Annotated in this window: 43 protein-coding genes; all 43 read left to right on the top strand. The window is 67.5% G+C overall.

What is annotated here, in order from left to right:
* Positions 1 to 1,066 (top strand): flagellin (locus AC5P67_RS19755; RefSeq protein WP_495205357.1); only part of this gene is annotated, 1,066 nt, incomplete at its 5' end.
* Positions 1,067 to 1,506: 440 nt separating this feature from the next.
* Positions 1,507 to 2,925 (top strand): flagellar filament capping protein FliD, encoded by a 1,419-nt coding sequence (gene fliD / locus AC5P67_RS19750; protein ID WP_043033573.1) that lies wholly within the window; start codon positions 1,507 to 1,509, stop codon positions 2,923 to 2,925.
* Positions 2,926 to 3,053: 128 nt separating this feature from the next.
* Complete coding sequence (gene fliS / locus AC5P67_RS19745; RefSeq protein WP_005409561.1) at positions 3,054 to 3,470, top strand: flagellar export chaperone FliS; 417 nt, start codon at positions 3,054 to 3,056, stop codon at positions 3,468 to 3,470.
* Positions 3,467 to 3,760: a hypothetical protein gene (locus tag AC5P67_RS19740; RefSeq protein ID WP_005413263.1), complete on the top strand. Its 294-nt coding sequence runs from the start codon at positions 3,467 to 3,469 to the stop codon at positions 3,758 to 3,760. The genes fliS and AC5P67_RS19740 overlap by 4 nt, the downstream gene beginning before the upstream one ends.
* Positions 3,757 to 4,335: a PilZ domain-containing protein gene (locus AC5P67_RS19735; RefSeq protein WP_005413262.1), complete on the top strand. Its 579-nt coding sequence runs from the start codon at positions 3,757 to 3,759 to the stop codon at positions 4,333 to 4,335. The genes AC5P67_RS19740 and AC5P67_RS19735 overlap by 4 nt, the downstream gene beginning before the upstream one ends.
* A 92-nt stretch (positions 4,336 to 4,427) precedes the next feature.
* The gene (locus AC5P67_RS19730) at positions 4,428 to 5,060 is read left to right on the top strand and encodes a response regulator (RefSeq protein WP_005413261.1); all 633 of its coding nucleotides are present in this window, start codon (positions 4,428 to 4,430) and stop codon (positions 5,058 to 5,060) included.
* Positions 5,061 to 5,498: 438 nt separating this feature from the next.
* Positions 5,499 to 6,908: an RNA polymerase factor sigma-54 gene (rpoN, locus tag AC5P67_RS19725; RefSeq protein WP_005409557.1), complete on the top strand. Its 1,410-nt coding sequence runs from the start codon at positions 5,499 to 5,501 to the stop codon at positions 6,906 to 6,908.
* 14 nt (positions 6,909 to 6,922) lie between these two features.
* Positions 6,923 to 7,300: a response regulator gene (locus AC5P67_RS19720; protein WP_005409556.1), complete on the top strand. Its 378-nt coding sequence runs from the start codon at positions 6,923 to 6,925 to the stop codon at positions 7,298 to 7,300.
* Positions 7,297 to 8,802 carry a sigma-54 dependent transcriptional regulator gene (locus AC5P67_RS19715; protein ID WP_033833133.1) on the top strand — a complete coding sequence of 502 codons (1,506 nt, stop codon included), beginning with the start codon at positions 7,297 to 7,299 and terminating at the stop codon, positions 8,800 to 8,802. The genes AC5P67_RS19720 and AC5P67_RS19715 overlap by 4 nt, the downstream gene beginning before the upstream one ends.
* Before the next feature lie 140 nt (positions 8,803 to 8,942).
* Positions 8,943 to 9,422 (top strand): hypothetical protein, encoded by a 480-nt coding sequence (locus AC5P67_RS19710; RefSeq protein WP_062606971.1) that lies wholly within the window; start codon positions 8,943 to 8,945, stop codon positions 9,420 to 9,422.
* A gap of 130 nt (positions 9,423 to 9,552) precedes the next feature.
* A complete protein-coding gene (locus AC5P67_RS19705) occupies positions 9,553 to 9,969 on the top strand; it encodes a hypothetical protein (protein WP_062606968.1) in 417 nt (138 codons plus the stop codon).
* A 476-nt stretch (positions 9,970 to 10,445) separates the two neighbouring features.
* Positions 10,446 to 10,811 carry a flagellar hook-basal body complex protein FliE gene (gene fliE / locus AC5P67_RS19700; RefSeq protein ID WP_005409552.1) on the top strand — a complete coding sequence of 122 codons (366 nt, stop codon included), beginning with the start codon at positions 10,446 to 10,448 and terminating at the stop codon, positions 10,809 to 10,811.
* Positions 10,812 to 10,824: 13 nt separating this feature from the next.
* Complete coding sequence (fliF, locus tag AC5P67_RS19695; RefSeq protein ID WP_005409551.1) at positions 10,825 to 12,471, top strand: flagellar basal-body MS-ring/collar protein FliF; 1,647 nt, start codon at positions 10,825 to 10,827, stop codon at positions 12,469 to 12,471.
* Positions 12,472 to 12,478: 7 nt separating this feature from the next.
* Positions 12,479 to 13,465 (top strand): flagellar motor switch protein FliG, encoded by a 987-nt coding sequence (gene fliG / locus AC5P67_RS19690; protein WP_024958226.1) that lies wholly within the window; start codon positions 12,479 to 12,481, stop codon positions 13,463 to 13,465.
* On the top strand, positions 13,462 to 14,103 hold the full coding sequence (locus AC5P67_RS19685) for a FliH/SctL family protein (RefSeq protein ID WP_005409549.1): 642 nt from the start codon (positions 13,462 to 13,464) through the stop codon (positions 14,101 to 14,103). The genes fliG and AC5P67_RS19685 overlap by 4 nt, the downstream gene beginning before the upstream one ends.
* Positions 14,100 to 15,485, top strand: a complete 1,386-nt coding sequence (locus tag AC5P67_RS19680; RefSeq protein ID WP_180856177.1) for a FliI/YscN family ATPase — start codon at positions 14,100 to 14,102, stop codon at positions 15,483 to 15,485. The genes AC5P67_RS19685 and AC5P67_RS19680 overlap by 4 nt, the downstream gene beginning before the upstream one ends.
* 3 nt (positions 15,486 to 15,488) lie before the next feature.
* Positions 15,489 to 15,956, top strand: coding sequence for a flagellar export protein FliJ (gene fliJ, locus AC5P67_RS19675; protein ID WP_005413256.1), 468 nt, complete (start codon positions 15,489 to 15,491; stop codon positions 15,954 to 15,956).
* Positions 15,956 to 17,113, top strand: a complete 1,158-nt coding sequence (locus AC5P67_RS19670; protein WP_495215131.1) for a flagellar hook-length control protein FliK — start codon at positions 15,956 to 15,958, stop codon at positions 17,111 to 17,113. The genes fliJ and AC5P67_RS19670 overlap by 1 nt, the downstream gene beginning before the upstream one ends.
* Positions 17,114 to 17,335: 222 nt before the next feature.
* Positions 17,336 to 17,851: a flagellar basal body-associated FliL family protein gene (locus AC5P67_RS19665; protein ID WP_495215130.1), complete on the top strand. Its 516-nt coding sequence runs from the start codon at positions 17,336 to 17,338 to the stop codon at positions 17,849 to 17,851.
* A 10-nt stretch (positions 17,852 to 17,861) separates the two neighbouring features.
* Complete coding sequence (gene fliM / locus AC5P67_RS19660; protein ID WP_005409544.1) at positions 17,862 to 18,866, top strand: flagellar motor switch protein FliM; 1,005 nt, start codon at positions 17,862 to 17,864, stop codon at positions 18,864 to 18,866.
* The gene (gene fliN, locus AC5P67_RS19655) at positions 18,863 to 19,198 is read left to right on the top strand and encodes a flagellar motor switch protein FliN (protein WP_005409543.1); all 336 of its coding nucleotides are present in this window, start codon (positions 18,863 to 18,865) and stop codon (positions 19,196 to 19,198) included. The genes fliM and fliN overlap by 4 nt, the downstream gene beginning before the upstream one ends.
* A complete protein-coding gene (fliO, locus tag AC5P67_RS19650) occupies positions 19,195 to 19,614 on the top strand; it encodes a flagellar biosynthetic protein FliO (RefSeq protein ID WP_005409542.1) in 420 nt (139 codons plus the stop codon). Before fliN ends, fliO begins: the two co-directional genes overlap by 4 nt.
* A 1-nt stretch (position 19,615) precedes the next feature.
* Positions 19,616 to 20,395 carry a flagellar type III secretion system pore protein FliP gene (fliP, locus tag AC5P67_RS19645; RefSeq protein WP_111173895.1) on the top strand — a complete coding sequence of 260 codons (780 nt, stop codon included), beginning with the start codon at positions 19,616 to 19,618 and terminating at the stop codon, positions 20,393 to 20,395.
* 82 nt (positions 20,396 to 20,477) lie between these two features.
* Complete coding sequence (locus tag AC5P67_RS19640) at positions 20,478 to 20,747, top strand: flagellar biosynthetic protein FliQ (RefSeq protein WP_005413254.1); 270 nt, start codon at positions 20,478 to 20,480, stop codon at positions 20,745 to 20,747.
* 13 nt (positions 20,748 to 20,760) lie between these two features.
* Entirely contained in the window at positions 20,761 to 21,552 is a 792-nt protein-coding gene (gene fliR, locus AC5P67_RS19635; protein ID WP_005409539.1) for a flagellar biosynthetic protein FliR, read from the top strand.
* A gap of 164 nt (positions 21,553 to 21,716) precedes the next feature.
* Complete coding sequence (locus AC5P67_RS19630) at positions 21,717 to 23,852, top strand: putative bifunctional diguanylate cyclase/phosphodiesterase (RefSeq protein WP_024957807.1); 2,136 nt, start codon at positions 21,717 to 21,719, stop codon at positions 23,850 to 23,852.
* Between the two features lie 116 nt (positions 23,853 to 23,968).
* A complete protein-coding gene (locus AC5P67_RS19625) occupies positions 23,969 to 26,218 on the top strand; it encodes a CocE/NonD family hydrolase (RefSeq protein ID WP_495215127.1) in 2,250 nt (749 codons plus the stop codon).
* A gap of 84 nt (positions 26,219 to 26,302) precedes the next feature.
* Complete coding sequence (gene flhB, locus AC5P67_RS19620) at positions 26,303 to 27,433, top strand: flagellar biosynthesis protein FlhB (RefSeq protein ID WP_005413251.1); 1,131 nt, start codon at positions 26,303 to 26,305, stop codon at positions 27,431 to 27,433.
* A gap of 44 nt (positions 27,434 to 27,477) precedes the next feature.
* Positions 27,478 to 29,538, top strand: a complete 2,061-nt coding sequence (flhA, locus tag AC5P67_RS19615) for a flagellar biosynthesis protein FlhA (protein WP_495215134.1) — start codon at positions 27,478 to 27,480, stop codon at positions 29,536 to 29,538.
* Positions 29,539 to 29,683: 145 nt separating this feature from the next.
* The gene (gene flhF / locus AC5P67_RS19610; protein ID WP_062606958.1) at positions 29,684 to 31,300 is read left to right on the top strand and encodes a flagellar biosynthesis GTPase FlhF; all 1,617 of its coding nucleotides are present in this window, start codon (positions 29,684 to 29,686) and stop codon (positions 31,298 to 31,300) included.
* Complete coding sequence (locus AC5P67_RS19605) at positions 31,287 to 32,174, top strand: MinD/ParA family ATP-binding protein (protein WP_005409532.1); 888 nt, start codon at positions 31,287 to 31,289, stop codon at positions 32,172 to 32,174. Before flhF ends, AC5P67_RS19605 begins: the two co-directional genes overlap by 14 nt.
* Positions 32,171 to 32,914, top strand: a complete 744-nt coding sequence (locus AC5P67_RS19600; protein WP_005413248.1) for an RNA polymerase sigma factor FliA — start codon at positions 32,171 to 32,173, stop codon at positions 32,912 to 32,914. Before AC5P67_RS19605 ends, AC5P67_RS19600 begins: the two co-directional genes overlap by 4 nt.
* A 57-nt stretch (positions 32,915 to 32,971) precedes the next feature.
* Positions 32,972 to 33,364 carry a chemotaxis response regulator CheY gene (gene cheY, locus AC5P67_RS19595; RefSeq protein ID WP_005413247.1) on the top strand — a complete coding sequence of 131 codons (393 nt, stop codon included), beginning with the start codon at positions 32,972 to 32,974 and terminating at the stop codon, positions 33,362 to 33,364.
* Positions 33,364 to 33,969, top strand: coding sequence for a protein phosphatase CheZ (locus tag AC5P67_RS19590; RefSeq protein WP_010482455.1), 606 nt, complete (start codon positions 33,364 to 33,366; stop codon positions 33,967 to 33,969). The genes cheY and AC5P67_RS19590 overlap by 1 nt, the downstream gene beginning before the upstream one ends.
* 2 nt (positions 33,970 to 33,971) lie before the next feature.
* Complete coding sequence (locus tag AC5P67_RS19585; protein ID WP_495215126.1) at positions 33,972 to 35,801, top strand: chemotaxis protein CheA; 1,830 nt, start codon at positions 33,972 to 33,974, stop codon at positions 35,799 to 35,801.
* A gap of 101 nt (positions 35,802 to 35,902) precedes the next feature.
* Positions 35,903 to 36,643, top strand: a complete 741-nt coding sequence (locus tag AC5P67_RS19580; protein WP_005409527.1) for a flagellar motor protein — start codon at positions 35,903 to 35,905, stop codon at positions 36,641 to 36,643.
* 1 nt (position 36,644) lies between these two features.
* Entirely contained in the window at positions 36,645 to 37,661 is a 1,017-nt protein-coding gene (motD, locus tag AC5P67_RS19575; RefSeq protein WP_012480097.1) for a flagellar motor protein MotD, read from the top strand.
* Positions 37,662 to 37,665: 4 nt separating this feature from the next.
* Positions 37,666 to 38,448 (top strand): ParA family protein, encoded by a 783-nt coding sequence (locus tag AC5P67_RS19570; protein WP_099484538.1) that lies wholly within the window; start codon positions 37,666 to 37,668, stop codon positions 38,446 to 38,448.
* The gene (locus tag AC5P67_RS19565; protein ID WP_099595539.1) at positions 38,445 to 39,659 is read left to right on the top strand and encodes a chemotaxis protein CheW; all 1,215 of its coding nucleotides are present in this window, start codon (positions 38,445 to 38,447) and stop codon (positions 39,657 to 39,659) included. The genes AC5P67_RS19570 and AC5P67_RS19565 overlap by 4 nt, the downstream gene beginning before the upstream one ends.
* Before the next feature lie 286 nt (positions 39,660 to 39,945).
* Positions 39,946 to 40,254: an STAS domain-containing protein gene (locus AC5P67_RS19560; RefSeq protein ID WP_012480094.1), complete on the top strand. Its 309-nt coding sequence runs from the start codon at positions 39,946 to 39,948 to the stop codon at positions 40,252 to 40,254.
* Complete coding sequence (locus tag AC5P67_RS19555) at positions 40,251 to 40,616, top strand: response regulator (protein ID WP_005409521.1); 366 nt, start codon at positions 40,251 to 40,253, stop codon at positions 40,614 to 40,616. Before AC5P67_RS19560 ends, AC5P67_RS19555 begins: the two co-directional genes overlap by 4 nt.
* 45 nt (positions 40,617 to 40,661) lie before the next feature.
* The gene (locus AC5P67_RS19550) at positions 40,662 to 42,653 is read left to right on the top strand and encodes a chemotaxis protein CheA (protein ID WP_005409520.1); all 1,992 of its coding nucleotides are present in this window, start codon (positions 40,662 to 40,664) and stop codon (positions 42,651 to 42,653) included.
* A 370-nt stretch (positions 42,654 to 43,023) separates the two neighbouring features.
* Positions 43,024 to 44,610, top strand: a 1,587-nt coding sequence (locus AC5P67_RS19545) for a HAMP domain-containing methyl-accepting chemotaxis protein (protein WP_495215124.1), incomplete at its 3' end; no start/stop codon positions are given.

Here is a 44,610-nt window from a genome sequence, read left to right as displayed (position 1 = left end):
GCGCTTCGGCACGCAGATCCGCGGTACCGACGTCGCCATCCGCAATGCCAACGACGGCATCTCGCTGGCCCAGGTCGCCGAAGGTTCGCTGACCGAAATCGGCAACAACCTGCAGCGCGTCCGCGAGCTGTCGGTGCAGGCGTCCAACGCCACCAACTCGGCCAGCGACCGCAAGGCCCTGCAGGCCGAAGTGACCCAGCTGGTCAGCGAAATCGACCGCGTCGCCAAGCAGTCGGACTTCAACGGCACCAAGCTGCTGGACGGCTCGTTCTCCAGCCAGCTGTTCCAGGTCGGCGCCAATGCCGGCCAGGCCATTGCCATCGACAAGACCATCGATGCCAAGGCCAATGCCCTGGGTGGTGCGATGTTCGATTCGGTCAGCTTCACCATCGCCGCTCCGGCAGACGGCGCAACCGGCGTGAAGGTCAGCGGCATGACCATCACCAACGGTGCAGGTTCGGCAATCAGCATCGCCGACATCGACGTGGCCGCCCAGGGCGGTGCCGATGGCACCAAGACCCAGGACGCCGCCACCAAGGCCATGGTCGCTGCGATCAATGCCAAGATCGGTGAGACCGGCGTCCTGGCCGAGGTCGACGCTGCCGGTGGTGGCAAGATCAACCTGAGCTCGGTCAAGGACAGCGTCGACAAGAATGGCGCCTTCCTCGGTATCGCCGTGGAAACCGGCACCTGGACCGGCATCGCCACCGGCCCGGGCGACATCACCGCCAGCACCACCGCAGTGGCCAAGAGCTTCGCCGACAAGATCGACGTGTCCACCGTGAAGGGCGCGCAGCAGGCGATGGAAGTGGTCGACAAGGCCCTGGGCGCGATCAACAGCACCCGCGCTGACCTCGGCGCCGTGCAGAACCGCTTCACCTCGGTGGTGGCCAACCTGCAGACCTCGTCGGAAAACCTGTCGGCTTCGCGCAGCCGCATCAAGGACACCGACTTCGCCAAGGAAACCGCAGAGCTGACCCGCACCCAGATCCTGCAGCAGGCCGGTACGGCCATGCTGGCCCAGGCCAACCAGGTGCCGCAGGGCGTGCTCAGCCTGCTGCGCTGATCCACGGCAAGAAGGCGCCGCTACCGTCGGGTCGAACCGACGGTAGCGGCAACCGGGAAGCCACGATGCACGAAGGCGCGGGCCATGCCCGGCCCGGGATCACTCCCGAACCGGCTTGGCATCGCCCGCTCCTGCGGACCTCTCTTTCAGCGCTGTACCTTTGACTGTACGTACCGGGCGGCTTCGTCTCCCCCCGATTGTCAGTAGCCTGATCCCTCCCCTGCATTGGGGGAGGGCTTTTTGCAGACTCCCGGCAGCCCGCGGTGAACCTACCCGCACCCTGCCCCAGCCTTCCTGCAACCCGCGTGCCAGAACCTGCGCCAGACCATTGGCACGGCACGTGCATCAACGAAGTCCTCAAGACCCAGCGGCGCAGGCCGCTATTTTCGTTGACGACGGGCCACCGCACGACGGCCAGGCCCGGATACCAGGAGAATCACATGGCAAGCTTTGGATACGGTGGCATTGGCTCGGGGCTCAACATCTCGGACATCGTCAACCAGCTGGTCGCAGCCGACCGCAAGCCCGCCGACAACGCGCTGAACCTGCAGCAGTCCAAGGCCAAGATGCAGCTGTCGTCGATCGGCACTGTCACTTCGGCCTTCGACAAGCTGAAGACCGCACTGACCGCACTGAAGGCCACCACGGCCTTCGATACCCGCACGGTGACCGCCACCGGCAAGGCACAGCCCGCCAACACCGACGACGTGCTGACGGCCTCGGTGGCACTGTACGACCTGGGCACGACCAAGGCAGCGGCCTCCAATGGCACGCATCAGGTGGAGGTGAAATCCCTTGCCACCGCGCACAAGCTGATTGCCAATACCTCGGTGGGGAAGACCGACACCTTCGGCGCCGGAACCTTGACGCTGACCGTTGGCGTTGGCGACAAGGCAAAGACGATGAAGGTCGAGGTGGAAGCCGGCGATACGCTGACCACCGTGCGCAACAAGATCGACGCCGCAGGCCGCAAGGAAGGCGTGCAGGCGACCCTGATCGCCTCGGGCGACAACCAGTACCTGTCGATCGCCCAGGAAAAGACCGGCGCCGCCAATGCCATCAAGCTCGAATACGGCGGCAGCGACCCGAAACTGACCGCACTGGTGGGCAGCCTCCAGGAAAACACCGCGGCAGCCGATGCCGAGCTGACCATCGATGGCGTCACGGTGGTCAGCGCCAGCAACACCGTGGCCGACGCCGTGCCGGGGTTGACCCTGAACCTCAAGGTCAAAGGCAAGAGCACCGTCGTGATCAGCACCGATACCACTGCAGCCACCAAGGTGATGCAGGAGTTCGTGACCGCCTACAACGCAGCCATCGCGGCGATCAACACCGAGACCAAGTACGACGCCAAGACCAAGGAAGCCGCCACGCTGACCGGCGACGCGCAGATGCGCGGTGCCTCCAGCCAGTTGCGCTCGGTGATGTCGGGTGTGTTGAAGGAACTGTCCGCCGATGGCCTGGACCCGAAGACACTGGGGCTCCAGACGCGCGGCTATCCCAACGCCGACGGCAGCCTGGTGCTGGACGCCACCAAGTTTGCCGCCGCGCTGGCCAGCCAGCCCGAGAAGATCCGCTCGGCAATCACCGGCGACACCGGCGGTGCCGGCACGCTCTACACCATGGTCGACGGCTACGTCAGTACCACGGTCGGCAAGGAAGGTGCCTTCGTCGCCCGCACCAAGGGCCTCAACACCACGCTGGACAACATCGACAAGCGCCGCAAGGACCTCGACACGCGCATGAAGAACGTGGAGGAGCGCTACAAGAAGCAGTTCATCGCGCTGGACAGCCTGATGGGCAAGCTGCAGCAGAGCAATACGTCGCTGCAGCAGCAGCTGGCACAGCTGAACCGCTAAAGGACTGCGTGCAACGCTCAAGTTTGGCGTGTAACGCACCGATAACGGACGCAACAGCAATCAACGCCGCACCGCCGGCAGCGGTCCCCACGACCGTCCGGCGGCACCCCGCGCAAGGAGAATCACGAATGTACGGTTCCAGCCGTCAATATGCCGAGCAGTACCGCCAGGTGGGAGTGACCAGTGCGGTCGCCGATGCCGATCCGCACAAGCTGGTGGCGATGCTGCTGGCCGGCGCGCTGGAGCGCGTGCGGCGCGCCCTGGCCAGCCTCGAGCGTGGCGACCAGGCCGGCAAGGGCAAGGCGATCGGCGAGGTCTGCGCGATCGTCGGCCACCTCAATGGCTCGCTGGATCATGAGGCTGGCGGTGAAATCGCCGGGAACCTGTCGGCACTCTACGACTACGTGCTGCAGCGCCTGACCGAGGCCAACCTGCACAACGACCGTGCCGCCCTCGATGAATCCCTGCAGTTGCTGGGCGAGATCGACAGCGCCTGGAATGCAATCCCGCAGGAACAGCGCCGCCCGGCCGCGGTGGCGCCATGAGCCTGCACGAACTGCACGCCCAGCTGGACGCCTTCGAAAAGGCCTTGGGCGAAGACGCCCTCGACCAGGCCGACAGCCTGCTCGACGGTCACGACAGCACGCTGCATGCCCTGCTCAGCCAGCCGCTGACCTCGGACGACCACGCACCGCTCAGTGCGCTGTTCGAGCGCCAGCAGAACCTGCTGGGCCTGCTGCGCCAGCGTCGCGATGCGGTGGCAGCACTGATGAATGACGGCCAGCGCTCTCTTCGCGCGGCCCATGCCTACCTGCAGGCAGAATCGCTGGCATGACCCAACTGCCGACAACGTCGCTGCACCATCCCGCCGAAAGCGAGCTGTTCGACGAAACGCTCAGCTGCGAGCTGGCACTGCCCGCCGAATTCCAGGCAGGCAGTGGCACCGGCCGTACCGGCAGTGCCGAGGGCCTGCTGCGCAGCCTGGCGCTGGTTGAAGACAGCCGCGTTGACGAGCATGACGACCGCAATGAAGCCAGCCTGCAATTGCAGCGGCTGGAGGCGAAGCTGGATCTGGCGATGGTGCTGCTTGGCCGCCTGGTCCGCCAGCAGGGCCAGGAACTGACCCTGCGCCCGGTGCGCTGGTCGCGCCGTGGCATCCGCCTGCAACTGGGCCCGCGCAGTGGCGCCAGCCCCGGCCAGGCGGGCCTGGTCCGTCTGCAGCCCAGTGATTGGCTGCCCGACCATATCGACCTGCCGGTGGAAGTGATTGCCGAAGCGGCCGATGGCGGCGGCGGCCACTATCTGTGGCTGCGCTTCCAGCGCCTTGGCGATGGCCTGGAAATGGCCATGGAGCGCCACCTGTTCCGCCTGCACCGGCGCCAGGTGGCCGAGGCACGCCGGGCGCGCTGAAACCTGCCACCATCACGCTTGGCGGGCAAGCCTTGGCGCGCCCGTTCAGCTAAGTTAAGGTGGACTCCCCTACACGGACCTGCTGCGTGCCTGTGCGAGTTCTCATCGTCGACGATCACACCCTGGTCCGCGCCGGCCTGGCGCGGCTGCTGCAGGGGTTTGCCGACGTGCAGCTGGTTGCAGAGGCCAGCAACGCCGAACAGGCGCTGCAGCTGGCCCTGCAGCACGCCCCGGACGTGGTCCTGATGGACCTGTCATTGCCTGGCCGTACGGGTCTGGAAGCGCTCAGCGATATCCGGCTGCGCGCGCCCGGTACCCGGGTGGTGATGATGACCATGCACGACGATGCCGCTCACGTGCGCGATGCCCTGGATCGGGGCGCGGTCGGGTTCGTGGTCAAGGATGCAGCACCGCAGGAGTTGGAACTGGCGCTGCGCGCCGCACACGCCGGCCAGGTGTTCCTGAGCCCGCAGATCTCCGCCAAGATGCTGGCACCGATGCTGGGCCGCGAGAAGCCCACCGGCATCGCCGCGCTGTCGCCGCGCCAGCGCGAGATCCTGCGCCGCATCGGCAAGGGTGAGAGCAACAAGGAAATCGCCGCCGACCTCGGCATCAGCGTCAAGACAGTGGAAACCCACCGCGCACGCATGATGGAGTCACTGGGCTGCCGTCGCGCCAACGATCTGCTGCTGCTGGCCGCGCGCCATCAGCACGAGCTGGAGTAAGCGCCAGCCTCGGCGTGACGAAGCGATGGCTGGGTAGAGTTGGCTGTTGGTAGAGTCGACTGTCAGTCGACTTGCGCGCGGAGCGCGGAACTTTTCCTTGGTCTGATCGGAGAGCAGTCGACTGACAGTCGACTCTACCGGTGATCGTCTCTATCGACAGCCGACGCAGCCAACCCGCACCCGGCGTCGAATTCCCGTCATCCCGACACTCCCCGACAGGAATCCGTACACGGTGCAGCCCGATCAATCCCGGCCTTGCACCGGAAATCAGCAACTTAGCAGCGATCATCGTCAACATTCCGCACCACTGTAGGGAATACCCCTACACGCCGTAAGGAAATTCACGAAGCTCCTCAGGAACCCCCCGATTCCGCCACCGCCGGATCAAAAGCAAGATGCGTTCCACAAGGCGCCGGGGAGCGGCGCCGGGGAACCACGATGAAGGCTGCACTCTCGACCCAGCTGGGCCAACAACTTCACCTCACCCCGCAGCTGCTGCAGTCGATCCGGCTGCTGCAGCTTGATGGCCTGCACCTGGAACAGGAAATCCAGCGCCTGCTGGACTCCAATCCCCTGCTGGAAATCGAAGAGCCCGAAGCACCGGCCGCCGACGCCACCGACGTTGCCACCGCGACGCTGGAAACCGCCGCGTTCGACGAGCTGCCGGAGTCGTCGATGTGGGACGTGGCCGGCGCCAGCTGGCAGGACGGCGACGACGACCGCATGGCGCGCATCGCCGCCGGCGAATCCACCGACCCGCAGCTGCGCGTGCTGCAGCGCCTGTCGCTGGACATGGATGATCGCCAGCTGGCAGTGGCCGCATTCTGGCTGGACCACTGCGACGAGGCTGGCTACCTGCAGGCGCCACTGGGCCAGCTGCAGCTGCTGGCCAGCGCCCAGTTCGACATCGACGCCGACGGCGTCGAAGCCATCCGCCAGCAGCTGCTGCACGGTGACCCGGCCGGCATGGCCGCCCAGGACCTGCGCGAGGGCCTGCAGGCGCAGCTGCGCAGCCTGCACGGCGCGGTGCCTGCCCGCCACCTGGCCACGCGCATCCTGGACGGCGCGCTCGATGCGCTGGCCGCACATGATTACCCCGCCCTCGCCCGCCAGCACGACGCCGAGATCGACGATGTGCGCGAAGCGGTACGCCTGATCCTGTCGCTGCAGCCACGCCCAGGCGACAGCCTGCTGCCGGAACGCAATGCCGTTGTGGTTCCGGATGTGGTCGCCTGGCACGCCGATGGCCAGTGGAAAGTGGCATTGAACCCGGCCACCAGTCGCCGCGTCTCCATCAACAGCCAGTACGAACAGGCGCTGGCAGAGACCAGTGAGGCCGCCCCGGCACTGCGCGAGATGCTGCAGGAAGCGCGCTGGTTCAGCCGCGGCCTGTCGATGCGCTACGACACCCTGCTGCGCACCGCGCGGGTGATCGTCGAGCGCCAGGCCGCGTTCCTGGTGCGTGGCGAGGAAGCCATGGCACCGCTGACCCTGAAGGAAGTGGCCGAGGAAATCGGCATGCACGAGTCCACCGTCTCGCGCATCACCACCGGCAAGTTCCTGCAGACCCCGCGCGGCACCTTCGAACTGAAGCACTTCTTCGCCGTCCGACTGGAAGGCGCCAGCGTCTCCGGGCAGGCGGTCAAGGCCATGGTCCGCCGCCTGATCGACGCCGAACCGGCCGGTCGGCCACTGGCCGATGAGGCGATCGCCGGCCTGTTGTCACGCCAGGGGGTGAACATTGCCCGCCGAACCGTCGCAAAATACCGGGAACAACTGGACATCGCCCCGGCCCGTGAACGGCGCCGGCTCGGCGCCAGGCAACCACAGCTGGCCCGGGTGGGCTGAAAAGGATGTTGCACATGAACAAGCTTACCGTCCTGCTGGTCGATGACCACGAGGGCTTCATCAACGCGGCAATGCGCCACTTCCGCAAGATCGACTGGCTGCAGATCGTCGGCAGCGCCGGCAACGGCCTGGAAGCGATCGAGCGTTCGGAAACGTTGCGCCCGCAGGTCGTATTGATGGATCTGGCAATGCCTGAGATGGGCGGCCTGCAGGCCACCCGCCTGATCAAGTCGCAGGACGACGCACCGTACATCGTGATCGCCAGCCACTTCGACGACGCCGAGCACCGCGAGCACGCGCTGCGTGCCGGTGCCGACAATTTCGTCAGCAAGCTGTCCTACATCCAGGAAGTCATGCCGATCCTGGAAGGCCTCAGGGAGGAACAGTCGTGAGCGAATCGCGCATCCTTGTGCTGGACAACGACGCCGTGCGTGCAGAGCGCACCGTTGCCCTGCTGGAGTTCATGGACTTCAACCCGCGCTGGGTCTCCGACGCGGCCGACTTCGATCTGGGCCGGCAGCGCCAGAACGATTGGATGGCAGTGATCGTCGGCAGCCTAGACGACAACGCCGCCAGCACCGCACTCTACAACTGGCTGGGCGGCAGCAGCCTGCCACCGCCGGTACTGCTGGCCGACGGTGATGCCGCAGCCTTCGCGCAGCAGCACGGCCTGCACGAAGCCAACATCTGGCCGCTGGAGACGCCGCTGCGCCACGCGCAGATGGAAGCCCTGCTGCGCCGCGCCAGCCTCAAGCGCCTGGATGCCGAGCACCAGGCCGGTGCGGCGCAGGAGCAGGGACCGACCGGCAACGGCCCGGCGGTCACCGCGCTGCGCACCATGATCGAGCAGGTCGCCGCGTTCGACACCACCGTGCTGGTGCTGGGCGAATCCGGCACCGGCAAGGAAGTGGTGTCGCGCGCCATCCACCAGCGCTCGCCGCGCCGTGATGGCCCGTTCGTGGCGATCAACTGCGGCGCCATTCCGGCCGACCTGCTGGAAAGCGAACTGTTCGGTCACGAAAAGGGTGCCTTCACCGGCGCATTGACCGCGCGCAAGGGCCGCTTCGAGATGGCCGAAGGCGGCACCCTGCTGCTGGACGAAATTGGCGACATGAGCCTGCCGATGCAGGTGAAGCTGCTGCGCGTGCTGCAGGAACGCAGCTTCGAGCGCGTCGGTGGCAACCAGACCATCCGCTGCAACGTACGTGTCGTGGCCGCGACCCACCGTGATCTGGAAACCCGCATCGCCGAAGGCAAGTTCCGTGAGGATCTGTTCTACCGCCTCAACGTGTTCCCGATTGAAGTACCCGCGCTGCGCGAGCGTCGCGAGGACCTGCCGGCACTGGTGGAAACCATCGCCGCACAGCTGGCGCGAACCGGCCGTGGCGAAGTGCGCTTCACCCCGGAAGCCCTGCAGGCACTGGCCGGCTACGAGTGGCCGGGCAACGTGCGCGAGCTGACCAACCTGGTCGAGCGCCTGGCCGTGCTGCATCCGGGTGGATCGGTGCGCGTACAGGACCTGCCGGCCCGCTACCGTGGCGATGCCGCGCTGGCCGCGGTCGCTACGCCGGCGCCGGCACAGCCCGCCACCAGCGAAGAGCGACTGGACCTGCGCAGCTTCTCGTTCCACACGCCCGGCAGCGGCAACCAGCCGGCGCTGGAGCACGGCATCGCCGTCAATCGCCCGGCGGCACCGGCCGCCCTGCCCGACGAAGGCATGGACCTGCGCAACCACATGGCCAACATCGAACTGGGCCTGATCAACGAAGCACTGGAACGCACCCAGGGCGTGGTCGCCCACGCCGCCCAGCTGCTCGGCCTGCGCCGCACCACCCTGGTGGAAAAGCTGCGCAAGTACGGCATCGAACGCGAGCAGGCCGAACTGGCCGGCTGAAGCGCGCTACCAGCATGAAGGGGGCACGAACGCCTGGGCTTGCCCGGGCGTTGGTGTTTGTGGGATTTGCAACTATTCCCAATGCGCTTCGCTCCGGGACGCAATAGCCTCAAGGGTTGCGATTGCCACCGAGGAATGTCATGAGCGAGACCTTTGAAGGCTCCATGCAGGAAATACTGGAATCAATGCTGAGCGTTTGCCTGGAGTACGGAGAGAATCGCGTGGATGGTGTGTACCTGTACGGCGCAGCGGAAGCTGGTACTTCCTCTGCAGACGTCTTCTATGAAATAGGTAGTGGCATCTACAGGATTCACGAGTTGAACGACTCTCCCCTCACCCGGGATGGGCAGCAGTTTGATGTATCAGATGACCGTGGGTTCGCCTTGCTGAACCATCTTCTGGACGACTTTGACCGCTTGATTGAGCTTCATGAAGGTCACAATCGGGAGCCTCCTACCCAGCTAAAGGCGCACTTCGACGCCGTTACTGGAAAGCTAAGCCTCAAGTTCAGCCATGACCTTCATTTCACTAATACCGAGGATCTCCTACCGAGTGACTTTTTCGAAGCGTGGCTCCAGGAAGTGAAGGAGCGCACCTCAAACGCCAATGTCGACGGTTAGCCGGGAGCGCAATTCCGGAACGAAGATGAGGCCACCGTGGTCAGCTGACCCCGTTTCATTTGCACGTTTTCCTAGAGACAACGCAGCCACAGTGCGGTGCATTGCAGGGACACCCCAAGGAGCTCCCACCATGCACCGCACCACCCTGCTCGCCGCCCTGCTCTTCCCGGTCCTGGCCACTGCCGCCAACTGCTCCCTGCCGACCACTCTGGACCAACGCCAGTTCACCAACCTCAGCGACCCGCTGTACGCACCGGACAACCCCAACGCCGGGCGCATGGTGCAGGTCAGCTTTGACAACAACCAGTACGTGTTGGACATCCTCGGCACCGACCTCCGCATCGGCGGTAGCTACCGCTATCAACGCCTGGCCCCGCATATCGCGGAAATCCAGATGACCGAGGCCTACCCGGCCGGTCCCGCCCACTACACCCTGCTGCTGACCTGCCAGAGCGACCACCAGGGCCGCTTCATCTACACCCAGCACGACGGACCCATTGCCCCGCTCCAGCGCCAGAATTCCGGCCGCTGGACCCTGCAGCCGTAGGCCAGAAAACCGACGCCGGTTAAATGGCGCCACGACCGGAGTCAGAGCCCGTTGCGTTGCAACGGGATCCGACCCCGTGCCGACCAACGGTCGGCACCCACCATCATCAGAAGCACCATCAGAAGCACCATCAGACGCAGGTTCCAACAGATCGCGGCCACCTGTCGAAGGCGGGGTGGGTCCGGTTGCGGGGGCGTGAGCGCCATGGATGGCGCGACCGAGCCTCCATGGACGGATTTACGGCGTCCCCCGTAACCGGACCCAGCCCGCCAACCATCAGTAGCCCCGCTTTTGCTGTTGCTTCGGCCGTTGCCGCTGAGGTTGCCGGCCAGCGGCCGGCACTACCGCGGGGAGCGGGGTGCAACCCCGCACGCACATCCAACCTCCTCACTTCACTGAATCGAAAACCGGTTTCGGCACGGCACTTGCACTGGCTACAGCAGACAACCCCATCCCTGTTTCTGGAACCGTTGCAGATGTCCCACTCCGTCACTTCGATCCTTTCGCAGATCCGCTCCTATCAGACCCAGATGGGACAGCCGGCGCTCAACCCGCTGGGCGAAACGCCTCGCAGCAACGCCCTGCCGGGCACGGTGCTGGACGCACCGCAGGCCCAGCCGGCCAGCTTCACCGAAACCCTGCGTGGTGCGATTGCCGGCGTCAACGATGCGCAACAGAAATCCGGCGCCCTCGCCAAGGCCTTCGAAATGGGCGACCCCAGCGCCGACCTCGCCAAGGTGATGGTCGCCTCGCAGCAGTCCCAGATCGCCTTCCGCGCCACCGTGGAAGTCCGCAACCGTCTCGTCCAGGCTTACCAGGACGTGATGAACATGCCGCTGTAAGGAATAGAGACGCATGGCACTGACGCTCTCCAAGGACAGCCTGAACGCCGAAAAGGCCGGGCAATGGTTCGACCGCCTGCAGAGCCTGCAGATCACCCGTCGGCTGGGCCTGATGGCAATGATCGCGGTGGCGGTGGCGGCAGGCCTGTCCGTGTTCTTCTGGTCGCAGAAGCCGGGCATGGTCCCGCTGTACACCGGCCTGGACCAGAAGGCCACCGCTGAAGCGACCGACCTGCTGCGCGCCGCGCAGATTCCGTTCGCGCTCGACCCGGCCACCGGTGGCATCACCGTGCCGGAAAAGAACCTGCACGACGCCCGCCTGAAGCTGGCCGGTTCCGGCCTGACCGACAGTGGCAAGCTCGGCTTCGAGCTGATGGAACGCGACCCGGGCTTCGGCGTCAGCCAGTTCGTCGAAAGCGCGCGCTACCAGCACGCGCTGGAAACCGAACTGTCGCGCACCATCAACACGCTGCGCCCGGTGCGCGATTCGCGCGTGCACCTGGCCATTCCCAAGCCCAGCGCCTTCACCCGCCAGCGCGACGTAGCCAGTGCCTCGGTCACCCTGGAACTGCGTGGTGGCCAGCAGCTGGAACGCAGCCAGGTGGATGCCATCGTGCACATGGTTGCGGCCAGCATCCCGGATCTCGCGCCGGAGCGGGTGACCGTGGTCGACCAGAGTGGGCGCATGCTCAGCATCACCGACCCGAACAGCGAAGCGGCGGTCAACGCTGCCCAGTTCGAGCAGGTGCGCCGCCAGGAAACCTCGTTCAACCAGCGCATCCGCGAGCTGCTGGAACCGATGACCGGCCCTGGCCGCGTCAACCCGGAAGTGAGCGTGGACATGGATTTCTCGGTGACCGAGGAGGCCCGCGAGCTCTACAACGGTGAGCCGCAGAAGCTGCGCAGCGAGCAGATGAGCGAGAACACCACCAGCACCCCTGGCCCGCAGGGTGTGCCGGGTGCCACCAGCAACAGCCCGCCGGGCCAGCAGGCTGCACCGGCCACCGCGCAGACCCCGACCGAAAGCAGCAAGAACGCCACCCGCAACTACGAGCTGGACCGCACCCTGCAGCACACCCGCCAGCCGGCAGGCCGCATCAAGCGCGTCTCGGTGGCGGTGCTGGTGGACAACGTGCCGCGCGCCGGCGCCAACGGCAAGATGAGCCCGCAGCCGCTGTCGGCCGCCGAACTGACCCGCGTCGAAGCGCTGGTCAAGCAGGCCGTCGGCTTCAACGCCGAGCGTGGCGATACCGTGTCGGTGATGAATGCCCCGTTCGTGCGGGATACCACGCCGGTCGAAGGGCCGGCCTGGTGGGAACTGCCGTGGGTGCACGATGCCGGCCGCATGCTGCTCGGCGCGGTGGTGGTGCTGGCGCTGCTGTTCGGTGTGCTGCGCCCGGCACTGCGTGCGATCACCGGCCAGAACAAGAAGAACGACGAACCGGCACTGGAACCGCATACCGCGGACGTACAGCTGGTCGATGACGATGGCATGCCGCTGCCGGCGCTGGGCGCCGACCGGACCAGCCTGGCCGGACCAGACGCACTGGCCCTGCCGGTGGATTCTTATGAGGAACGACTGCGGATGGCGCGTGAAGCCGTGAAGACCGACTCCAAGCGCGTGGCCCAGGTGGTCAAGGGCTGGGTGGCCAATGACTGAGGCACAACTGACCGGCGTACAGCGCGCGGCCGTGCTGCTGCTGTCCCTGGGTGAGCTGGATGCGGCCGAAGTGCTGCGCCACATGGAACCCAAGGAAGTGCAGAAGATCGGCATCGCCATGGCCACCATGACCGACATCACCCGCGAGCAGGTGGAACGGGTGATGGACCAGTTCGGCCAGGAGCTGGGCTCGAAGACCTCGCTGGGAGTGGGCTCGGACGACTACATCCGCAACATGCTGGTGCAGGCGCTGGGCAGCGAGAAGGCCGGCAACCTGATCGACCGCATCCTGCTCGGCCGCAACACCACCGGCCTGGACGCGCTGAAGTGGATGGACCCGCGTGCGGTGGCCGACCTGGTGCGCAACGAGCACCCGCAGATCATCGCCATCGTGATGGCGCACCTGGAAACCGACCAGGCCGCCGACGCGCTGAAACTGCTGCCGGACCGTACCCGCGTGGACGTGCTGCTGCGCATCGCCACCCTCGACGGCATTCCGCCTAACGCACTCAATGAACTCAACGAGATCATGGAGCGCCAGTTCGCCGGCAACCAGAACCTGAAATCGTCCAACATCGGCGGCGTGCAGTGCGCGGCCAACATCCTGAACTTCATGGACAGCGGCCAGGACCAGGCGATCCTGGGAGAAATCGCCCGCATCGATGCGCCGTTGAGCAACCGCATCCAGGACCTGATGTTCGTGTTCGACGATCTGGTCGACCTGGATGACCGCGAAATGCAGCTGGTGCTGCGCGAAGTGAGCGGCGAGCGCCTGGGCCTGGCCCTGCGCGGTGCCGACATCAAGGTGCGCGACAAGATCACCCGCAACATGTCGCAGCGCGCGGCCGAAATCCTGCTGGAAGACATGGAAGCTCGTGGCCCGGTGCGCCTGTCCGACGTGGAAGGCGCACAGCGCGAGATCCTGGCCATCGTCAAGCGCATGGCCGATGAAGGCACCGTCACCATCGGTGGCAGCGCGGAGGCCATGCTGTGAGCAACGTCGTGCGCTGGCTTGCCCCGGACCTGCTGGCCCAGCCCGAACCGGTGCTGGAGCAGGAGGACGCGTTCGAACTCACCGAGCCGGACCCGGAACACGAGCCGGAGCCGCCGCTGCAGCTGCCGACCCTGGAGGAAATCCAGGCCATCCAGGACAGCGCCGAGAAGGAAGGCTTCCAGCACGGCCATGCTGAAGGTTACGGCCAGGGCCAAGCCGAAGTGCGTCGCCTCGCCGCGCAGATCGAAGGCATCCTCGACAACTTCAGCCGACCGCTGGTGCGGCTGGAGAACGAAGTGGTCGGCGCACTGGGCGAACTGGCGGTACGCATCGCCGGTGCGCTGGTCGGCCGCGCCTACGAAGCTGACCCGGCACTGCTGGCACAGCTGGTCGGTGAGGCCATCGACGCGGTGGGTGGCAGCACCCGCGAGGTCGAAGTGCGACTGCACCCCGACGACATCGCCGCCCTCGCCCCGCTGTTGAGCCTGCCGCCACAACAGCGCCTGGTGCCAGACACCAGCCTCAGCCGCGGCGATCTTCGCGTGCACGCCGAAGCCGTGCGCATCGACGGCACCCTGGAAGCCCGCCTGCGCGGCGCGCTGGACGCGGTGATCCGCCAGACCGGAGCCAATGCATGAACCCCGATCCGCAGCCGACGCCGCCACCGGCCGACTGGGCCATGGCCCGCAACCTGCGCCTGGCCCGTCGCCTCGATGGACTGCGCGTGGATACCGCCCATGGCCGTGGCCTGATCCGCGAAGGCGTGCTGCGCCGCGCGGTCGGACTGACCCTGGAAGCCGTCGGCTGCGAGGCGCCGCTGGGGGCCAGCTGCAAGGTGGAAGTGGTCGACGGCGGCTGGGTCGATGCCGAAGTGGTCGGCTTCGCCGGCGAGCGCACTTACCTGATGCCCAGTGCCGAGCTGCATGGCCTGTTGCCCAACGCCCGCGTGGTGCCATCGGCGCGCCGCGGTGGCGTGGAAGTGGGCGAAGGCCTGCTTGGCCGCGTCATCGACAGCGATGGCGTGCCGCTGGACGGCAAGGGCCCGATCCGCGCCGAAGGCCATGTCGGCATGGCCGGCGTGTCGATCAATCCACTGGCGCGTGAACCGATCACCCAGCCGCTGGACGTGGGCGTGCGCGCGATCAACGCGCTGCTGCCGATCGGCCGCGGCCAGCGTGTCGGCCTGTTCGCCGGCTCCGGCGTCGGCAAGTCGACGCTGCTGGGCATGATGACCCGCTACACCGCCGCCGACGTGATCGTGGTCGGCCTGATCGGTGAACGTGGCCGCGAAGTGCGCGATTTCGTCGAGACCACGCTGGGCGAGGAAGGCCTGCGCCGCGCCGTGGTAGTGGCCAGTCCCGCCGACCGGCCGCCGCTGGCGCGCCTGCACGGTGCCTACCGCGCTACCGCCATCGCCGAATGGTTCCGCGACCAGGGACTGAACGTGCTGCTGCTGATGGACTCGCTGACCCGCTTTGCCCAGGCGCAGCGCGAGATCGGCCTGTCGGTGGGCGAGCCGCCGACCACCCGCGGCTACCCGCCGTCGGTGTTCGCCAAGCTGCCGGCACTGGTCGAACGCGCCGGCAATGGCGCCAAGGGCCGTGGCTCGATCACTGCGTTCTACACGGTGCTGACCGAGGGCGATGATCCGCAGGACCCGATCGCCGATGCGGCGCGCGCGATCCTCGACGGCCACATCCTGCTCTCGCGGCGCGTGGCCGACAGCGGCCTGTACCCGGCCATCGACGTCGAATCGTCGGTCAGCCGCGTGGTCACGGAAATCGCCGACGAGCCGTGGCGCCTGCGCATCCGCAAATTGAAGCGACTGGTCTCGGCCTACTCGGCCAACCGTGACCTGATCGCCATCGGTGCCTACCAGCGCGGCAATGACGCGGCCACCGACGAAGCCCTGGAACGCTGGCCGGAAATCGTGGAGTTCCTCGGCCAGGACGTTGCCAAGGCCGCAGATCTCCCGCACAGCCAGGCGGCGCTGCAGCGCCTGGTGGAACAAGAGAGTTAAGCCATGAACCAGTCCAAGCGCATTGATCCCCTGCTCAAGCGGGCCCAGGAACACGAGGACGCGGTTGCCCGCGACCTTGCCGAACGCCAGCGCGTGCTCGATACCCATCTATCGCGACTGGACGAACTGCGCCGCTACGCCGAGGAGTACGCCAACGCTCAGATGGCCGCCACCAGCCCGGCGCAGCTGCTGAACCGACGCGCTTTCCTCGACCGGTTGGACAGTGCCGTCGAACAGCAGCAGGCCACGGTCAATGGCAACCGCGAAAAGGTGGAAGCCGAGCGCGCCCGGCTGATCCTGGCCAGCCGTGACAAGGCCGTGCTGGAACAGCTTGCCGCCAGCTACCGCGCGCAGGAAAAAGTGGTGACCGACCGCCGCGACCAGCGCGAGATGGACGATATCGGTGCGCGCCGCGCGCGCCTGGTCCAGGCCGAAGACCAGGACGGCACCGAGCAGGGAGGTCGCTCGTGATGCCCTCCCCACTCGCCGGCAGTGCCAACCCTGCCACGCCGGCCACCAGCAACAGTGCGGCGCGCGCCCCGCGCAGCGAAGGCGGAAAGGACTTCAGCCAGCTGCTGCAGGACGGCGCGCCCTCTGCACCCGCCCCTGCCGGCAGCGCCACCACGCCGTCGCCATCCACGTCGAGCCAGCCGTCGACCACAGACAGCAGTGGCCAGGCACCAGGCGAACGCAGCGACGCCGAAGCGGTAACCGCTGAAGCGCCGCCGCCAGCGCCCGTTGCCGTGACCCCGGCTGCACCCGCTACCGATAAGGACAAGCCCGCCGCGACCGAAGACGCCCCTTGGCCGCCGCTCGGTCTGGCCGGCCTGGTGCTGGCGATGCCGACGCCCGTGGATCCGGCCGCTGCCCTGCCGACCACCGCTGCACCGTCGCAGGCCAGCGACGGCAGCGCACTGCCAGTTGCCCCTGCCGCGAACCCGGCACTGCCTGCAACCGCGCCAGCAGCGGCCACCGCAGCGACGGCCGACGGCAAACCGGCGGCGACCAGCGCGGACGATGCCAGCGCGCTGCCACTGCCGGAGATGATCCTGCCCGGCAAGCGCAGCGAGCGCGGCGAAGGCAGTGACGTGGCCGCCGTTGGCGACCGCACCAGTGCACCACTGCTGCATGCACCGGCGGGGGCCGCCGTACAGGACATGAAGGCGGCGCTCGCCACCGGCAACGCGATCTTCAATGGCGAACCCACACCGAAGCCGGTGCTGGGTGACGACGGCTTCGACCAGGCCATCGGCGCACGCCTGGGCTGGCTGGCCGACCAGAAAATCGGCCACGCCCATATCCGCCTGAGCCCGGACGACATGGGCCCGGTGGATGTTCGCCTGCAGTTGAACGGCGACAAGGTGCATGCCAGCTTCAGCAGCCCGCACGTGGATGTGCGGCAGGCGCTGGAAAGCAGCCTGCCGCGCCTGCGCGAGCTGCTGGGCGAACAGGGCTTCCAGCTGGCACACGCTGATGTTGGCCACCAGGCCCCGGGGGGCGACGGCAATGCGTCGGGAGCATCTGGCAACGGTGGGACCGCCGGTGACGGAGAACCGTCGCCCGGCGACACCAACGTGTCGTCCGCGCAGCTGATCCGCCAGCGCGGGTTGCTGGACGCCTACGCCTGACTGGCGTGCCAACCAAGGTTGGCACCCACCAGGGCGGGGCGGTTGGCGCCTATCAGGACACCGGGGCAATGGAGCCGCACCGGCCAGTATCGCGTTGGTGGGTGCGGAGCTTGCTCCGCACGGCCCCACCGCCCCCCGACGGAATTCCGTCGCACCCCTCTGCCCCGCCTTCGGCACACCCCTTGCATATCCCGGTGAAGCAACCCTCAGGAGCTTCACCCCGTGGCCGCAGCCGCTGACAAAACCAAGAAGACAGCCGAGAAGGACAAGGCCGCCAAGCCGCGTAGTCCGATCCTGATCACCGCGCTGGTGGCCGTACTGGCCGCCGCTGCCGCCGGTGGCGGCGTCTGGTTCTTCACCCAGTCCATGCACGAAGACAAGGCCGCGCAGGCCCCGAAGAAGACCGCGACCCCGGCACCGGCCCAGTATTTCGCGCTGGACCCGGCCTTCGTGGTCAACCTCAACGGCCCGGTCGATGGCCCGCGCTACCTGCAGCTGGAAGTGCAGCTGATGACCCGCGACCCGTCCGCGCTGGAAGCGATCAAGACCCATGCACCCGCCATCCGCGCACGCCTGCTGATGCTGTTCTCGCAGGTCAGCCCGGACCAGATCGCCGATGTCGCCGGCAAGCAGAAGCTGCAGGCTGCGTCGCTGGCCGAAGTGCAGAAAGTGCTCAAGGCCGAGACCGGCAGCAATGGTGCCGACGACCTGCTGTTCACCAGCTTCGTGACCCAGTAAGGGCCCACCGATGAATGATCTGTTGTCCCAGGACGAGATCGATGCCCTGCTCCACGGCGTGGACAGTGGCGCGGTCGAAACCGATCCGGAACCGCCGTCAGGCGAAGCGCGCTCGTACGACTTCGCCAGCCAGGACCGCATCATCCGCGGTCGCATGCCAACCCTGGAAATGGTCCACGAGCGTTTCGCGCGCCTGTGGCGGATCGGCCTGTTCAACCTGATCCGTCGCTCGGCCGAGCTGTCGGTGCGCGGCATCGAGCTGATCAAGTTCAACGACTACATGCACTCGCTGTATGTGCCGACCAACCTGAACCTGATCCGCTTCAAGCCGCTGCGCGGTACCGGCCTGATCGTGTTCGAGCCGACCCTGGTGTTCGCCATCGTCGACAACTTCTTCGGTGGCGACGGGCGCTACCCCACCCGCATCGAAGGCCGCGAGTTCACCGCCACCGAAATGCGGGTGATCCACCTGCTGCTGAAGCAGACCTTCGCCGACCTGCGCGAGGCCTGGGCACCGGTGATGGACGTCGACTTCGAGTACATCAACTCGGAGATCAACCCGCACTTCGCCAACATCGTGACGCCACGCGAATACGTCGTGGTGTGCCGCCTGCACGTCGAACTCGATGGCGGCGGTGGCGACATCCACGTCACCCTGCCGTATTCGATGCTGGAGCCGATCCGCGAGCTGCTCGACGCCGGCATCCAGAGCGACCGCAACGACCGCGACGAGAGCTGGGGCAAGACCCTGCGTGAACAGCTCAACATCGCCGAAGTCACCCTGTCCAGCGTACTGGCCAGCAAGCGCATGACCCTGCGTGACCTGACCCAGCTGAAGGTCGGCGACATCCTGCCGATCGAGCTGAGCCCGCAGGTGCCGGTGTGCGTGGAGAACATCCCGGTGTTCACCGGCGAGTTCGGCATCGCCAACGGCATGAACGCCGTGAAGATCACCGCTACCCATCCGCCGGGCACCCGCCCGCGCGTACCCGTCATCCAGGAAGACCCGCAATGAACGATATCGACGCCCTCGAACCCACTCCGGCCCAGTTCAGCAGCCTGCAGGCCGATGAGGCGAACGGCCCGGACCTGAACCTGGACGTGATCCTCGACGTACCGGTGACGCTGTCGCTGGAAGTCGGTCGCGCGCGCCTGCCGATCCGCAACCTGCTGCAGCTCAACCAGGGTTCGGTGGTGGAACTGGAACGTGGTGCCGGCGAGTCGCTGGATGTGTTCGTCAACGGCACCCTGATCGCCCATGGCGAAGTGGTGGTGATCAATGACCGCTTCGGCGTGCGCCTGACCGATGTGGTCAGCCCGAGCGAGCGGATCCGGAGACTGCGTTGAGCCTGCTGGCCTCCACCCTGCTGGCGGTCGGCAAGACCGCCGCTCCGGCCGGCCCGCAGATCGGCCAGCACGCAGCCGCCGCACCGAGCCTGTTCGGCGCGGTGCTGGCGCTGCTGGCAGTGCTGGCGCTGGTCATCGGCCTCGGCTGGCTGCTCAAGCGCCTGCCCGGCAGTGGTTTCCGCCCGGCCGAAGGCATGAAGGTGGTGGCCAGCCTGAGTGTCGGTGCCAAGGAGCGCGTGGTGGTGGTCGAGGTCAACGGCCAGCAGCTGCTGCTGGGCGTCACCGCCGGCGGCATCAACACCCTGCACACCCTGCCCGAACCGCTGCCGCCGCCCGCGCCCGTGCGCGTGCCGGACTTCAAGAATCTTCCGAATTTCGCCCAGCTGCTGCAGCAGCGGCTGCGCAAGGACCCCTGACATGCGTGTCGCCCGTACCCGTCCTGCCACCCTGATGCCGTGGCTGCTGATGCTCGCCCTGTGCCTGTTGCCGGCACTGGCCTTCGCTGCACCCGGCGCACCGACCACGCCACTGCCGGACATCAACGTCGGCAAGATCGGAGGTGCGCCGGTCAGCCTGCCGCTGCAGACCCTGCTGCTGATGACGGCGATCACCCTGATCCCGTCGATGTTGCTGGTGCTGACCTCGTTCACCCGCATCATCATCGTGCTGGGCCTGCTGCGCCAGGCGCTGGGTACCGGGCAGACCCCGTCCAACCAGGTGCTGCTGGGCCTGGCCCTGTTCCTCACCGCGATGGTGATGATGCCGACCTGGGACAAGGCCTGGAGCACCGGCATGGCGCCGTACCTCAATGGCGAGATCGACTTCCAGACCGCCTGGACGCTGACCACCACGCCGTTGCGCGGCTTCATGCTGGCGCAGATCCGGGAGACCGACCTGATGACCTTCGCCGGCATCGCCGGGCACGGCACCTACGCCAGCCCCGACGCGATCCCGTTCCCGGTACTGGTCGCATCGTTCGTCACCAGCGAACTGAAGACCGCCTTCGAAATCGGCTTCCTGATCTTCATCCCGTTCGTGATCATCGACCTGGTCGTGGCCAGCGTGCTGATGTCGATGGGCATGATGATGCTGTCGCCGATGCTGGTGTCGGCACCGTTCAAGATCCTGCTGTTCGTGCTGGTGGATGGCTGGGTGCTGACCGTGGGTACGTTGGCGGCGAGCTTCAATCCGGCGTGATTGAGAGGCAGTCGGGCATGGCTCGGCTCTACAGAAGCACAGTCGAGCGCGGCTCGACTCCACACAAGCAGATGGACCCCGAATGTCTCCCGAACTTGCCTTGACCGAACTGCGTGGCGGCCTGATCACCGTGTTGTGGGTGGCCGGCCCGCTGCTGCTCACCGTGCTGGTGGTGGGCGTTGTGGTGGGCGTGGTGCAGGCCGCGACCCAGCTCAACGAACCGACCATCGCCTTCGTTGCCAAGGCGGCGGCACTGACCGCGGTGCTGTTCGCGCTCGGCAGCCTCCTGATCGGCCACCTGGTTGAATTCACCACGCTGCTGTTCCAGCGCATTCCACACCTGATCGGCTAGGACACGCGCCTCGATGGACGCCGCCACCCAGATGGCTGCCGACGGCCTGCAGGCCTTCGGCATGATCGGCACCGTGCTGTGGACCATGCTGCGCATCGGCGCGGTGGCCATGGCCATGCCCATGGTCGGCACCCGCGCGGTGCCGGCACGGATCCGCGTGATCCTGGCCGGTACCCTTGCCATCGCGTTGGCACCGCTGCTGCCGCCGGTTCCGGACTGGACCGGCTTCGATGCTGCCACCGTACTGACCATCGCCCGCGAGCTGGCCATCGGCGTGTCCATCGGCTTCCTGCTGCGGCTGGTGTTCGAGGCCGGCGCGATGGCCGGCGAACTGATCGCCCAGGGCACCGGCCTGGCCTTTGCGCAGATGAGCGACCCGCTTCGTGGCGGCACCTCCGGCGTGATCGGGCAGTGGTTCTACCTGCTGTTCGGCCTGCTGTTCTTCACCGCCAACGGCCATCTGGCGCTGATCTCGCTGGTGGTGGACAGCTACCGGGCGCTGCCGATCGGCGCGCCGCTGCCGGACCCGCACGCCTTCTTCAGCATCGCTCCGACCTTCCTGCTGACCGTGCTGCGCGGCGCACTGACCCTGGCCATTCCACTGACCGTGGCGATGCTGGCGGTGAACCTGGCCTTCGGCGTGCTGGCGCGTGCAGCCCCGGCACTGAATCCGATCCAGCTGGGCCTGCCGGTCTCACTGCTGCTGGGCCTGTTCCTGCTGGCCCTGCTGGCCGGGGAAATGGGCCCGCCGGTACAGCGCCTGTTCGATGCCGCCTTCCAGGCTGCGGACGCGGTCACACACTGACCCGATCATCACGTTTTACTGCTTGCCCTTCCCCCGGGTCTGCGCGCTAGAGTGAATGCGCGGCAACCGGGGGGATGCCGCACGTGGCCGCCGCCCTGCGTCGGCCTGCCTCATGCATGCCCCACCGTGGTTTCCGTCGACAGGCAGGTCCGGGAGACTGACGAATGCTGGTAGGCACGTACAACCCGTGGCTGGTGGCGATCTCGTTGCTGGTTGCCGTGATGGCGTCATACACCGCGCTGGCGATGGCCGGGCGCACGGTCACCGCACCCGGCAAGGGCGCGGCCTGGTGGTGGCGCCTCGGTGGTGGCTTCGCCATGGGCCTGGGCATCTGGTCGATGCACTTCATCGGCATGCTCGCCTTCGACCTGCCCATTCCGCTCGGTTACGACCTGCCGATCACCCTGCTCTCCCTGGCCCTGGCCATCGCCTCATCGGTGTTCGCGCTGTGGCTGGTTTCGCTGCGCACCCTGCCGCACCCACGCCTGGCCGGCGGGGCATTGCTGATGGGTACCGGTATTGCCGGCATGCACTACGTCGGCATGGCGGCGATGCGCATGCAACCCGGCATCGACTATGACCCGGGCTGGCTGCTGTTCTCGCTGATCGTGGCGGTCGCCGCCTCATGGACTGCGTTGTATGTGGCATTCCGCCTGCGCGCGCAGCGCACCCGTGTCGGCGACCGGCTGGCAGCCGCTGGCCTGCTCGGGCTGGCCATCGTTGGCATGCACTACACCGGCATGGCCGCCGCACGCTTTCCGGAAGGCAGCATCTGCGGCGCGGCGGTCGGCGATGGCCTGCAGAACGAGTGGCTGGCGATGCTCGTAGTGGTGCTGACGGTCGCGATCCTCGCGGTGGTGCTGGTGGTGTCCTGGCTGGACCAGCGGGTGGAGGCGCAGCTGCTGCGGCTGCGCAATTCCATGCTGAGCACTTCGTTGACCGATGCGCAGCAGGAACTGACCCAGGCCGCGTTGCATGATCCGCTCACCCGCCTGCCCAACCGCCTGCTGTTGCAGCGCCGCATCGTGCAGGCACTGGCCGAGGCCGAACAGGGCGGCAGCCGCTTCGCGGTGATGTTCATGGACCTGGACGGTTTCAAGCAGGTCAACGACGCCTATGGCCACCAGGCGGGTGACGCACTGCTGGTGGCGGTGGCCGAGCGCACCCGCCAGCTGCTGCGCCCCCATGACATGCTGGCGCGCCTGGGCGGCGATGAGTTCGTGCTGGTGGTGCGCATCGAGCACGATGAGGATCTGCCAACCCTCGCCCGGCGCATCCTGCAGGCGGTCGGCAGTGGGCCGTTGCTGCCGGACAACGAACTGCAGGTAACCGCCAGCATCGGCGTGGCGATCTGCCCCGACCACGCCGCCAGCGAGCGGCAGCTGATGGCCTTTGCCGACGCGGCGATGTACCAGGCCAAGGAATCCGGGCGCAACGCCTTCGTGCTGTTCGCCGACTGGATGAATGACAGCGCCGAACAACAGTTCCGGCTGCTGGCCGACCTGCGCCGCGCCATCGGCAGCGAGCAGCTGTTCCTGCACTACCAGCCCAAGATCCGCGTGGCCACGCAGAAGGTGGCCGGTGCCGAAGCGTTGATCCGCTGGCACCATCCGGAGCATGGCCTGATTCCGCCCGATCGGTTCATCCGCCTGGCCGAGCGCAGCGGCGCGATCAACGAGATCGGGCGCTGGGCGCTGGACCAGGCCTGCCTGCAGCTGCGGCGCTGGCACGATGCCGGTCACGAAGGCTGGTCGATGTCGGTGAACCTGTCGCCGGTGCAGTTCAGTTCGCCGCACCTGCTGCAGGATGTGCGCGCGGTGATCGAACGCCACAACATCGCCCCGCGCCACCTGGTGCTGGAAATCACCGAAAGCACGGTGATGCGCGATACCGACACCAGCCTGCGCCTGCTGCAGGCGCTGTCGGCGCTGGGCGTAGGCATCTCCATCGATGACTTCGGCACCGGCTATTCCAGCCTGCTGTACCTGAAGCGGCTGCCAGCCACCGAGATCAAGATCGACCATGCGTTCGTGCGCGACCTGGAACACAGTGCAGAGGACGTGGTGATCGTCTCGGCGATCGTGGCGCTGGGCCACGCGCTGGACATGGACATCGTCGCCGAGGGCGTGGAGACCGCCGCCCAGCGCGCCTACCTGGAGCGCCTGGGCTGCGACTACCTGCAGGGCTACCTGCTGGGACGGCCGGTCGATGCGGCGCGCTTCATGCAGCTGCACGACCTGCCCCGGCCGCGGGTCGAACTGGCGCAGAGCCCGCCGCCCAGTGACAACGCGCCCCTGTAGCGCCGAGCCTGCGCTCGGCTCCCGCCGGACACGGCCCGGCGCTACCATTGGTTGGCCTTCGGTAGATCCACGCCATGCGTGGATGGGCCGTTCCACCCTCATCCAAGGAAGCGCCCGTGGCCCTACGCACCACTCTTGCTGGCCTGTTGCTGGCCCTTGCTGTTGGCCACGCTGCTGCCGCTGATCTGCCGTGGTCATTGCCAGCCGATGCTTCCCCGGCCCAGGTCGACGCTGCCCTGCAGGCCCTTGGCCAGGGCGTGCTGAAGTCGCCCAGCCTGACCGATGCACAGCGCGGCCACGCGTTGGTGGCGATGGGCCAGACGGCCGAAGCGCGGCGATCGATCCAGCAGGCACGCGCATCGCTTGCAAGCGACGGCGACACCGCGGCGATGCTGCGCTGGCTGCCGATGCTGCTGCTCGTCACCGCCGGCGAGCAGGACGCAGCGGAGTATGCGCGCGCCTTCCACGCCACCTTCGCCGCCCTCGACGACGTTGCCGCGGTGCAGGCCGGTGCCGCACTCTCGGTTGAGCCAGCCCCGGTGCGCGCCCAGCTGGAGCAGGCCGTCGCGGCACAGGCGGGGGCGACGACCATTGCCGAGGCTGTCGCTTTGGAACTGCTGCGTCTGCGGGCAGTACTGCGTGCGCAGACCCTGGCCGCTGCCCTGGCCCCTCCGCTGGTCGCGGCGGAAGAGCAGCGCCGCTTCGCCATAGACGACGCATTGCGCATCCCCGTTGGCGATGGCGTCGTGCTGTCGGCGCAGCTGGCCCGCCCTCGCGCCGCATCGGTGCCCCTGCCTGCGGCCATGCTGTTCACCATCTACACCGATCCACCCAAGAACCGGCAGAAGATGCTGCTGGCCGCCGCGCATGGCTACGCCGGCATCGTGGTCGATGCGCGCGGCAAGGGCCAGGGCAGCGGCACCATCGCCCCCTACGAGCATGACGGCGCGGACGCCAACGCGGCCATCGACTGGATCAGCCGCCAGCCATGGAGCGATGGCCGGGTGGCTATGTATGGCGGCAGCTACGAGGGCTTTACTGCCTGGGCGGCGGCGCGCCATCACCATCCCGCATTGAAGACCATCGTGCCCTACGTTGCCGCCATCCCCGGCCAGGGCCTTCCGATGGAGAACAACGTGTTCCTGAGTGCCAACTACGGTTGGGCGTTCTATGTGGCCAATGGCCCGATGCTGGACAACGACACCTACAACCAGAACGAACGCTGGTCACAGCTGCCCCGCCGCTGGTATGCCTCCGGCCGCCCTTACCGGCAGATCGACCAGATCGACGGCACGCCCAACCCCTGGCTGCAGCGCTGGCTCGATCACCCGACGTACGACGCCTACTGGCAGGCGATGGTCCCCTATGGCGATCAGTTCAACGATATCCGCATCCCGGTGCTGACCATCACCGGCTACTACGACGACGGCCAGATCTCGGCACTGCAGTACTTCAAGGACCACCTGCGGCACCGCCCCGATGCCGATCACTCCCTGCTGATCGGCCCCTATGACCATCGCGGTGCGCAGTCGGCGCTCAAGCCGATGCAGCTGCGTGGATACGACCTGGACGCCGTCGCGCAGTTCGACACGCCCGCACTGACCTTCCAGTGGCTGGACCATGTGCTGCGCGGCGCCCCTCGCCCGGCGCTGGTGCCCGACCGCGTGAACTACCAGCTGATGGGCGCCAATCGCTGGGGGCATGCGGCAACACTGGACGCCGCCGCAGGTGCCCATCGCCGCTACCACCTGTCGGCCGCACCCGCTTCCGCCGATGGCTACCACCGCCTGCAGGAACAGCCGCCAGCGCCGGGCCAGCTGGGGCAGACCGTGGACCTGGGCGACCGCAACGAAATGCGGCATGGCTACTACCCGTTCCCGATCATCGCGGCGCAGGACGAAAGGGATACCGCGCTGTCCTTTGCCACCGATCCCTTTGCCGGTCCGATGGATCTGGTGGGCAGCTTCTCCGGCGACCTGAAGGTACGGATCAACAAGCGCGACTTCGACTTCACCGTCACCGTGTACGAGCTGCTCGCCGATGGACGCCGGATGCAGCTGTCCTATTACATGGGCCGGGCCAGCCACGTGCGTGACCCGAGCACGCGCCAGTTGCTGCAGCCCGGCCAATGGACCCACCTGCCCTTCGATCGCACGCGCATGGTCGCCCGCCGCCTGGCTGCAGGCAGCCGCCTGCTGGTGAAGGTGGATGTGCTGAAGGACGCGATGCACCAGGTGAACCACGGCACCGGGCGCGATGTCAGCGATGAATCGGCCGCCGATGCGGGCGCCCCGCTGCAGGTGGATTGGCACAGCGACAGTGTTCTGACGATTCCCCTGCACCCCACCAGCGACACCCCCCAGTAGAGCCACGCCATGCGTGGATAGGCAACGGCCCATCACGGAACACTTCTTGCACGCACCCCGGCATCCCCTGCCGCAGTGCCTGTGATGTCCGAGAACGAATCCGCCGGCGAAAAGACCGAACAACCTACCGAAAAACGCCTGCGCGACGCCCGTGAACAAGGCAACCTGCCGCGCTCGCGCGAACTCGGCACCGCCGCCGTGTTCGGCGCCGGCGTGCTGGCGGTGATGGCCATGAGCGGCTCGATCGGCCGTGGCGCCAGTGCCTGGATGAAGCAGGCGCTCAGCCCGGAACAGAGCCTGCGACAGAACCCGAAGGAACTGTTCGGCCACTTCGGCGACCTGCTGCTGCAGTTCATGCTGGTGATCGCACCGCTGGTGCTGGTCTGCCTGCTGGCCAGCTTCGTCGCCCCGTTGGTGATGGGCGGCCTGCGCTGGTCGCAGAAGGCGTTGCTGCCCGACATCAACCGCATGAACCCGATGAGCGGGCTCAAGCGCCTGTACGGCCCGGAGGCGATTGCCGAGTTCACCAAATCGCTGCTGCGCGTGGCCTTCGTCGGCGTCGCCGCCGGACTGGTGGTCTGGACCGGCTTCGACACCCTGCGCGGGCTGATCCACCACCCGCTGGAGACCGCCATCACCGATGGCCTGGGCTTCACCCTGCGCCTGCTGCTGGCCACCGCCGGCGCGATGCTGGTGCTGGCCGCCATCGATGCGCCGTACCAGCGCTGGAACTGGATGCGCAAACTGAAGATGACCCGTGAAGAGCTGCGCCGGGAAATGAAGGAGAGCGAGGGCAGCCCCGAGGTGAAGGGCCGCATCCGCCAGCTGCAGCAGCAGATGGCCAACCGTCGGATGATGGAAGCGGTACCCACCGCCGACGTGGTGGTGGTCAACCCGACGCACTACGCGGTGGCCCTGAAGTACGAGGGTGGGACCATGAATGCTCCCACCGTGGTCGCCCTGGGCGTGGACGAAACCGCCCTGCGCATCCGTGAGGTCGCCGACGGCAACAAGGTCGCGATCGTCTCCGCCCCGCCTTTGGCACGCGCCTTGTATCGGGAAGGCCAACTCGGAAAGGAAATCCCCGTGAGACTGTATTCGGCCGTCGCCCAGGTCCTGTCCTACGTCTACCAGCTGCGCGCCTGGCGCACTGGCCCGATGCCGGACGCCCCGCACATCCAGGTGGATGAATTCGGCAAGGGGGGCCGCCCGTGAGCGCCCAGCCCTCCGCCGGCTTCAACACCCGCCGCGCCCTGGAAATGATCCGCCAGGGCCTTGGCGCGCCACTGATCGTGCTGGCCCTGCTGGCCATGGTCGTGGTGCCGCTGGCCGCGCCGGTGCTCGATGCGCTGTTCACCTTCAACATCGCCATCTCGCTGATGGTGCTGCTGGCGGTGGTCTACGTGAAGCGCCCGCTGGACTTCACCATCTTCCCGATCGTGCTGCTGATCACCACCATGCTGCGGCTGGCGCTGAACGTGGCGTCCACTCGCGTGATCCTGCTCAACGGCCAGAACGGCCACGATGCCGCGGGCAAGGTCATCGCCGCCTTCGGCGAATTCGTGATCGGCGGCAACTACGCGGTCGGCATCGTGGTATTCGCGATCCTGACCATCATCAACTTCGTGGTGATCACCAAGGGCGCTGGCCGCGTCTCGGAAGTGACCGCGCGCTTCATCCTGGACGCGATGCCCGGCAAGCAGATGGCGATCGACGCCGACCTCAACGCCGGTTTGCTGACGCGTGAAGAAGCCAAGCTGCGCCGCGAGGAAGTCCGCGAGGAAGCCGACTTCTACGGCGCGATGGACGGCGCCAGCAAGTTCATCCGCGGTGACGCCATCGCCGGCATCCTGATCCTGTTCATCAACATGCTCGGCGGCCTGGCCGTGGGCGTGCTGCAGCATGGCATGCCGTTCGGCGAAGCCGCTGCCACCTACACCCTGCTGTCCATCGGTGACGGCCTGGTGGCGCAGCTGCCGGCCCTGCTGGTCTCCAGCGCGGTGGCGATGCTGGTGACCCGCGCCTCGCGCTCGCAGGACATGGCCCAGGCGATGACCGGCCAGGTGTTCGGCCAGTACCGCGCGCTGGCGATCACCGCCGGCATCATCGGCGTGGTCGGCCTGGTGCCGGGCATGCCCAACGTCGCTTTCCTGACGCTGGCCGCGATCCTCGGCCTCATCGCCTGGAAGGTCTACCGCAAGGGCAAGGCCGCAGCCACCGACCCGGCAGCCGCCGGCAATGACGCGGCCACACTCAACGCACTCGGCCGCCCGGCGGCACCTGCGCCGACCGCCGAACTGAGCTGGGACGAACTGCGCCCGGTCGACCCGCTGGGCCTGGAGGTCGGCTACCGGCTGATCCCGCTGGTGGACAGCAACCAGGGCGGCGAACTGATGGCGCGCATCAAGGGCGTGCGCCGCAAGCTGACCCAGGACGTCGGCTTCCTGATCCCGTCGGTGCATATCCGCGACAACCTGGAACTGCCCGCCAACGGCTACCGCGTGCTGGTGCACGGCGTGCCGGTGGCCACCGCCGAGATCCACCCCGACCGCGAACTGGCGCTGGACCCGGGCAGCGCGCTGGGCACCCTGGAGGGCATTGCCGGCAAGGATCCCGCGTTCGGCCTGGATGCCACCTGGATCCAGCCGCACCAGCGTGCCCAGGCTGAAACGCTGGGCTACACCGTGGTCGACCCGGCCACCGTGGTGGCCACCCACCTCTCGCACCTGATCCGCGAACATGCGCCGGAACTGCTCGGCCACGAGGAAGTGCAGCACCTGCTGGCGAACCTGGCCAAGAGCGCGCCCAAGCTCGTCGAAGATCTGACGCCGAAGGCGCTGCCGCTGTCGGCGGTGGTGCGCGTGCTGCAGAACCTGCTGGTCGAGCGCATCCCGATCCGCCAGCTGCGCAAGATCGCCGAGGCGCTGGTCGAACACGCGCCCAGCAGCCAGGACCCGGCGGTGCTGACCGCTGCCGTGCGCACCGCGCTGGGCCGCTTCATCGTGCAGGAGATCGCCGGAATGTCGGCGGAGCTGCCGGTGTTCACCCTCAACCCGCAATTGGAACGTGTCTTGCAGGAGTCCACGCAGGGCAACGGCGCCGCGCTGGAACCCGGACTCGCAGAGCGACTGCACCAGAGCCTGGCCGAATGTGTCAGCAAGCAGGAAGCGCGAAACGAGCCGGCGGTCGTGCTGGTACCGGGCCCGGTGCGCGCCGCGCTGGCGCGCCTGGTCCGCCACAGCGTTCCGTCGTTGTCGGTCCTGGCCTACAGCGAGGTGCCGGAGGACAAGCGCCTGAAGCTGGTCGGAACGATCAGCTGACGCCGCCCACCGATGCGCCAGAAAACAGACACCACCTTCGAACCAACGCAACAGACAGATACCAAGGGGAACCCGCACCGTGCAGACCACCGACCACCCGAGTTCTCCGACCGCCCCCCCGCCGTCTTCGTCCCGTGACCACAGCATGAAAATCAAACGATTCGTCGCCGCCGACATGCGCTCGGCCATGAACCTGGTGCGCAAGGAACATGGTCCTGACGCCGTGATCCTGTCCAACCGCCGGATCGAGGAAGGCGTCGAGATCGTCGCTGCGGCCAACTACGACGAGAGCGCCGTCCAGCGTGCACTGGAAGCCTCGCGCCGTGATGTCGCACCGCCGCCGGCACCCAAGCCGCGCACCGCCGCCGACGCGGTGATCGCCGCTGTCACCCGCCGCCGCAGCAGCACCCCGGCGCCGGAACCGGTCGCCGCCACCACCTCGGCGGTGGCCGCCCTCGCCCGTGCGGCCGTTGGGGCCACCGGCCGTACCCTGGACAGCGCCGACGAGATCGTGCCGACCCGTGGCAGCACTGGCTTCGCCGCCACCCTGGCGCGCGCCGCCGTCAACGAACCGGCGCTACCCGAACAGAGCTTCGCCCCGTTCGCCGAGGCCATCGTTGCACCGGCCGCTACCGTGCCGGCCAACCGCGCCCGCTTCCAGATCGACCCGCCGCGCGACATGCATCACGAAAGCGTGGCCCCGGCCGTGCAGCCGCCGCCGCTGCCGACCGCTGCCGTGACCGAAGCGCAGCCCGGGATCGCCGCCAGCGAACCGGCAGCGGTCGAAGCCGCCGGCGAAGCCAGCCCGGCCCCCATGCTGGCCCCGGCACCGACGCTGACCGTGGTTGCCCAGGACGACGCCGAGATCCGCCAGCTGCGCCAGGAAGTGGCCGGCATGCGCCAGGTGATCGAGCGCGAGATGAACCGCTTCACCGACGAGCGCCTGCGTGGCAGCCCGGTGCGCGCCACCGCGCTGGACCTGATGGACGAGTACGGTTTCGACGCCGGGCTGGCCCGCGACGTGGCCATGCAGATCCCGCTGGAGACAGAAGCCCATCGTGGCCGCGGCCTGATGCTGGGGCTGATCTCGCGCAAGCTGCCGATCGCCCCGGTCGACCCGCTGGAAGAAGGCGGCGTGATCGCCCTGGTGGGCCCGACCGGCGCCGGCAAGACCACCACCATCGCCAAGCTGGCCTCGCGCTTCGCCGAGAAGCATGCGCCGCGTGACGTCGCCCTGGTGACCACCGACACCACCCGCATCGGCGCCCGCGAGCAGCTGTACGGCTACGGCCGCCAGCTCGGCATCGCGGTGCACGAGGCCAACAGCGGCACCGACCTGGACCAGCTGCTGGAACGCCTGAAGGACTACAAGCTGGTGCTGATCGACACCGCCGGCCTGGGCCCGCGCGACCGCGCGCTGGCCGCGCAGCTGCAGTGGCTGCGCGCCGCCCGCCAGGTACGCACCCTGCTGGTGCTGCCGGCCAACACCAGCTTCGGCGACATGGACGAGGTGGTCCGCCGCTTCGGCGCCGCCAACCTGCAGGGCCTGGTGTTGAGCAAGCTGGACGAGACCGGCCGCTTCGGCAACGCCCTGTCAGTGGCCGTGGACCACGCCCTGCCGATCACCTGGGTGACCGATGGCCAGGATGTTCCGGAGGACCTGCACCGGGCCAGTGCGGCCAATCTCGTACTTCGCCTTGAAGATTTGCGCCGCGCGGCCGATATGCCCTGCAACCCGGAGTTGAACCATGCCGTCGCGTGAGTACGCCAAGCTGACCAAGACCTTCCCGCTGTCGGCCACCCGCAGCGAGCCGCTCGGCCCTGTGCGCACCATTGCCGTCACTGGCGGCAAGGGCGGCGTGGGCAAGACGAATGTGTCCGCCAACCTGGCGGTGGCACTGGCCGGCATGGGCAAGCGCACGCTGCTGCTGGACGCCGACCTGGGCCTGGCCAACATCGACGTGATCCTGGGGCTGAACCCGACCTTCACGCTGGCCGACCTGGTCGCCGGCCGCTGCTCGCTGGACGACGTCATCGTCGAAGGCCCGAACGGCGTGCTGGTGGTGCCGGCCGCGTCCGGCCGCCGGCACATGGCCGAGCTGGCCCCGGCAGAGCACGTCGGCCTGGTCAACGTGTTCTCCGAGCTGGAACGCGAACTGGACATCATGGTGGTGGACACCGCCGCAGGCATCACCGACGGCGTGCTGACCTTCTGCCAGGCCGCGCAGGACACCGTGGTGGTGGTCTGTGACGAGCCGGCCTCGATCACCGACGCCTACGCGCTGATCAAGGTGCTGTCGCGCGAACGCGGCGTGGACCGCATCCAGGTAGTGGCCAACATGGTGCGCGACCCCAACGAGGGCCGCGTGCTGTACGAAAAGCTGACCCGCGTCTGCGAGAAATTCCTCGCCGATGTCTCGCTGAACTACCTGGGCTGCGTGCCGCAGGACGACTGGCTGCGCCTGTCGGTGCAGCGCCAGCAGCCGGTGGTGAAGGCCTACCCGTCCAGCCCGGCCGCGCTGGCGATCACCGAGATCGCGCGTCGCACCGCACGCTGGCAGGCGCCGACCGAACCGCGTGGCGGCGTCGAGTTCTTCCTCGAGCGCATCCTCAAGCAGCGCGGGGTGGCCGCATGAAAGGCGCAGCCCAGTACAGGGAAGTCCAGCGCTCGGCGGCCAACGAGGTCATCGCCCAGCATTCGGACCTGGTGCGGCGCATCGCCCACCACCTGGCCGCGCGGTTGCCGGCCAGCGTTGAAGTGGACGACCTGATCCAGGCCGGCATGATGGGCCTGATAGAAGCGTCGCGCAGCTATGACGCCGACCAGGGCGCCTCGTTCGAGACCTATGCCTCGATCCGCATCCGCGGTTCGATGATCGACGAGATCCGCCGTGGCGACTGGGTGCCGCGCTCCGTGCACCGCCGTGCACGCGATGCCGCCGCCACCATTCGCCGCCTGGAACAGAGCAGCGGCCGCGCCGCCAGCGCCACCGAAGTGGCCGCCGCGATGGAGATGCCGCTGCCCGAATACCTGCGGTTGATGGAAGACGCCGCACGTGGCCAGGTGCTGAGCCTGGAGTCGCGCATCGAGGACCAGGGCGAGCTGGACACCGTCGCCCAGGGCGGCCCGACCCCGCAGCAGGTGCTGGAGCGTGGTGAGTTCGGCCGCGAGCTGGGCAAGGCCATCGGCCACCTGCCCGAGCGCGAACAGCTGGTGCTCTCGCTCTACTACGAGCAGGAACTGAACCTGAAGGAGATCGGCGCGGTGCTCGGCGTGAGCGAGTCGCGCGTCTGCCAGATCCACGGCCAGGCGGTGCTGCGCCTGCGTGGCCGGCTCAAGATTTTCGAGGCGGCGGACGCCGGCCTGGAAGAATGAACATGCCCGAGGCGGCTGCCCCCGGCCGCCCGGAATGAACAACAAAGGAACTCTGCTTTGAACAAGAACATGCGCATCCTGATCGTCGATGACTTCTCGACCATGCGTCGGATCGTCAAGAACCTGCTGGGCGATCTGGGCTTCACCAATACCGCCGAAGCCGAGGACGGGCATGCCGCGCTGTCGCTGCTGCAGAGCCAGCCGTTCGATTTCGTGGTCACCGACTGGAACATGCCGGTGATGACCGGCATCGAGCTGCTGAAGGCGATCCGTGCCGATGCCAAGCTGAAGACCCTGCCAGTGCTGATGGTCACCGCCGAAGCCAAGCGCGAACAGATCATCGAAGCCGCCCAGAACGGCGTGAACGGCTACATCATCAAGCCGTTCACTGCGCAGACGCTGGAAGAGAAGCTCGGCAAGATCTTCGAACGCCTGGCGGCCAGCGCCTGATGGATACCACGGTCGACAAGAGCGCCCTCGCCCTGCGCCTGCAGGAAGCCCTGGACGCACTCGAGTCCGGTGACGAGGCCGCCTGGCGGCAGCGCATCGACGGACTGGTCGCGCTGCGAACGCAGCCGATGATGAGCGGCCTCTCGCGGCTGGCCCGCGAGCTGGGGCAGGCACTGGGTGAGCTGCCGACCGTGCCCAGCGAGGCCGGTGAGCTGGACGACGCCTGCGCACGCCTGGACCACGTGGTGGCCATGACCGAACAGGCCACGCACCGTACCCTGGACCTGGCCGAGGAATGCCGCAGCCTGACCGAACAGCTGCGTGCTGAAGGCCTGCAGCCGGGCCAGGACGCGCAGCTCGAGCGCATCCGCCACAACCTGACCGAGATCGCCCTGACCCAGAGCTACCAGGACCTGACCGGGCAGATCATCCGTCGCGTGGTCGGCATCGTCCGCCGCGTGCACGAGGGCTTCGGCGCACTCGGCCTGCCGCCGGAACAGCATCGCACCGACCCGGAACTGGCCGGGCCGGCACTGAAGGGACTGGACCGCCACGCGGTCTCGCAGAACGACGCCGACGACCTGTTGTCGGATCTGGGGCTGTAAGCATGAGCGCGGTATCCGACGACATCACTGCCGATTTCATCATCGAGGCACAGGAAATCCTGGATCGCCTGGGCGAACAGCTGGTGTCGCTGGAGCAGGCACCGCAGGACACCGAGCAGCTCAACGCGGTGTTCCGTGGATACCACACGCTCAAGGGCGGTGCCGGCTTCCTTGGCGTCACTGCGATGGTCGAGCTGTGCCACGCCGCTGAAGAGGCCCTGGGCATCGCGCGTGCCGGGCAGGCGGTGCTGCAGGCCCACCACTTCGACGCCGCCCAGCAATCGCTGGACTACCTGCAGTCGATGCTGGACGCCGTGTCCTCCGGCACCGAGCCGGGTTATGCGCCGCCGGACCTGATCGCGCAGTTCGACATGAACGGTGGCACTGCCGCGCCGGTCGCTGCGGCCGCCCCTGCGGCAGCTGGCAGCGACCTGATCACCGACGACGAATTCGAGGCCCTGCTGGACCAGCTGCATGGCGGCAACGCACCGACCGCGGTCGCGCCGGCCAGGAAGGCCGACGACGGCCTGATCAGCGAAGACGAGTTCGAAGCGCTGCTGGACCAGCTGCACGGCGGCGCTGCGCCAGGCGCGAAGCCTGCTGCCACCGTCGCCGCGGCACCTGCCGCTGCACCGCGCCCGGCGCCCGTACCGGCGCCCGCCGCCAAGCCGGCGGCCAAGCCGATGGCCGAGGCCGAGCACACCGTGCGCGTGGACACCAAGCGCCTGGATGCGATCGTCAACCTGATCGGCGAACTGGTGCTTTCCCGCAACCGCCTGAAGACCCTGCGTGCACGCCTGCGCGACGAGGAGCTGGACCGCGCCGTATCGACGCTGGACATCGCCACTGCCCGCCTGCAGTCGGCGGTGATGCGTACCCGCATGCAGCCGGTGGGCAAGGTGTTCTCGCGCTTCCCCAAGGTCGCCCGCGACGTCGCCCGCTCGCTGAAGAAGGAAGTGGACCTGGAGCTGGTCGGCGCCGAGACCGAACTCGACCGCAACCTGGTCGAAGCACTGGCCGATCCGCTGGTGCACCTGGTCCGCAACGCCATCGACCACGGCGTGGAAATGCCCGACCTGCGCGAAGCACAAGGCAAGCCGCGGATGGGCCATGTACGCCTGTCGGCGCAGCAGGAAGGCGACTACGTCAGCATCGAGGTGCAGGACGATGGCGCCGGCATCGACCCGGAGAAGCTGCGCGCGAAAGCGCGTGAGAAAGGCCTGATCGATCCGGAAGCCGCTGCCCGCCTGAGCAGCGAGGAGTGCCTGCACCTGGTGTTCCTGCCGGGCTTCTCGACCAAGCAGCAGGTCACCGACATCTCCGGCCGTGGCGTAGGCATGGACGTGGTGCAGTCGCGCATCCGCGAACTGAGCGGCCAGATCCAGATCCAGTCGGAACTGGGTCGTGGCAGCCGCTTCCTGATCCGCGTGCCGCTCACCCTCGCGATCCTGCCGACCCTGCTGGTGCAGGCCGGCGAGGACGTCTACGCGCTACCGCTGGCACGCGTGATGGAAGTGCTGCACGCGCCGCGCACCTCGCTGGGCTGGTTCGATGGCCGCGCCGTGCTTGATCGCCGCTCGCACACCCTGCCGCTGGTCGACCTGCGCAAGTGGCTGGATGTGACGCCGGCCGCGTCAACCCTGCTGACCATCGTGGTGCTGCAGGCCGGCGAAGCGCGCTTCGGCCTGGTCGTGGACCAGGTGCGCGGGCGCGAGGAAGTGGTCATCAAGCCACTGCCAAAAGCCCTGCGCGGCCTGCGCGGTTATGCCGGTGCAACGTTGATCGGCGATGGTCGCATGGCACTGATCCTGGACGTGGACGGCATACGCTGAACGCCGCCGGGCATGGCCCGGCGACCCGAAAACTGTGACTACCGTCTGTACGCATTCTCCCGGTGTCTCAAGTCCCATTCATACAAGCCGATACCGGAACCATGGATAGACTCAGCCTCATTGGACTCTTTCTCGCCCTGGCCTCGCTGGTCGGTGGCAGCATCCTCAAGGGCGCTGGCCTGGCGTCGTTGTGGTCGCCTGCGGCGTTCGTGATCGTCATCGTCGGTACCGTTGCCGCGATCCTGCTTCACACCTCGCCGGCGGTGTTCAAGCATGCGTTCAAGATCGTGCGCTGGGTCGTGCGCCCGCCGCACAGCGATCGCCGCGAACTGATCCAGCAGATCGTCGAGTGGAGCAACATCGCCCGCCGCCAGGGCCTGCTGGGCCTGGAATCGCAGGTGGAAGCGCAGCAGGACCCGTTCCTGCGCAAGGGCCTGCAGCTGCTGGTGGACGGCGTTGAACCCGAATCGATGCGTCACATGCTGGAGATCGAACTGGGCAGCCAGGAGCACCAGGACCAGGCCGGTGCCAAGGTCTTCGAAGCGATGGGCATCTACGCGCCCACGCTCGGCATCATCGGTGCCGTGCTCGGCCTGATCGCGGTGATGAAGAACCTGGCCGACCCGAGCAAACTCGGCCACGGCATCGCCGCCGCGTTCACCGCCACCATCTACGGCATCGCCTCGGCCAATCTGCTGTTCCTGCCGATCGCCGCCAAGCTCAAGAGTGTGATCTCGCACAACACCCGCGACCGCGAAATGGTCATCGAAGGCCTGATTTCGATCGCCCAGGGCGAGAACCCGCGCAACATCGAAACCAACCTCTCCGGCTTCCTGCACTGACATGGCCCGCCGCAAGCACCACGAAGAGCACGCCAACCATGAAGCATGGGCGATCCCCTATGCCGACCTGATGACGTTGCTGCTCGCCTTCTTCGTGGTCATGTACGCGATCTCCTCGGTCAACGAGGGCAAGTACCGGATCATGGCCGACGCGCTCACCGATGCCTTCGGCGGCGCACCGCGCACCATCAATCCGGTGCAGGTGGGTAACAAGCAGGTGCAGGGTGGCGGCTGGGACAGCCCCTCGGTGATCAAGTCCGGCACCAAGATCGGCCCCTCCGCGCCCGCGCCGTCGCACGACCCGACCCTGCTGCCGTCGATGGCCTCGCAGATGCGCATGCCGGTCTCCGTGCACAACCAGGAACAGATCGCCCGTGCCGAGCGCCAGCTCAACAGCATCGCCGACCGCCTCACCGCCGCGCTGGCACCGCTGATCGACCGCGGCATGATCAGCGTGCGCCGCACCGAGTTGTGGATCGAAGTGGAGATCAACAGCGACATCCTGTTCCCCACCGGCTCGGCCGCGCTGGACGTGCATGCACGGCAGACGCTGGCCAGCCTGGCCGAGGTGCTGCGCGACGTGCCCAACAGCGTGCGCGTGGAAGGCCATACCGACAACGTGCCGATCGCCACCGCCACCTTCCCTTCGAACTGGGAACTGTCGGCCGGACGCGCCGCCAGCGTGGTGCACCTGTTCGCCGACCAGGGCGTGCAGCCATCACGGCTGGCGATGGTTGGCTATGGCCAGTTCCGTCCGCGCGAAGAGAACGACAGCGCGCAGGGGCGCAACCGCAACCGCCGGGTGATGGTCATCATTCTGGCCGACACCTCGCATTCGGTGGATCCGCTTGGCCAGCGCCTCAATGCGGCCACCGGCGCCGTCGACGACAACACCACCGAACAAGCCGCCGCAACTCCGGCTACCGCCCCCACCTCCCCCATCGCACCGGTGAAGTTGCCGCCGGTGCCGGCTGGCAGCCGCGTCGGCGCCGCCGTTCCCCCGGCAATGAAGGAGTAAACCGATGCGCATCTGGGCAGTCGCCAACCAGAAGGGCGGAGTCGGCAAGACCACCACCACCCTCGCCCTCGGCCGCGGCCTGGCCGCGCTTGGCCATCGCGTGCTGCTGATCGACCTCGATCCGCATGCCTCGCTCAGCCGCGCCTTCGGCGTGCCGGTGGATCCGCCGCCGGCGGGCGTGCTGGAACTGTTCGGCGCCCCGCCGGCCGATCTTTCCAGCCTGTGCCATGCCAGCAGCATCCACGGCCTGGACTACGTCTGCGCGCAGTCGGCGCTGGCCACGCTGGAGCGCCGCAGCGCCAACCAGCCCGGCCTCGGCCTGGCCCTGCAGAACGCACTGGCGCGTCACCAGGGCCAGCACGACTACATCCTGCTGGACTGTGCCCCCACCCTTGGCCTGTTGATGATCAACGCACTGGCCGCTGCCGACCGCCTGATCATTCCCACCCAGGCCGAGCCGCTGGCCCTGCATGGCCTGGACGGCATGGTCCGCACCGGCGAGATGGTCGAGCGCTCGCGCCGCCGCCCGCTGCCGATCTCGATCCTGCCGACCCTGTTCGACCGCCGCACCCGCGCCGGCAACGAGTCGCTGCGCACGATGCAGGATCGCCACGGCACCCGCGTCTGGGAAGACGCCATTCCGATCGACACCCGCATCAGCAATGCCGCAGGCCTGACCCTGCCCAGCGCTGGTGAGGACTACCCGGGCCGCGGCTTGGCCGCCTATCGCCGCGCACTGAACTGGATCCTCGGTGAGGATGCCCGTGCCCTGGAGCAGGCCGCATGAACAGCACCGGCGTACTGGACGACTACCTGGACGAACTGCTGGGCGAAGCGATCGCCCCGGCGGCCGTCGTGCTGCCAACGCCGGACAGCGCCGCCCCGGCTCCGGACAGCACATCGGAACCGGAACGCGAGCCGACCTGGGATGACCTGCCGGCCGAGGTGATCTACGAAACCGACACCGTCGCCGCGGGGCCTGCCGTGGACAACGCCACGCTCGAAGCCGCCTTCGAGGCGGCCACAACGGCCGAGCGCGAGCCCACCTGGGACGATCTGCCCGCCGAAGTGATCTATGAGACGGACGCTGTTGCCGTTGCCCCGGCAGAGGATGACGCAGCACTGGAAGCCGCCTTCGAGGCCGCCGCAATGCCGGTCGCCGCTCCCGAGCGCGAACCGACCTGGGATGACCTGCCTGACGAGGTGATCCACGAGACGACCCCGGCCAAGGCCGGCCCGGAGCCCACCTGGGACGACCTGCCCGACGAAGTGATCTACGAGACCGACGCGGCCGACAGCCATCAGCTCGCCCACACTGACAGCCCCGGTCTGCAGGCTGCGTTCGAAGCCGCTGCTGGTGGCGAGGATGTCCCCACGCCGCCACCGGCCGTGGTTGCGCCCCCGGCACCGCGCCCTGCACCCGCGCCCGCCCCGGCCGCGCGTGCTGCCGCCGCGCCGCCGCCCCGCGTTGCCCTGGATGCCCCGGCCACCAACCGTCCCGGTACCTGGCAGGAGCTGCAGGCGCAGGCGCACCAGCCCGCCAGCAGTCCGCACCCGCAGAACCGCCGCGCCGGCGAGCGCACCTCGCGCTGGCTGCGCCTGCGCTGCGGGACCCAGGCCTATGCGCTGGAACTGTTGAAAGTGCAGGAAGTGGTGTTGCCGGTGCCACTGCTGCCGTTGCGCGGCACGGCACCGGCGATGCTCGGGATCATGAACCTGCGTGGCCAGGTGGTGCCGGTGATGGACCTCGGCCTGCACCTCGGCGCCGCAGCAGCAGAAGACGATGCCCAGACCCGCATCGTGGTGCTGGAAGAGGACGGCGAGACCATCGGCCTGCGCGTGTCGGCAGTGGAAGATGTCGCCAACCTCACCGATTCACAGATCGAACCCCCGGATACCGCCCGCATCTGCCAGATCTCCAATGATCTGTTCCGCGGCGTCGCCCGGGTCAGCCAGCGCCCGATGATCCTGCTGGACGCCACACGGCTGTTGAGTTGATCTGGAAAAAAGGGGACGGAGGGGATTAAGTCGCAAGTGGCTCGGCGCTTTGCGCCGAAGCAGTGCCTGTCGGGGACGCAAGGAGTTGATCCGTTGGATCAACACCTTACGTCCCCACTGCGCGGTCGCCGTTGCCGAGGGGGCTGCAGTAGAGCCAGGTCGCTTGCGACTTGATCCCCTCCGTCCCCTTTTCAGCTGCGACCGCATCGACGCACCGCGTCGATTCCTCTAAAGAACCCCGCCGGGGTGCCGTTATGGATCACGGAACCGTTTGTCCGGAGCAACGATGAGCACTGTCGAACTGGGTGAGGATCTCGGCATCGAGAGCAGCACCGAGCTCAAGAACCGCCTCGCCCCGCTGGTGGCGCAGGCAGGCGAGCTGACCCTGGATGCAAGCCAGGTCGCCCGCATCCACACGGCCGCCGTGCAGGTGCTGTGTGCATTCGTGCAGGCCCGCCGCGATGCAGGCCTGGGCACCGGCTTCCACGGTTGCACCGCAACCTTCCGTGACGCCGCACGCCTGCTGGGCGTCACCCAGGCCCTGGGCCTGGACGTAACCCATGACAACCTGAAATCTGTGGAGAACGCTGCATGAGCGCACGTATCTTGGTGGTGGACGATTCGGCGTCGATGCGCCAGATGGTTTCCTTCGCCCTCACCTCGGCCGGTTTTGCCGTCGAAGAAGCCGAAGACGGCGCGGTCGCGCTGGGTCGCGCCAAGGGCCAGCGCTTCAACGCGGTGGTCACCGACGTCAACATGCCGAACATGGACGGCATCGCGCTGATCCGCGAACTGCGCCAGCTGCCGGACTACAAGTTCACCCCGCTGCTGATGCTGACCACCGAATCGGCCGCCGACAAGAAGTCCGAAGGCAAGGCCGCCGGTGCCACCGGTTGGCTGGTCAAGCCGTTCAATCCGGAACAGCTGGTCGCCACCGTGCAGAAAGTGCTGGGCTGATCGCCCCGCACCGCTCCCCTTCTTCGCTTCCGGACCACCACTGCCATGAGCATGGACCTGCAACGCTTCCACGCCACCTTCTTCGAGGAGAGCCGCGAAGGCCTCGACGCGATGGAGGCTGGCCTGCTGGCCCTGGAATCGGGGCAGCAGGACGCGGAGATCATCAATTCGGTGTTCCGCGCCGCCCACTCGATCAAGGGCGGCGCCGGCACCTTCGGCTTCGATGCCATCGCCGGCCTGACCCACGTGCTGGAAACGCTGCTCGATGAGCTGCGTGCCGGCAAGCGGGCCCTGGAAGGCCATGCCGTCGATGCCATGCTGTCCTCGGTGGATGTACTGCGCGCCCTGCTGCGCGAAGCCGAACATGGCCAGGCCGCAGACCCCGCTGCGGTCGCCGCAGTGAAGGCGCGCCTCGAAGCCGTTCTCTCCGGCCAGGCCGCACCGAGCGCGCCGGCCGCTGCCGCAGCCAAGGTGGACGATACGCCGGAAGCCTGGCAGATCGGGTTCACCCCGGCACCCTCGCTGTTCATGAGCGGCAACGACCCGTTGCGCATCATCCGCGAACTGGAACACCTCGGCTCGCTGCAGGTGGCCGCGCGCATGGAACGCCTGCCGGGCTTCGCCCAGCTCGACCCGCTGGAGGCCCACCTGGCGTGGGACCTGGGCCTGGTCGGCAAGGTGCCGCGCAGCAAGATCGAAGACACCTTCGCCTGGGTGCTGGACGACTGCGAACTGGACATCCGTCCGGCCGCGCCGCCGAGCCTGGCAACCCAGGCGCCCGTTGCTGCATCCCCTTCCACACCTGCTGCCGTCGTGCCGGCAGCGCCTGCTGCGCCTGCCGCCGGCGGTGCTGCCACCCAGGAAGCCGAAACGTCGATCCGCGTCAGCGTCGACAAGGTCGATGCGCTGATCAACCTGGTCGGCGAACTGGTCATCACCCAGGCCATGCTCAAGCAGGTCTCGCACGCGCTGGACCCGGTCCACGCCGAGAGCCTGTTCGCCGGCCTGGACCAGCTGGAACGCAACACCCGCGATCTGCAGGAAGCGGTGATCGGCGTGCGCATGCTGCCGGTCGACGCGGTGTTCCGCCGCTTCCCGCGCCTGGTCCGCGACCTGTCCAGCCGCCTCGGCAAGCAGGTGCGCCTGCGCACCGTCGGCGAGGGCACCGAGCTGGACAAGGGGCTGATCGAGAAAATCGCCGATCCACTGGTGCACCTGGTGCGCAACTCGATCGACCACGGCCTGGAAATGCCCGACGTGCGTCGCGGCGCGGGCAAGGACGAAACCGGCACGATCACCCTGGCCGCTTCGCACCAGGGCGGCCATATCGTCATTGAAGTGAGCGACGACGGCCGCGGCCTGGATCGCGCCAAGATCCTGGCCAAGGCCACCGAACGCGGCCTGGCCGTACCGGACAACCCGACCGATTCGCAGGTCTGGGACCTGATCTTCCAGCCAGGCTTCTCCACTGCCGATGCGGTCACCGACCTGTCCGGGCGTGGCGTCGGCATGGACGTGGTTCGCCGCAACATCCAGGCACTGGGCGGTGAGGTCCAGATCGAAAGCAGCCTGGGTACTGGCACCCGCACGCTGATCCGCCTGCCGCTGACCCTGGCCATCCTCGACGGCATGACCGTGGCCGTTGCCGGCGAAACCCTGATCCTGCCGCTGGCCTATGTGCTTGAGGCGTTGCAGCCGCAGGCCGAGGACATTCGCAGCATGGCCGGCGAAGGCCGCGTGCTGCGCGTACGTGGCGAGTACCTGCCGATCCTCTCGCTGAGCGAGTACTACGGCTACGGCAACCGTGCGCCGGGCAGTGAATCGCTGGTGGTCGTGGTCGAAGGCGATGGCCAGAAGATCGCACTGGAAGTGGATGAACTGGTCGGCCAGCAGCAGGTGGTGGTGAAGAACATCGAGAACAACTACCGCCGTATCGGCGGGGTGTCCGGTGCCACCATCCTTGGCGACGGCCGCGTCGCGTTGATCGTCGACATCGGCGGACTGGTGCGCTCGTTGCGGATGCCGCAGGCCGCCTGATCCACGCTGCATGCGTGTACTGGACCGCCGCCCTTCGGGGCGGCGGTTTTTGTTTGTGCGCGCTCTGCCAAGGGGGTCGGATCCCTTTCCGCAGGAAAGGGATCCGACCCCATCCCTTCTGTGAACTCCGTCGCCATGATGGTTGCGGGCGCAACTACTTCATCCAAGCGAAAGCACGCCGCTGCAACGCTTTCGCGCTGTCATACCTACGCAACCGAATGTGATCTGCGTCCATAAAGTCCACGCGGACGGCGCCGTTATTTCGCAATGACGGTCGTCACCGAACCCCACCGGGCACCCCCGTTCGCTCTGCAACCACCCCCGAACCGGCGCACAGACGCCGGCACTCTGCCCACCTGGAGCACCCTGCATGAAGTGGTTCCAAGATCTGCCCATCGCCCGCAAGCTGGCCGTGGGGTTCACCCTCACCACCTTGATGACCCTGATCCTCGGCGCCTTCGCACTGCTGCGCCTGAGCGAAGCCAACGCGCAGTTGCGCGAGATGGCTGGCAACGACATCCCCTCGGTCCAGCACCTGGGCGAGGCGCGCTCGCAGCTGGGGGAATTCCGCACCTATGAACTTGCACAGCTGAGCATGCTCGACCAGCCGGAGAAGGTCGCCGACTACAACGAGCGCATGGACGACACCGCCAAGGCCGTGCATGACGAGCTGGCCGCGTACTCGGCGCTGCCGGCGCTGGCCAAGGAGCGTGAACTCTATCGCGCGGCCAGCGCACAGCTGGACCGCTACTTCGCCGCCAACAAGGCGATGCGCGACGCCGTGGCCGCCGGTGATGGCGCTCGGGCCCAGCAGATCTCCGACGAGCAGTCGCGCCCGGCGCGTCGCGACCTGTTCGCTGCGATGAAGGCGCTGGGCACCCACATCGCCGGCCAGATGGACGGCAAGATCGCCGACGCCAACGCCACCCATCGCAACAGCATGATCGCGATCGTCAGCTGCATCGTGCTGCTTTCGTTGGTGGCCGCCGCACTGGCCACCGTCATCTCGCGCGCCGTCACTGGCCCGCTGGGCAAGGCCGTGCATGCCATCCAGGCGGTTGCCCGCGGCGACCTCAGCGTCAGCACCCAGGCCACCAGCAAGGACGAAGCCGGCAAGATGCTGGCCGCCACCGCCGAGATGACCGCAATGCTGCGCCGCTTCAGCGAGCAGACCCAGTTGATGGCACAGATGCACGCTGGGCCGGACATCAGCCACCGCATCCCGGAGGATTTCCCGGGTGTGTATGGCCAGCTGGCCAACGGCATCAACACGGTGATCTTCGAACACCTCGATGCGATCGTCGATGCCATTGAAGTGCTCAACCAGTACGCCATCGGCAACCTCGCCCCGGACGCCCGCCGCCTGCCCGGCAGCCGCGCGATCCTGCACGAGTCGATGGACGCGGCCAAGGCCAGCCTGCTGGCCATCAACACACAGATCCAGCAGCTGGCCTCGGCCGCCGCCGCCGGCGACTTCAGCCAGCGCGGTGATGCGCAGCGTTTCGATCACGATTTCCGCGTGATGATCGATCAGCTCAACAGCATGATGCAGGTGGCCGACGGCAACCTCGGCCAGCTCTCGCAGCTGCTGCAGTCGATCGCCGCCGGCGACCTGACCGCACGCATGGACGGCCAGTTCAACGGCGTGTTCGCGCGCATGCGTGACGACGCCAACACCACCGTCGCACAGCTGACCCAGATCGTCGGCCAGATCCAGGCCAGTGCCTCCAGCATCACCCTGGCCGCTGGCGAGATCGCGTCCGGCAACAGCGACCTGTCGCGCCGTACCGAGCAGCAGGCCGCCAACTTGGAAGAAACCGCTGCCTCGATGGAGGAACTGACCTCCACCGTGCGCCAGAACGCCGAGCACGCCCGCCAGGCCAACCAGCTCGCCATCGGCGCGCACGGTGTCGCTTCGCAGGGCGGCGAGGTGGTCGGCCAGGTGGTCACCACCATG

The sequence above is a fragment of the Stenotrophomonas sp. YJH_SMC_21 genome (assembly GCF_059369555.1).
Note: the sequence above shows the minus strand (reverse complement) of the source record. Positions and strands in the feature narration are given on the sequence as shown.

Bases quoted from the DNA above. Each gene is read 5' to 3' on its own strand.
- AC5P67_RS19680 (WP_180856177.1), top strand. From the start codon at position 14,100: ATGAACCCCGATCCGCAGCCGACGCCGCCACCGGCCGACTGGGCCATG.
- rpoN (WP_005409557.1), top strand. From the start codon at position 5,499: ATGAAGGCTGCACTCTCGACCCAGCTGGGCCAACAACTTCACCTCACC.
- AC5P67_RS19550 (WP_005409520.1), top strand. From the start codon at position 40,662: ATGAGCATGGACCTGCAACGCTTCCACGCCACCTTCTTCGAGGAGAGC.
- fliE (WP_005409552.1), top strand. From the start codon at position 10,446: ATGTCCCACTCCGTCACTTCGATCCTTTCGCAGATCCGCTCCTATCAG.
- fliN (WP_005409543.1), top strand. From the start codon at position 18,863: ATGAACGATATCGACGCCCTCGAACCCACTCCGGCCCAGTTCAGCAGC.
- fliJ (WP_005413256.1), top strand. From the start codon at position 15,489: ATGAACCAGTCCAAGCGCATTGATCCCCTGCTCAAGCGGGCCCAGGAA.
- AC5P67_RS19585 (WP_495215126.1), top strand. From the start codon at position 33,972: ATGAGCGCGGTATCCGACGACATCACTGCCGATTTCATCATCGAGGCA.
- AC5P67_RS19735 (WP_005413262.1), top strand. From the start codon at position 3,757: ATGACCCAACTGCCGACAACGTCGCTGCACCATCCCGCCGAAAGCGAG.
- AC5P67_RS19570 (WP_099484538.1), top strand. From the start codon at position 37,666: ATGCGCATCTGGGCAGTCGCCAACCAGAAGGGCGGAGTCGGCAAGACC.
- AC5P67_RS19720 (WP_005409556.1), top strand. From the start codon at position 6,923: ATGAACAAGCTTACCGTCCTGCTGGTCGATGACCACGAGGGCTTCATC.
- AC5P67_RS19590 (WP_010482455.1), top strand. From the start codon at position 33,364: ATGGATACCACGGTCGACAAGAGCGCCCTCGCCCTGCGCCTGCAGGAA.
- flhF (WP_062606958.1), top strand. From the start codon at position 29,684: ATGAAAATCAAACGATTCGTCGCCGCCGACATGCGCTCGGCCATGAAC.
- AC5P67_RS19710 (WP_062606971.1), top strand. From the start codon at position 8,943: ATGAGCGAGACCTTTGAAGGCTCCATGCAGGAAATACTGGAATCAATG.
- AC5P67_RS19630 (WP_024957807.1), top strand. From the start codon at position 21,717: ATGCTGGTAGGCACGTACAACCCGTGGCTGGTGGCGATCTCGTTGCTG.
- fliR (WP_005409539.1), top strand. From the start codon at position 20,761: ATGGACGCCGCCACCCAGATGGCTGCCGACGGCCTGCAGGCCTTCGGC.
- motD (WP_012480097.1), top strand. From the start codon at position 36,645: ATGGCCCGCCGCAAGCACCACGAAGAGCACGCCAACCATGAAGCATGG.
- fliP (WP_111173895.1), top strand. From the start codon at position 19,616: ATGCGTGTCGCCCGTACCCGTCCTGCCACCCTGATGCCGTGGCTGCTG.
- fliS (WP_005409561.1), top strand. From the start codon at position 3,054: ATGTACGGTTCCAGCCGTCAATATGCCGAGCAGTACCGCCAGGTGGGA.
- AC5P67_RS19740 (WP_005413263.1), top strand. From the start codon at position 3,467: ATGAGCCTGCACGAACTGCACGCCCAGCTGGACGCCTTCGAAAAGGCC.
- flhA (WP_495215134.1), top strand. From the start codon at position 27,478: ATGATCCGCCAGGGCCTTGGCGCGCCACTGATCGTGCTGGCCCTGCTG.
- AC5P67_RS19555 (WP_005409521.1), top strand. From the start codon at position 40,251: ATGAGCGCACGTATCTTGGTGGTGGACGATTCGGCGTCGATGCGCCAG.
- AC5P67_RS19580 (WP_005409527.1), top strand. From the start codon at position 35,903: ATGGATAGACTCAGCCTCATTGGACTCTTTCTCGCCCTGGCCTCGCTG.
- AC5P67_RS19560 (WP_012480094.1), top strand. From the start codon at position 39,946: ATGAGCACTGTCGAACTGGGTGAGGATCTCGGCATCGAGAGCAGCACC.
- flhB (WP_005413251.1), top strand. From the start codon at position 26,303: ATGTCCGAGAACGAATCCGCCGGCGAAAAGACCGAACAACCTACCGAA.
- AC5P67_RS19565 (WP_099595539.1), top strand. From the start codon at position 38,445: ATGAACAGCACCGGCGTACTGGACGACTACCTGGACGAACTGCTGGGC.
- AC5P67_RS19605 (WP_005409532.1), top strand. From the start codon at position 31,287: ATGCCGTCGCGTGAGTACGCCAAGCTGACCAAGACCTTCCCGCTGTCG.
- AC5P67_RS19640 (WP_005413254.1), top strand. From the start codon at position 20,478: ATGTCTCCCGAACTTGCCTTGACCGAACTGCGTGGCGGCCTGATCACC.
- AC5P67_RS19600 (WP_005413248.1), top strand. From the start codon at position 32,171: ATGAAAGGCGCAGCCCAGTACAGGGAAGTCCAGCGCTCGGCGGCCAAC.
- fliF (WP_005409551.1), top strand. From the start codon at position 10,825: ATGGCACTGACGCTCTCCAAGGACAGCCTGAACGCCGAAAAGGCCGGG.
- AC5P67_RS19705 (WP_062606968.1), top strand. From the start codon at position 9,553: ATGCACCGCACCACCCTGCTCGCCGCCCTGCTCTTCCCGGTCCTGGCC.
- fliD (WP_043033573.1), top strand. From the start codon at position 1,507: ATGGCAAGCTTTGGATACGGTGGCATTGGCTCGGGGCTCAACATCTCG.
- AC5P67_RS19670 (WP_495215131.1), top strand. From the start codon at position 15,956: ATGCCCTCCCCACTCGCCGGCAGTGCCAACCCTGCCACGCCGGCCACC.
- fliM (WP_005409544.1), top strand. From the start codon at position 17,862: ATGAATGATCTGTTGTCCCAGGACGAGATCGATGCCCTGCTCCACGGC.